Below are 57,671 nucleotides of genomic sequence, written 5' to 3' on the forward strand. Positions count from 1 at the left end.
CTTTCTTTTTCACTGGGGTGAAGCGTTTTTTTAGGGTAATTTGAAGCCTCTGGAGCATCCGAGCGGTGGTTGAGCGTCCTATCCTGACCCCAGTTGCTTGCTCCAGTTGATCGCGAAGCTCCTCTAGGGTGGCATCATTATTGGCTTCTACAAGCTGTTTTAAAACTTGGAGTTGAGGTTCATTAAGTTTAGTGGGGGTTTGGAGCGTGCGAACTTTAGGGGCAATGTCCCCACTCTGTCGATATTGCTTGAGCAGTTTGTAGATGAAGCTTAAGGCGACTCGAAAGCGCTTCGCTAGCTTTCGTTGAGAGATGCTCTCGCTGTTGTAGGTGTCGATAATTTTCTGGCGTAGATCGACCGAATAGGCTTTCATGGCAAGGAGGTGTATCGGTTCTAAATATTTTACCTCCTACCTTCTCTCTATGATTGTATCCCACTGGAGTGGGAATGGCTATATGATAAACCGACGACTATAAAACTGATAACCATAGTAGGCATAAAGTAACTGTTTGAAGGGAATAAATTTTCCCTCGCCATAACAAGAAGGCGATCAAGTTTTATGCTGTTATCAACACTATTTCCAAGAAAGCCATCTAAATTTAAAAGCTCCCTTCCTTGAACTGCTTTCACCTTGTCAACTATGTTAAACCACACAAGCATCCATATAAAGTAGAAGAGTGTTATTGAGACTTGAATAAGTGAACTTCGGAAATTTAATAAGAAACTGCCACGGACTATATTTGCCTTTAAGGCTGCTTTTATAATCTCAGTTAAATCTGATCCCCATGTCTTTTCAGTACACCTAATAGAATAGTTGACTTTAGGTACTTCCAAGTCAGTGTTAGAGAGTAAACTCAAGATCAGCGACCTATGCTTTTTTCTTTTCTTTCCGTAATCGGTATTTGCAAAAACAGATATTTCTTGTCTTTCTGGAGGTTTTCCTTTACTAAAGGTGACTAAATAACTCCAAGTAAAATTGAATCCAGTGCAGACAACAGATCTCGTCTCTTGATGGCTTATTAGGTTGCCAATTGTGTTGAACATGATTGACGAATCATCATCAAAAAACAGTTCAGCTTTGAATTCAAGTAAAAGAGCATCATGTTGACGAATGACTCTATTATCAATTTTGGAGTAAAGATCCTGTAAGTTTGTAACATTGACTTCAAATGCGCCTTCAACATATCCTTCAATCTGCTCTGGCTTACCTAACAACCCAACCATGAAATCTTTAAAGGAGTTCTCATTCAGACCAAACGTGATTGAGTCCTCTGCAAAAATCATTGGTACTGGTTGTATCTCTTGATTATCTTCCATATGCCTCATTGAAATTTGACTGAATACTCTACTCGCCAGTTTAGTTGATTTGCTTTACGGCTCTCCATTGAGAACTTACTATGGATACAAGGGTGACCTAACGACCAAGATAAGCGGCGGCAGATAAATTTTGCGTCTTCACCAAGATCTATCGACCGTCCGCTTCATCGACTTGTTAGCTGGCTGACATCTGACATTGTTTCAATTTCTAAGATTCGTCTTCCGATCCATTCGCTAATTGCAGGGACGACGGCGTTGCCAAGGAGTCTCCCTCGACGACCGTCCATCCGGGAGGAAACCCCATAAGCCTCTCCCACTCTGTCCACGTCAAGTTTCTCGCCACAGAGTATTGGTCGGTCTGAATGGCCTCCTTGATGTCCTCCAGTTTGGGCACGTAACGTGGGGCAGATGCTCTTTGCCATGGTATACCCGAAGCCGCCGCGACGTTGTACCACAAGCGGATTGTCTCCGAGAGTGCCTTGACGAAAATTGGGTCTAGTTTGCGTTTTGCTCGATTCTCTCGACGAAGTATCCCCAGACAATTCGCGACTGTCAGCAAAGAAGTGATAGGCACGTTCCGATCTAAAACTTGCGACAAAGAAGACTCTGTCTCGATTGTGGGGTAAGCCCGAATGGACAGCGTTACACGATACCCATCCCCCCAAATACCCATTCTCTTCGAGCGTGTCGATAACTGTCTCAAGAGCGGTGCCTTGTTCTGCGGAGAGCAAGCCGGGCACGTTTTCCATGACCAGCCACGCTGGATGAATTTCTCTAACCAAATCCATAAACGTGAAGAAAAGACCACTTCGCTTTCCTGCAAGTCCTGTGCGATCTGTGTTGGCAGTGCTGAGGTCTTGGCAAGGCCATCCGGCACACCACAAGTCAGAGGTAGGGATAGTTGCTGGGTTGAGGGTTGTGATGTCTTCATGTAAGGGGATATGTGGCCAGTGGCGCTTAAGGATCTTTTGGCAAAAAGGATCTATTTCACATTGAAATACGACATTCATCCCTGCTCTTTCAAAGCCAAGATCAAAGCCGCCAATGCCAGCGAAGAAGGAGGAGACACGCATATCAAAACTAGATACAGGGTCTGATAATGGGGCTAATCATAAATGATTTAGTTACCAAAAGCTACTGTAGACGATTTTCGTCTACAAATCAATCCTCTCTTAAATAACATCTCACTATGAGGTTCAGGTGTTAGCGATGGGAGACAAGCAAAATATCAGTGGAGCAAGAATTCGTCAGGTCAGGCTGCAAAATAATTTAGACCAGGTTGAATTAGCCGCCGCTCTCAATGTTGATTATGGAATCAAGCTAGAACAGTCCGACATCTCAGAGATTGAGCGTCAAGTCAGATCTCTGAAAGACTATGAACTTGATGCTATTTCCAAGGTGCTGGATATAGACCCTATCTGGTTACTACGGGGGGATAACTAATGGCAACTGAGCGGAAAAGCCGTGGGCGACAAAAGTTTTTACCTCTTGCACCTGTAAGTGAGCAAGAAGTGCCCGGAAACATCAACCGAGAAGTCTGGCTTGAGGAAGTTTGTCAAAAATTTGTATGTCCCAGTGAGGCGAATAAGTCTTACTATCGAGTGCTTTTGGAAGAACTGTGGCCTGCGGGTCATGGTATTCCAGGCCCGCGTGTAAAAGAAGAAGAACTGAGAGAAGCGATTAACCGCTTCAGAAGAAATCAGCATTTAGGCACCCAACCCTATAAACCTTACATAGATGTTTTTCGGCGCTTGCGAGAATTACAAGGCGAGGAAGGCATTACCGGGATTGGTAGAGAAGGTAAAACATACCAACTTGTGAGCCTATCCTTGAGTGAAAAGAGAGTGCCACGAATTAAGCTTTCTGATCTAGACTGGCTAAGAATCCTAGAGACTTATCAACACAGATGTCCGGTATGTAACCGATCTGAGCCAGAAGTTCGTTTTCAGCAAGACCACAAGATCCCGCGCACTAGAGGCGGAGGTAACGAACTAAGCAATTGGCAACCCCTTTGTGATGAGTGCAATAATTTCAAAAGTACATCGTGTCGTGGATGTCAATTAGAGTGCGAGATATGTAGTTGGGCTTTTCCTGAACGGTTTGCTCCACTCCGTCTATCTTCAGATAACATTTCCAGACTTAGGCAAATTGCAGCCAGCACTAACTCAGATCCTCATGATCTGCTGAACCAGATAGTGACTTGCTTTTTCCTCAATCAAGCTAGTGAAACGGGAGAATAGCATTGAACCTACGCAGTGGAGGATATGACAGAACTGCCACAACCCAGAAACGAAGCCAGCTCCTAAGAAACTAAAGCTAATCCAGCGTTAAAAGGCTTGATTGTCGCCACTTGCTTGACAGTTTCTTTTACCATGAAGGTGCGAAGCGCGTGGAGTGCTAATGGGGCGCGAGATAAGCGGAACTCCGACTTGAACGATGCGGAAGCATCGGACGACCAAGGAGTGAAGTGCAACGGAATCCGAAGGATTCTGCTTCATCGAGTAGTTGGGCAGATTGCGAGCTGAAGATTGGAGGTATAACAAACTCGATGAAGTCTCGCGCCCCATTGGGCGAGCAGGCGAGCCCCGCGAGCGATCGCCCAACGGCTCAAATCAGCGGCAGTAGAGGACTTAAAACGAAGCAGAAAGCATCTCGATCTGTCCGCTGCATTTGAATTGTTAGGCTGGTTCGCTAGTTATAGCTGGTTCCCAGTAGTTTCTAATATTTATAACATCTGGATTATTTTGCAAGCTCTTTTATTTTCTTATCGTTATAAGATACTTTGTTATCTGAAACTGTTACTGCGCCTTGTGTTGTCAATAACCTAAAAACTTCTACTGCTGCTTCAGGAGAATCTTTGAACTTATTTTTAATGCTATTAAGTAGAGTGTCTTTCCTTGCTGGTCTATTTTTACTGTAGGTGACTAGATGCATACAATATATTTTGATTGGTGAGCTTGAAACTGTAGTTTCAACTGTAGTTTTTGTAGCTTTAGTAGTAGCTTCCTTTTCTTCTTTTTTGTTGCCTATACGTTCTGCCGAACGTCCCTGACCTTTAAGTAAATTTACAACATGATCTAGGTCAGTATCATTTGAAATGATTACAAAATGTGTTTCTTTGTGTAACTGTTGCATTAAGACTCCAGCAAAAAAGCAAATACAAAAATCTGCTGCATTTTTACCACCACTTGTCATCTTAAAAATTCTTAACTTATTTGAACTCATCGTTACACTTAATGGGATGAGCCAGTCAAGAGGTATTTTTGCTCCGGTCTGTGCATAACAAATCACAACTTGTGAGAATTGTTCTAAGTTTTCTTGTAGCTGATCAATTTGGCCAGGACAATTTTCTAAGTCAATCAACAGTACTCTACCCACGTCATCATTTTTATTGGTACTTTGATTGTCCTCAATCATCGTTCTTCATGAATATAAGCTTGCAAAACAAGCTAACAAAAATGAACACCTAAACGCAACTACTCTAGCGCAACCACTCTACCGATACGCTTGCAGCAAAGTTAATCAGCCTAACTAATACTTAGATCCCATTTTGAGATCTAAGTAATCCCATGATTTATGCCCATTATTTGCGGTGCATCTTGATACATCAAGTATTTCAGGGATTTTATCATGCCTCCTCTGAGTAGCATATATATGGAAAAATTTAAATATAGAAACTCAATGGTTAACCACTGAAATCTTTACTTGCAAAGCATTTCGAGAATTATTAGAGGCAATTTTATGAGTACATATCGTCAGAATGCCATCATAACTAACAAAAATGGGGTTTTATTCACCACGCTAGCTCTCTGATCTAAGGCTACTTCATGTCCTCCTGCCAGCGCTACCCAACAGCGCTGATCAACCAGCCAGAAGATTTATTCATTGTCATTCCCCAGCGTTTACTTCATACAGCAGTTTGCGAAACAGTTAAGCACAATCCAGCAATATCACGGTATCCCTGGACTGACCCTGGCTCCGGAAAAATCTACCCTTGGATCTCCCCTCAAACCCCACCAATGTGAAATACCTGGCAACCACCTACCCGCAACGCATCCCCCAGGGACAGATCTTTATGGTGGATGGCACTGTACCGGGATGGCAACCCCAACCAGCAGATTATCACTGGGATCACCACCGCCTAGACGGAGCCCTGATCCAGATCGATGAAATGCCCCTGCCCCAATCTTTAGAACAGAGCCTGATCACAGAACTCACCATCGGTCAAGAACCCATCCTAGTTACCACCGCCGTTGATGCCGATGCCTGTATTGCCGCCGCCTGGCTGCAACTGCCCAGGCAACTTCTCCAACAGCCTGAAATCCTGGCGCGATTAAGGGCGATCGCCTTCGACTGTGATCACCTCGGTGTCCCTCCGGCACTGTCCCACCTGTCAGACTTTGCCGCCAATGCCGTTGCCACCCTTAAACTCCATAGCCAGGAGCTGGCTCAACGCCTGGGTTTATCCGGTAGTCCCAAAAACTGGACTGAGGCAGAGCAATCAGCCTTTCACGACAAATCCTTTGAACAAATTACCCAGTGGTTAATTGCCGCCGTTCACGGCGATCGCCCCTGGCCCGGAACCCAGGGAGAAGCGGCAGCTTACGGCCAGCAGATCCTGGAAGATAGCCACCTGCTTCTGGTTCAACAGCGCGTGCAATTAATTCAGGGACTGCCCGTATTTGAGATTCGCGGCATCGGCAAAGCGATCGACCCCCGCGCCTGCCTACAAGCTGGACGAACCCTATGCCCCCCTCGCCCCGAAACTTTAACCGTTCGACGGCATCGTCTGGGCGGCATTGTCTATACCCTGGGCTGCGACCCAGAACATCCCCTGGTTGGGCAACTTAACTATTGCCAGGGAACCTATCAGCAATTAACCGCCGCTGAAGTCAGGAAACAATCTACCGCGAGTACCGACCCCTGGGGAGGGCGCAGAACAGTCGGCGGTTCAGGTTGGAATACACCCTCTCTCCTCTCTCCAGAGGAAGTTGCAGAAATTCTCGTTACTCCCCTCGGGCGATAATTTCAGAGACCGGCCTCAGACCATTGCAGCCAGCTAGCTCATCCTGCACCCTATCGGGAATCACAATTCGACCATAGACCTGGGGTAAAACATGAATCTGGTCGATCAACAGCAAGTAACAGATCCCAGATGTATCTGAAACAACCAGCATATCCTGACAAAGCAGGCACTCCCCAGAGGAAAAGTGCCAGGAGAAACAAGAAAAAACAGAACGAGTGCAACTAAGACCGCAATCGCTGCCAGGGACTAGCCCGGATGGGTGCCACTCCCCAAAATGAAGAGGGTCAACAAGGTGCCACTGTTCCACAACCCATGGACCAAAATCGGGGATAGCAGATTGCGCGATCGCGTGTAGACAAAACCCAGCACCATGCCTAAGACCGTCAGGGGCAGGATTTCTGACAGACTCAGGTGGGCGATCGCAAACAAGAGGCTGCTGATGAAGATCGAGCCATTCACCGAGAGGTAGCGGGTTAACGAGGGCAGCAAAAATCCTCGAAACATCACTTCTTCAAACAGGGGAGCGGCGACGGCAGCGGTGATCAGAAAGCAGGCCATGGCAAAGCTATTTCGGCCTTCTAGGGCGATGGGCAGCAGGGGATTACTGCCCCCCCGTCCCTGCCAGATCTGATCATTCACCAGGGACACGACAATCACCAGGGGAATGGCAACCAGATAGCCGCCCAAACCCCAGGCCAGCCAGTGACCCCGGAGATTAAACCGAAACCAACCAGCCGGTAATGGCAAAAATTGCCGAATCGATAGGTACAGGATCAGGAACCCTGCCAAGCCAAAGAGGAGATAGTTCACCAGGATTAGTAGGGCCTGCGATCGCGCCCCGAAATGGGCGGTATCGAGACCCAACAAGCCAAAGCAGAGTGGCAGGACTATCTGACCCACAACAAAGAAGGTCAAAATCAATACCTGCCACACCACCTCTCCATCCCAGGGGGTAGACCAACCGAGGGCGCTATTCTGCGCCAACCAGGACTGCTGGCCTTTGATCAGACGTTGACTCACAATAACAATCAGCAGTCCAATGCCGATGATCACCCCGAGTCCGGGCATCACCGACACCAAAGCCAACTTGACCAACACTTGCTCCGCCAAGACCTGTTCCGCCTCTTGTAACGCTGCTAGTTCATCGGGGCGTTGCTGGAGTTGATAGAGTTTAGCTAGGGCTTGGTAGCGAAACCACCCCTGCAAATGGGCTTGAATTTGTGGCTCTGCATCCGGCAGTAGCATTCGGGGGGGTGCTCCAGAGTCCAATCAACACCTCAGCAATTTGGGCGGAGCTGACGGGGTCGGCAGTCTCCCTCACCTGTTGCCAGTTTTTCAGGGCAATGCCCACTTGCTGCTGCTGGGTTTGCAGCAGTCCCAACCGCACATCTAAATCATCCAGGAAGGCGACCAGTTGATTGACCACGGCCTGGAGCCGTTGCTGTTCCGGCTCCCCAGCATTGCGGGCAATTTTCAAGGGTGTTGAGTTGGGCTGAGCCTCTGCGGTCACCAGGGATTGAATCTCTGTCTGGGTTTGTTCCAGATGGGTTTGGGTCTGCTGACGAATGTCTTGGTACTGTTCCAGTGCGGATTGGAGGGGATTGGCTCCCAGAAACGTCTTTAATGCTGACTGGAGAGAGACAGCCTCGGCATCCGTCGGGGGGGCTTGCCATTCAGCAGCAGTTAACAACAGATCGGTCTGGTACAGTTCCAGGCGACTCTGAATCTGGGGTTGTTGCCAACTGCTAAGGAGCGACCAACCAAAAAGGGCGATCGCGAGTGCCGTCAATCCTGCCAGAATTACCTGCTTGACTGTCATCCCTCTCTCCGTAATGCTTCAATTCTGGGTGACGCAGCCACTGTGATCTGCTGGGCTGCGCGCCTGTAAACCATCAACAGACTCGCCTGATTGTAAGCTGTTCTGGTAGATCACGGAACGGTGCCCCACTCCCTGGGGCGCTGCCTGCTCACTGGAGGATATTCCTAACCCCCAAATGTGGGAGGTTAGGACTCGCCAACCATAGTTTCCAAGTCTTGAACCCGCTCCAGAGCCTCGCTGACCCCATCGACGGCAAAGCCCGGTATAGTATCCATGGAGGCCTCGCTCTCATTCCCTAGGGGCGACCGGAACTAAGAACCAGATTGCACCTCGTTGATCTCAGACCGAGGGAGTACTTTGTTAACGTTATAGTTGATGGCACAAGATTTTAAGAGGACGTTTTAAAAGGGTAGGCTTTAGCCTCAAATACAACTCAGAGGCGCGATCGCAAACCCTGTAACCCTGATTCTCTCGTATTAGCTTCTAAGTAGCTAGGGTGGTGAAACACACCCTGAATGACTTTTAAAACATCCTCTAAGGGGGGGGTTGATCGGTTGAAGACCCACAAAAAATCTTCACAGACCACAAATCATGAGTAGCCCAGGATCAATCTATGGTTCCCTCCGATCTTCCCCCCGTTTGCTCAGCCTGTCTTGACGGAGAGGGGCTTGATTTCGACTTTACCATGGCCTTCCAGCCGATTGTCGATCTCCATACCCTCAGTATCTTTGCTTACGAGGCGCTGGTGCGGGGAATCCAAGGGGAACCAGCGATGGCAATTTTATCACGGGTGAATGACGACAACCGCTACCGTTTTGATCAAGCCTGTCGGGTGAAAGCCATTGAACTGGCAGCCCGTCTGGGTATGGCCACGAAGCTCAGCATTAACTTCTTGCCCAATGCCGTCTATAACCCAGATACGTGTATTCGGACGACGCTGGAAGCAGCGACGCTGCATCAATTTCCCAAGGAAAACTTGATTTTTGAAGTGACTGAGGGCGAAAAAGTCGTTGACCAAGCCCATTTAGCGAAGATCATTAGCCATTACAAAAACTATGGCTTTCTCACCGCCATTGATGATTTTGGTGCGGGCTATTCGGGTCTGAATTTACTTGCCAAGTTCCAGCCAGATTTGCTCAAGCTGGATTTGGCCTTGGTACGCGATATTGACCAAGACCGAGTGACCCAGGCAATTGTCCAGGGAATTATGGGGGTGGCTGCGGCCCTCAATATTCGGGTGATTGCCGAGGGGGTGGAGACTGAGGCGGAATTGGCTACCCTACAAACCTATGGCATTTATTTGTTTCAGGGATTCCTCTTTGCCAAACCGGCTCTGGAGTCCCTGCCTGCGATCTCCGATCTAGCCCGGTATGCTAGCAAAACCCCATCGCCCAAGGGACAAGAGGGGCGGGTGTCATCACCTGATTAGTTTTCTGGACGCATTTCTGTAAAAATCTCATCCAAAATTTCTTGAGCACCCTGCTGACGTAACTGCTGAGCTAAGGTGACACCGAGTTGTTCAGCCTCGGTCACCGCTCCAACAACCCGATCCTGGATTAAACGCTGGCCATCGAGGCTAGCTACCATCCCGATCAAGGTGAGTTGATCCCCGGCGATCGCCGTATCGACCCCAATGGGCACCTGGCAGCCCCCTTCCAATGTTCGTAAGAAGGCGCGTTCAGCATGGCAACGGTAGGTACTGGGTTGGTGAGAGAGGGCTTGCAGTAACTCCAGCACTTCGGGATCTCCATCCCGACATTCAATGCCCAACGCCCCCTGACCCACGGCATGCAGCGAGACTTCAGCCGAGATTACCTGATGGATGCGATCGCCCATGCCTAAGCGCTCTAACCCAGCCACCGCTAGGATCAACGCATCATATTCGCCGCTGTCGAGTTTTTGCAGGCGGGTGTTGAGATTCCCCCGGATATCCTTAAAAGTCAGATGGGGGTAATGGTGACGGAGTTGTGCCAGTCGTCGCAGCGAGGAAGTGCCAACCACAGCCCCCGCTGGTAAGGTATCTAGCTGGCGATCGCAATGTTGAGCGTGGACAACCAAGGCATCGGCAGGATTAACCCGTTCGGTGACGCAGCCCAAGATTAGCCCTGGGGGAAGATTTGTCGGTAGATCCTTCAAGGAGTGAACGGCAAAGTCAATCTCGTTCTGGAGCATCCCCACTTCCAGCTCCTTCGTGAACAGCCCCTTGTCCCCAATTTTGGCCAGGGCAACGTCAAGAATCTTGTCCCCCTGGGTGCTCATGGTATGCACTTCAAAGCTGCGGTCTGGGAAATACTGCTGTAACTGCCCCTGTACCCAATGGGTTTGTACCAGCGCCAGCTGGCTTTTACGGGAACCGATGCGAATGGTGCGGGCAGGACTGGAGACAGAAGAGGGCATAACAACAGCGGCTAGAACCGAAAGAGTCACTTTTTCCAGTCTAGAGCATTAGAAAGGCATCAAATCGCGATCGCTGCCCTTCCCCCCTAATTCTTAGGTTTCTGAAGTAGGGAGTGCCCCATGCTCCGGGGAGATCGCGATAACGGGTTGTAAACCCCAAGCCTTGGTGCGGGGACTGGAGCTGTCGCCAGGAAGACCAAAACTCTAGTGCAAATATTTTATAGTAGAAGACTATGAGAATGATCCTGAGTAGATCTTTCCTATAGTTCCTGATTGATCCAACGCTGCATGGATGCAAGCAGATCCAAAAACCCAATGTCTAATTAGGACTTGCCGGGTTCCAGCTTGATCCCGCAAAATATAAGATAAGAGACAAAAGTTAAAGCTTCATCTAATTTTCTTCTATATACGTAATACGTAAATGACTGCCAGCCACACCTCCGATGTGCTGCTGCCAGGGCAGCCATCTTTGCCTGTATCTGCATCCCTTCCCTCCCCCTTTCTCCCCCGTCCCGCCCTGTCCCCCGACGCCATCGTCCTGATGCTGGCCGTTGCAATTGGCACTGCTACGGGGCTAACTGTGGTGATCTTTCGCCTGCTGATTACGGCCATCCATTCCTGGATGTTGGAAGACTTAATGGGAGTGGTCGCTGTTTATGGCCCCCAAACCTTAGCCTGTGTTCCCATCCTGGGGGGAATCTTGGTGGGGTTGATGCGCTGGCGGTTACGAGACTTTAATGCCAGTCTGGCCACCCTGGTAGCGGCGGCCAAGGGGATTCAAGATTTATCTCCCCTGCAACCCTTGACCAAACTGCTGGCAGCGGCCATTTCCCTGGGAACCGGGGCATCCCTAGGGCCAGAGGGGCCGAGTGTGGAAATTGGTGCTTACTTTGGCACCTGTCTGGGGCAAATTCTGCAGGTTTCTCAAGAGCGCCAGCGGTTATTGCTAGGTGCCGGTGCCGCCGCAGGGCTGGCAGCCGGATTTAATGCGCCCATTGCTGGGGTGTTCCTGGCGTTGGAGATTGTCCTAGGCACTTCCTTTGCGACGTCAGCAGCGAGCATCTTGCTACTGGCGGCAGTGGTGGCGGCTCTGATCGCTCAGATTGGGCTGGGCGGCCAACCCGCGTTTACCTTGCCTGTCTACGAAGTCCGCAGCCTCTGGGAGTTGCCCCTTTATCTCGGGTTGGGGTTGCTGGCATGCTTGGTGTCCATTGCCTACACCGAGTCAATTCAAGTGGCTCAACGTCTTTTTCGGGGGGATATCCCCTTTCTGCGGAGCATGGGACGGATTCCCCTCCCCTTGCGCCCCATTCTTGGAGGAGCCTGTGTGGGATTGGTGGCCTTACAGTGGCCGCAGATTTTGGGCATTGGCTATGAGACGGTGGAGACCATGCTTCAGGGGGTGCCCTTTTCCCTGGGCTTATTGTTGGTGCTGCTGGTGGTCAAGCTCCTGATGACGGCAATGAGTCTGGGGAGTGGTCTGGTCGGTGGGATTTTTGCCCCAGCGCTGTTTTTGGGAGCATCCCTGGGAGCAGCTTATGGTCAGTTCCTAGCGACCATCTTGCCCCATAGCTTGGTGGCAATTGCGGCTCCCCCGTGCCTATGCCATGGTGGGGATGGCGGCAGTTCTTGCGGGTAGTGTCCGGGCTCCGCTCACAGCGATCCTACTGTTATTTGAATTGACACGGGACTATCGGATTGTGCTACCACTGATGGCGGCGGTGGGTTTGAGTGCCTGGTTGGTGGAACGCTGGCGACCGGCTGCTACCCAGGAGGCCAATCGCCAACCTTTGGGCTTAAATGTTGAGAAAAATACCGATCCGGAAACCCTCAAACGAGTGACGGTGTCGGAGGTCATGTGCCATCAGCCCTTACTGTTGTCCAGCACCGTCTCGGTATTAGAGGCTGGGAAGCGGCTGATGGATTACCCTGCCTATACGGCACTGGTTATGGATCAGACGGAACAACTACTGGGAATTGTCACCCTGAATGACATTGGTCGGGCGATCACCTTGGGGGGAGAACAGCCCCCGATGGGTCTGCATCCGGATGCCTTGTCTGAACAGACGGTGGGGCAGATCTGCACGACGGAACTGCTGGTTGCCTATGAAAATGAACCGATTGTGGATGCGATGACTCGCATGGCCACCCGAAACTTACACCAACTCCCTGTGGTCAGTCGGGGTAACCCTCAGCGGGTTCTGGGTCTCTTGACCCGCGAGGCCATTGATCTGGCAAAACGAATGGCTGCGACCCGAGAAGCAATGCAGCACTACACATCCAGACTCACTGCTTTGTCTGAAACAGCAGCGGCAGAGCTACCATTGGCTCTGCCACTCCGCCTGAAAACAGAAAATCCAGGTTTATCCACCAGGGAGCCTGAACTCGATCACCGACTGGAAAACAAAGAATTTATCTCCCGCAATTGATCGAAGGTGTGGGTTAAATTCTCTTCCCGATCCTCTAGGGTCTCAAAAACTGGACGATGTTGGCTGGCTTCAAAAAAAGGCGCGACTACAGCGTTCTTTAATTTCAGGAGGGCGTGAGGCAATCGAAGCCATGAAAGCCACGGTTGCAGAGCGATCGACCCCTTCCCCGGAACTGCTAAATTCATCAGCAGTCAACCCGTCGGGACTATCCTCAATCTGGCCAGAGAGATCGGTGCCTGAGTCAGTAGCTGCGGATAACAGTAAGGCACCTTCCTCAACTTGGGCAATGAACTCTCGGTAGATATTGACGGCTAGGGTATCCAGGTTGGCTTCGATCAGGGTACTGCCTAGCCGGAGAAACCCTTTCACAGACTTGGGGTCCGCTTCCAGCATTTGTACATACACCCCCACGGCATCCCGGATCCTGCCCACTCGCTTTAGGGCTGCAGCCAGATTATTGTAGTAAGAAATCTTGGTGGCATTGATCTGAATTGCTTGATTGTAGTACTGAATCGCCGCTTCAAAATCTCCCGCTTTCGCAAGGTCATTGCCACTGTTGAATAAGGCTACATCTGTCATCTGACCGGATACCGCCACAGGGTAAGTGGGATGCAGGGGTGGCTGGGTCGCCAATAGCGCCTGATTAGTGTAGTAAGCCTCATCCCGATAGGGCAAGACATCCGGCCAAACCGATGCCCCATGTTCATAGACATCAATGCCAACGATGTCGGCGGTGGGATGCACCCGCAGATGTCCCCATGCCTTGAGGCCACTAAACATCACATAGGAAAATATCGCCGTAAAAAGGACGATCGCAACCACTCCCAATAGCTGGACTCCCAGAAGGTCGAAGCCTCCCCCAAGGAACAGACCGGACTTCTTCGTCATCGTCAGTTCTGCTTGCCCAAATAAACCCACCGAGAGGGCACCAAACATCCCACAAGCGCCATGAACCCCAAAGGCTCCCACGGGGTCATCAATTTCAATGCTCTCAATAAAATCAACCACTACCAGCACTAGAACACCTGCCACCCCACCGATGACGACGGATGCCCACGGCATCACATAGGCGCAGGGAGCTGTGATCGCCACCAGCCCCCCCAAGGAGCCGTTGATCGCACAGAACAAATGCCACTTGCCAGTGCGGTAATAGATGTAGATTGCAGAAGACATTGCCCCTGCTGCCGCCGCCATGGTGGTGTTGACGACAACTAAGCTGGTCAGACCGGGGTTGGCCATACTTAGGGTCGATCCGGGGTTGAAGCCGTACCATCCGAACCAGAGAATAATTGCCCCTGCAGCCGCGTAGGCCAGGTTATGGGGAACTGGAGGCTGTCCCCAGGGGCCACGGTTGGCTCGGGGGCCAAGTAAAAAAGCTCCCACGATCGCGGTCCAGCCGCCAACGGCATGCACCACCGAGCTACCGGCAAAATCGTGGTAGCCCATCTTGAACAGCCAGCCGCCGCTATTCCAGGCCCAATGAACCACAATGGGGTAGCTAATCGCCATCATGATGTTGCTGTAGATTAGATCACCCATAAAGTCGGTGCGCTCTGCCATCGCCCCCGTGGTGATGGTGCTAGAGGTAGCAGCAAAGGCAAACTGGAAGAAAAACAGTGCCAAGGTGTTGACATTGGCAGTTGATCCTCCAGACCCCATGGCATAACTCAGAGCGCCATCCTTAAAGGTAATGGCATTGCTGAGAAAGAAGTTATCGCCACCGATTAGACCCAAATCACCGACGCTGGTGCCAAAGGCAAGGCCAAAGCCTATGGCCCACCAGGCAATCACCGTAACCCCTGCATCAATAAAATTCTCAAACAGCGTATTCACCGCCGAAGTCTGACGTACCAGCCCCGCTTCCAATAACGCAAAACCGAGCTGCATAAAAAAACACTAAGAACCCTGCAATCAACGTCCAGGTGGTGTCAATTGAAATCTCGAGATTGGTTGCCTGGGCAGCTACTGCATCTAGGGTCACGGGATCGGCTGCTTGAACCACTGTGGGTGCAAAGATAGCAAACACCAATGAGCCGATCGCCAGTGCCAGCAGACGATGCCATAATCGACTGCGTCTAAACATTTTAGAGTCTCCTCCCACGAAAGAATCACGTCCCCTGTGCTGAAGCATGCCCCTGAGTGACAGCCAATATCAGTTGGCTATATTTTTAGACAAAATGCTTAAGGGGTTATTATGACGGCTGGGAATGGTGGAGATAAGTATTCAAAAATACCACTCAAAATCAGACTTCTGGGTAACTCCGCAGCTGTGATGCTCGCTGTTCAACAGCCCCAGAATTGCTGCCAACGACACCGCTATAGGCTCCCTGTCGCCATGGACGGGCTGCGACCCCATCGGCTATGATCGCTGACGGCAGAACCATGCCACCATCTCCGAACCCAGTCTCGATGCCCCCTTCCCCATGCAACCGCTCCGAATACTGAGGCTGAAACTGGCAGGATGGCGGTGGTTAGGCGTCGTTGTTTGGGGTTTTTACCTGATTCCGATCCTGATGCTGCTGTGGTTTGTGGCTCACTTCAGTGTCAATGTTCCCTTTGGGGACGACTGGGAACTGATCCCCCTCTTTGAAAAGGTTGCCACGGGCACCGTGAGGGTTCAGGATTTGTTCGCACCTCACAGCGAACATCGTATGGTGTTTCCCCGCCTGCTGTTTCTAGCGATCGCCTTTGGATCTCACTGGAATCTTCAGGTGGAATTGTGCCTGAACATATTTCTGGCCATGCTGACGTTTTTGGCGATCGCCTGTCTAGCTCGACAACAAACTGCGGGGGGGTATCACCGCGCTTTGCACCTCGCCAATCTGCTGTCCTGTGGTTTCCTCTTTTCCTGGGTACAGTGGGAAAACTGGCTCTGGGGCTTTCAGATTGCCTGGGTTTTTAATCAATGCCTGTGTTGTCGGTGCCATTTTTGTCCTGGCCTCTCCCTCCCTGGGGCAGCCAACATTGAGAATTACTGTCGCTGCGACCTTATGCGGGATTGCCAGCTTTTCTTCCGCCCATGGACTGCTGTCTTGGTTAGTAGTGATACCCTCGCTGTGGAACTTGGATCTATTAACCCAGAAGCGAAATCAGAAGCAACTTGGGGAGCAAGGGTCACCGGTTCACAGTGGTTCACCGACCCAGACTGCGCTCCAAGCATCCCCCCGATTGTTGGTCTGGTTAGGGCTCTTCCTCACCTGTGTATGGCTCTACTCCCTGGAGTACCATTCACCCTCGGGACATCCCAGTTTGTTCTATGTGCTGCAAACCCCCTTGGCGGCGGCTGAGTATTTCCTGGCACTGTTGGGTTCTCCCTTTGCCAAGGCAGCTCCCCAGGCAGCCTTGCTAGGGGTAGTCCCCTTGGTGATGTGGGGGAGCTTTGCCCTCCTGAGTTGGCAGCAGAGGGCTTCTCGCTTCCGCATTCAGGCTGCCCCCTGGCTGTCTCTGGGGTTATTCCCCCTGCTGTTTGCCCTCCTAGTAACGGTGGGACGCGCTGGGTTTGGCCTTGATCAGGCGACTTCATCCCGCTATACCACCCCGGCAATGCTGTTAGTCGTGGCGGTGATTCAACTCTGGCGGCTATGGCTGATGGAGTTTCCCCACACCCAACGCCAATATCGGCTGTGGACTCGGGTGGCGACGCTTTTGGCGGCACTGCTGATTTATAGCTGGGTGCTGGGATCTGGGGAAGCCCTGACAGACGGTCGGCGGGTGGCTTTGGAACGAGCCACGGGTAAAGCGTGTCTAGAGGTGTTACCGCTGTTGGTGTCCAATTCCAATACCGATCGCTGCTTACAGACTCTTTATCCCGCCCCAGGTGTGGTGCGGCAACGGATGGAAACACTACAGCAGCTCGGATGGCGGAGCTTTCTGACCGCCATGGCCTGGAGTCCCCACCCCACCCAGACCTACGGCTATATCGATCAACCCGCCACAACCTCCCAGCCGATGCTGATCCGCCCCCCCCACCCACTCACCCTGGCAGGGTGGGCGATTCTCCCCAATTCAGATCAGCAACCTGTTGTCTTCTTTACCCAAAATGCTCAGAAAGTTTTCTTTGCAGTGGCCAGGGGAGGGATGGACAGTCCAGATGTGGCCAAAGCCCTTGGGTCTGCCCGTTATGGGCGATCACGATGGGAGGCAGAAATACTTACAGGAACTTTACCCTTGGCGCCAACAGTCATTAACGCTTGGGTGTATGATTCTAACCAGCAAAAGTTTGTCAAGCTCAAGGGTGAACCCCAAATTAAGGTTGTGGAGGAGTCGTGAAACTTTCCGTTGTGATACCCGCACATAATGAAGAGGGTTGCCTGTATTCAACCGTTAGTCATCTTGTTTCCACCCTAGAAGCAGAGGGGATTCGTCACGAAGTTGTCATTATTAACGACAACAGTACGGATCAAACCCCAGGGATTTGTCAAACCCTTGCCGACGAGTTTAAAACCGTGCGACATGTTGATAACCAACCCCCCAATGGGTTTGGCTTTGCGGTGCGGCGGGGACTGGTAGAATTTCGCGGCGATGCCGTCGCCATCATGATGGCGGATGCCTCTGATGACCCCAAAGACTTGGTGAAAGCCTACTGGAAACTACAAGAAGGCTTTGACTGTGTGTTTGGCAGTCGCTTCAATAAAAATGCGGTGGTCGTTGATTATCCCTGGCACAAACTGGTGATTAACCGTTGGGCGAACTGGTTTGTGGATAAACTATTTAGGCTGCATTACAACGACGTTACCAATGCCTTTAAGGTCTACCGCCGGGAAGTGATTGAGGGTATCCAACCGATCCTGAGTCACCACTTTAACCTCACGGTTGAGTTACCGCTGAAAGCGATTGTGCGAGGATTCAGCTACGCGGTGATCCCCATGAACTGGTACAATCGAAAGACTGGCATCTCCAAGCTAAAAATCAAAGAAATGGGGAGTCGCTATCTATTTATAGTGCTCTACGTCTGGCTAGAGAAGCACTTATCCCGTGGAGATTATCACCGCAGTAAATATCTCGTCCCCACGAAGAAGAAGTTGAATGCCTGAGCAAGTATTGATTTTGGGCGGGGCAGGCTTTATCGGTAGCTCACTGGCTATTGGATTGAAAGCTCGCCACCCAGACTGGAAAATCCTCTGTCTCGATAATCTCCGACGTCGAGGCTCAGAGCTAAATCTCTCGCGGTTCAAAGTCGCTGGGATCGAGTTTATTCACGGGGATATTCGCTCCCTCTCCGATTTAGACCCAACGGTATTACAGGTTGATACCATCCTCGATTGTTCGGCGGAACCTTCAGTGTTAGCGGGGTTTTCCTCGCCCCAATACGTGTTGCAAACCAACCTCGTGGGGACAATGAATATCCTGGAGCTAGCCCGCCAGGTTCGAGCCCGGTTGCTGTTTCTCTCCACCAGTCGGGTGTATCCGATTGCACCCCTAACGACCCTGAAGTTGGTGGAGGAATCCACCCGGTTTGCCCTAGCGGCGGAACAGTCCGTCTCCGGCATCTCCAGTGCGGGAGTCAGTGAAGCCTTTCCCCTCGCGGGGCATCGTTCTCTCTACGGTGCTACCAAGTTGGCTTCCGAACTCTTGATTGAGGAGTACCGAGCTGCCTACGACATGCCCGCGATTGTGAATCGCTGCGGGGTAATTACCGGCCCCTGGCAGATGGGCAAGGTAGATCAGGGGGTGTTTGTGTTGTGGATGGCAGCTCATTTCTTTAAGAAATCCTTGAGCTACATCGGCTTTGGAGGCACGGGTAAACAAGTCCGTGACTTGCTCCATGTCAATGACCTGCTGCGGTTAATTGACTATCAATTGCTCAACTTTGCCGACCTTGATGGCAGTGTCTTGAATGTGGGCGGAGGTATCCAGGGCAGTTTATCCCTGCTTGAGACCACCCAACTGTGCCAGAAAATTACCGGCAACACCATTCCCATCCGCCCGGAACTGACGGAGCGAGTTGGGGATGTGCCACTGTTCATTACCGATGCCGCCCAGGTGATCGCAAAAACGGGATGGCAGCCAGAAATGACGCCAGAACGCACCCTTCAGGATATCTACGATTGGATATCCGAGCATGAGAACGCCCTACGTCCTGTCTTGTCTTGAAGGAAGGAATTCAGAAATCATGGCTATTGTTCTGATCACAGGTTCAGCCGGATTGATTGGTTCAGAATCAGTCCACTTCTTTGCCCGGTTGGGGCATCAGATTGTTGGCATCGATAATGATCTGCGCTCCTTCTTCTTTGGTGCCAGTGCCTCAACGGTTTGGAACCGCGATCGCCTCCAGGAGACCTACGGGGAGCAGTACCGCCACCACAACATTGACATTCGCAACCAGGAGCAGATTGAGGGGCTGTTCCAGGAGTACGGCTCGGACATTGCCCTGATTATCCATACCGCCGCCCAGCCCTCCCATGATTGGGCAGCCAGCGATCCCCACACCGACTTTACCGTCAATGCCAATGGCACCCTGGTGTTGCTGGAAGCAACCCGCAAGTTCTGCCCAGATGCGGTGTTCATTTTTACCTCTACCAATAAGGTCTACGGGGATACCCCCAACTTCTTGCCCCTTCAAGAACTGGAAACACGCTGGGAAATTGCAGCGGATCATCCCTTCTTCATTGGCATTGATGAGTCGATGTCTATTGACAATTCTAAACACTCGTTGTTTGGAGCCTCTAAGGTGGCAGCAGATATTTTGGTGCAGGAGTATGGCAAGTATTTCGACATGAAGTGTGCCAGCTTCCGGGGCGGCTGTTTAACGGGGCCTGCCCATTCTGGGGCCAAGTTGCATGGCTTTCTGGCCTACTTGATGAAATGCACCCTCACAGGGGAGTCTTATACTATCTTTGGCTATCGGGGCAAACAGGTGCGGGATAACATCCACAGTTATGACTTGGTGAATGCCTTCTACCATTTCTATCAGCATCCTCGAAGGGGTGAGGTCTATAACATTGGGGGTTCCCGACACAGCAACTGTTCGATGCTAGAGGCGATCGCCATTTGTGAGGAGCTGTCGGGGAAGAAACTGCAATATAGCTACACCGAGGATAATCGCTCTGGAGATCACATCTGGTACATCTCCGATGTAGGGAAATTCCAGTCCCACTACCCAGAATGGCAGTATAAATACAACTTGCGAGACATTCTAGTAGACATCTACCAAGCACAGGTCTCTCGGGTTGTGGAGAGCTGACCTCAGCTGATGCGGCCTTTGCCACCTTTGCGGCGATGCGTTCCCTGGATCTCGGCTATTCTGGTCGCGATCGCCGGTCTAGTAATGCTTCTGGGAATTTCTACCCTGAGGAGTGATCAGCTGTTGGTGCCGTCGAACCAACCTTGGTCAGTGGTGGGACAGTTTAAAGCCAACAGTGCCTTTCCCTTTGAAGAACGGGGATATCGGGTGCTACGAGAACAGCGACAAGACCCAGGCTTGCTCCTCTGGGGTTCCTGGCTAGGGGACGATCGCCTCACGGGTAGACTGATCTCTCCGATGTTTAAAGCACCGCTGATCCTCAAGCTCTACATTGCGGGTTATCCCAACGGCGAGGGGAACCAATTACTGTTAGAACGCCAGGATACCCATGCCCAACTGGCGCTAAAGTTGTTGCGTCCTGCAACCGAGAAGTGGCTGGATACCCGCTGGTTGCTGCCCCTCGATTGGCAGGGAAAACCAACACGGTTGGTAGCGGTGGATGGTTCCCAGACCCACGGGGGGTGGCTGGGGATTAGTTCCCCTCTCCAGTCCAATGGCTTCAGTTGGCTGCAATTTCAATTGCCGATGCTGGTGATCCCCCCCTTGTACCTGCTGCACTTTCTCTTATTTCTGGTGCCTGGTTTAGGGCTGGCAATCTGGCTCCGGCAACACCACCCCTATCCCAACTCCTGGCTGGTGATGGTGGGGGTGCTGTGGAGTTCACTCCTGGGCTATCTAGGCTTCTGGATCTATTTCCTCAACTATATCCTGGGCTTTCTCTTTAGTCTGGGGATAATCCTGACTAGTGGGATCGTGCTGGGGCAGTCGGTGCGGCATCGATTTCCAGGCTCCGAGCGCAGTCAATCCTGGAGACTCCCCACGGATATCCTTGTGCCCTTGCTGCTGATGTTCTGTACGGGGTTAGTTTTATCTAGGGGTGCTCTATGCCCACACCGAACCGTCGGTGAAACTGGATGAACTGATTCAGGTCAGGTTTTTTGATGATTTTCCGGGGGATAACATTATCCCTCGCATGTTTGCGGAGCGGCTCTACAAGGGCATAGATCCCCGCCATCTCCATGGAGACTGGCAGAGTAGCGATCGCCCGCCCTTGCAGGCGGGAATGATTCTGTTACAACGCCCCCTGATGAATTTGACCCATTGGAGTGGGGGGTTACAGTACCAAATCCTGGCCACGATTATCCAATGCAGTTGGGTACCTGCAACCTGGTCGTTGTGTCGAGCATTGTGTCTGCCTCGGCGTATCCTGGCAATGGTGCTGGCATTTAGTATCTTTTCGGGTTTCTATCTCTTTAACAGTCTGTTTGTCTGGCCGAAATTTCTTGCTGGAGCCTTAACCATTCTGGCGGTGACGATACTGGTGACGCAAATTCGCCGGGGTCAACGTCCCACTTGGCTTCAGGTCATTCTGGGGGCGATCGCCCTGGCCTTGGGGTTGTTGGCCCACGGGGGCGTGGTGTTTACGATGCCGATCTTGTTTGTCGCCTTGCTGGTGCCTGCCTACTTCCCTGGCTGGCCACGGGCGATCGCGGGGTTAGCCCTGTTATCACTGCTGGTTGCCCCGTGGAGTGCCTATCAGAAATTCTATGAACCGCCGGGAAATCGCTTAGTGAAATGGCATCTTGGCGGGGTGATTCCCATTGATCACCGTTCTACTTGGCAGACGATTCGGGACTCCTATCAAAAGCTGACCTTCCCCCAGGTGCTGAGTCATAAATGGGACAATGCCAAAACCTTGCTGGGGAGTTGGCGGATTTCAAGACCTAATTGGCGGCAACTGGGCGATCGCTCGACGTTTAATACGTGGCGAGAAGAAGAGTTTTTCTATGTCTTCAAAGCCCTGGGGATTTTGAACCTAGGTTGGCTGCTGGCATTGCGTCCCATTCCAGCAAGAATGCGTCGCCAACGATATGAACGTCAATTCGTCTGGCTGCTGTTAGGGGCGGGGTTATCTAGTTCTCTGGTGTGGATTCTAGCGATGTTTGGGCCGGGAACCACCGTTATTCACCAGGGTTCCTATGCCACCATGACCTTGCTGTTTGTAGGCTTGTCAATCCTGATGAGTCGCTTGCCTCAATGGCTGGCAGCGTTACTCTTAGGAATCCACATTGCTTCCTTTTTTGTGATTTGGATTCTGACCACTCCCAATCTTCCCGCCCATACGCTCCTGGGAGCTCCTAATTTCTTGGCAATCCTGATAGCAGTTTTAGCAACGGTTGGTATGGTTAAAATTTTGAGTGATCTAGCCCATACTGGCGCGATTACAGGATCGCTCAACCTCTCTAGGGGCGGATAAAAACCCTTGATTGTGAATCTCCTAGAAGTCAGATTCCTCGTCTGCTTGCGGCGTTGAAAATAAGCGGAGTTTTAGCGCTCCGCCTCTTTTACTCAGTTACGCCACCAGTAGCTTGAGCGCACAAACCAAAGGGAGAAAAATACAAAAAAGATCGATGAATTACTGCTACTTATTTCCTGTAGGAAACAAGCTTACAAGGAAGGGTAAGTATAGTAAAATCCCCTTCTTTGTAAGCTTGGTAGCGATCGCGGTACATTGAAGTGTCAGGGAACTTGTATCTATTGCAGATAAAGTGGGGGAATTATTTCCCAACCAAGCGCTAAAGCCTAATGCACTAATGAGGTGGCAGCTCGATCCCATGCATCCTTGACCGCATGTTTAGCTTTTTCCCATGTTAGATTTCCGCTCTGCTTCGCTTCATAATCACGCTGTAAATCTGACTCAATATCGCTGTAACCTCGACCACTATGTCCATACTGGGCATATCCTTCATAGCCCGTTCGATAGGCAAGTTGATAATCTTCGTAGCTTGTCCCTGCCTCAACGTAAGGACGAGAACTATAGTTCTCCCGCCAATGATTATCTTCTAAAGTAGGATTAATATGCTCAGCTGTGCTCTTACCAGCTAAACCCCCAACCACAGATCCGACCACCGCCCCAACTACAGCTCCAACTGGACCAGCAACTACACCACCAACCACTGTGGCTACAGTACCAGCACCTGCGGCTCCCACACCTGTTCCCAAGGGATGTGCTCCTGGTTCTCCAGAAATTGGATCACGGTTAGCATTGATTTGATCGGGGGAATTTGTATTCTCGTGATTCATAGTTCCTTTTCCTCCACTTTGGCAGTTGAATAGTTGCGACTTTTAACGCTGATACTATTCTCTTTTCTGATTTCTGGTATTACTGTGACAGGCGGTTAATTGATTTCTTGTATGACATGGGTGAATTGGTTTAATACGATATAAAATGTGACTGGAGATGCACTCTAGAAGCTGATCAATATTCAAAATACAGCGACGTGCAAAGTTAACCTGGATTGATCACCAGCGTCATTCAGGGGCGTTTGCAAGAGAGAATTGGAAGAGGATGATGCTCTACCCTACCAACTCCCTGCCATCCGTGAGGATCTCCAAAAATAATCTAACCGTGCTAGAGCTAATGCTCAAACACACCCTGGTAGAGCAACAAATCTAAAGACACCAGGGTGGGCAAACACTGGAAACAATCCTGAGCCAGTTGCCAGCGATCCTCCCGTTGCAGCATCCCGATCAGCTTTTCTCGAAGGCTCAATAGATAGCGCACATCATTGGCGGCATAGCGTAATTGGGCTGGAGATAAAGCTGCCGCATTACCCCAATCGGAACTTTGCGAGCTTTTGTCTAGTTCTACCTGTTCCAGCTCCATCACCAACTCCTTGAGTCCATGTCTGGGGGAGTAGGTACGGGCGAGTTTACTGGCAATTTTGGTGCAAAAAAGAGGCTTGACTTCAATGTTGAGATGGTGGCGAAACGCTGCCACATCAAACCGAGCATAATGGAAGACTTTGACGACTGTGGGTGCGGTCATCAAGGCTTTTAAATCGGGGGGCACTGGTTTGTCCTTGTTGAATTCTTACCACTGTTACCTTGCCCTGGGGATCACACAACTGCACCAGACAGAGGCGATCGCGATGCATCAGTAAGCCCATAGTTTCCGTATCTACTGCGATCGCCGCCGCCGAGAGGTACTGGGTAAGCATCTGATCGCTCAGATCGCGATCGCAAATCTCAAAGTCTTCAAATTCCATAAAGGGTAAGTCCGTTAAGTTGAAATCATTCCTGGGGAAGCTTGCTTTCTAAGCAACTAGATTTTTACTAAGCATATATTCTCGCTAACTAGAACCGTTGCTTTCACCCTAAAGGTGCGAAGCGCGTGGATTGCTAACGACCCCGTTCACCCGCCGCCGACAACCTCTCAGACCCAACCAACCAACTTTATACGGTCGGTGTACATCGAGCTTGTTATACCCGATCACTCTTGCACTTTCGCCAACTTGCGATCCTCCGTAGTTATCTAAATTACCGGTCCCGAAGGCTCAGTGCGATAGCTTAAGTGTTCGAGATTGTACTCAACTGTGTCACGCATATCGCGAAGCGTGAATTCTGTTTCAGAGACCGCTTCACACTTACGCAAATCCACCGTACCGCTATCCTTTGTCTTTTCTAAAAGGTTTGGAAATTCAGTCTTCAAGTTTTGTGCTATGTCCGCAGCTATAGCAGCATATTCAGCCTTGTCGGTGACGTAGACAATGCTCAACCATAGCTCATAAGGTTCTTCAGGAAGCAATTCGTCTTGGGGTTCATAAGATAGCCGAAAAGACAAGATTCCAGAAGAATTTCTCTTTCCTTCCCTCTCGATGTAATTAGAAACGTAACAAAGTCTTTCCACAAGACTGTTTGGTAGAGCAATGCGACGATATCTCACAGCGAGCCAACTCTGAAGGGTTTGGCGGGTGATGAGACTGTAGGTTTGATCAGGCTGGATTGCCTCAAGTGAATTTTTCTGAACTATAACCCTTCTTGAGGCGATTAGTTCAATCCAAACAGTTTGTCCATTGTGTATGTAATCTAGGTGCAGGATGCGTGGATTTTTCCCATGAGTGTAGTTCCCATTGTGTTCCCCTAGAATGCGAGAAAAAATGAATTCTACAACAGGTTCAGTATCCAAATTGTCATTGGCGATATCGCAATCGTGGGATATTGCTATAGCCAGCTCAGTATCAAGTGCATTGGTCAAGCCCACTGACTGAAAATCTTTCTGAGCCAGTACGCTACCTTGTCGCCATATGGTGTTTCGAGACCAAGGCATTTCTTGTACTAACTCCTCTCATAGATAGCCACAGAAGACTCGCCTAATACATCGTCGAGTGATCTTAAGTGTTTGCCAGTACCCTTAGGCTCGCGACGGGTCTGCGCTTCTTTATCGGCTATTACTTTGAGGGTGGCTAAAGCCGCTACAGGGTCTTCATCTGTCTTGAGTATATCGAGCAAGGACCGCCCGTTTAAAATTGGACGATGCACCAATTTATCTAGACGGATGATGTTTGCTTGATTAAATTTGTCTGCGGCGCGAGACAACTGCTGAATACGTATTACTGCTTCTCCCTTTGGCTCTTGTCCTGCCAGCCAAGCATAGACCGTAGGACGAGTGACCCCAAGAATAGAAGCCAGATCAGACATATTTACAGCAAATACATCACGGATGTTTGCAATATGCTCCGCAGGGGATCGCATATCAATCTGCTTCGCTCCAGAAGGTTCGACATGTATACGTGGATAATGAAATCGGTTTAGTACCTCAGCTGTACTATGTGCAGTCATGATGCCACCAGTACCTGCTGTCCAAATCAATAGATTAACCCCTAATGCGATGTGTGCATGAGGACTAAAGGTGTCTATACGATGAAGAGAAGCCTGGGAATAGGGTTTAGGTATTGTATTCATATTCTTAAGCCCATTTTTCTCTAGCGTAGTCAGTCACCGAAACCTTGAAAGCATTTGTGATGATGTCATGCGCCTTCAAAAGTTGATCTTCAATTTCTTTGAGATCGAAACTGTTTCGTTTAACAACAAAATAGTCAGTATCTAGCACAGCATTCCGACCATTAATCTCTTTAAACCGGGCTTGTAGTTCAAGTTGTAACGTAATCAAGTCAGGTGACAAAGCTAATGCTCCATCCGTAATAACCGCTCTAGCAACTAAATTGCCCTCCTCGATAACTGTGACAGTCTCAGTAAAGCTATGGTTTAGACGACCCTGTAGATGCGCAGAAAAGCCCAGCAAAGATGGGTTTAAGTATTGTTGTAGCGTGTCATTACTCAGCGGCACAATAGCATCAAGATAACGAAGTCCAATCCGTTCAACATAAGCCAACTCAACAATTTCGTGAACCAGGCTTAAGCCAAAGATGGTCTTCTGTAAGAAGTCTGCGAAGGTGTCGTATATAGTAGTGTTAAAAACCAAGGCATTTGAGAGCAATAGGTATCCTTCAGTGCGCTTAGCATTCATGAAGCTCCAGCGCATGTGCTGCTGAGGCTGAACATCTGGTTGTGATTCGTCCAGTCGGCGAATTGTGAGTTCAAATTGATTTTCGGCTTGAAAGTCAGGGAACCCACCTCGGCGCAGGCGCTCCTGCAAACGAGCAACATAATCCGACATTTGAGCAATTGGGTTAAATTGCACTTGAGCCAGTGTGTAGAACACGGGCGCAAAACTCATTTTCGGCGCTACTGTTTTCATATATCAAAAGGATGCCCAGAGATCCCATTTTACACCTCACTTTACACTTTCGCAAAGATCTTCCTTTCTAAGTAACTAGATTTTTACTAAGCATATATACTCACTAATGAGAACCGTTGCTTTCACCCTGAAGGTGCGAAGCGCGTGGATTGCTAACTATCAATTGCTTCCACCAGCAACCAATTGCCCGACTGATTGTAGCGCCCCCAGAGACTTAAAGACTGCTGATCGGCAAGAGTCTGTAATTGCTGATCGACTTCAGGTCGCAGGGTAACCAAGCTCCAGGGGGGAGATGTCAGTGCCCCCCCGCCTGGAATCGTCAGTGTGTAATTTTGGAGTGACTGACGCTGAAAAGTGCCCGAAAAGCGTTGAGCTGTGGCTGAGGGGGGAGCGAAAACAAGAGGGGCGGGGCAGTAGCCATCCAGGGGATACTGATCGGGATGGGCTAAGTAATAGGACTGCCAAGCGTGCCAGTCTGGGTGATCCGGTGGCAGATTCAACAACGGAACCACCGCTGCCGGAGCGATGGCATCTTCTAAGAGAGCTGCCTGGATATCTTGAACGGCTAAATCTCTCGGTTGACACCCCTGCTCAATACACAGTGCCGCTGCCATACCTGCCGCTTGACCAATTCCCAAGACCACCGGTTGCAGGCGCGTTGCCCCGTTGGCGATGTGGGATACGGAAATATTTTTCTCGCAGACCAGCAAGCCATTTACCGTTCTCGGCACCAGCGATCGCCAGGGAATTGTAAATGGGGTTCCTGTCCAGCGCCCGCCCCAGCGAATTGACTTCGGTTGCAAGGGAATATCCCCACTGGGATAGTGGTGATCGTTGGCATAATTCCCAATGGCGATCGCTTCGATCCGACCTTGATCATTGATGGGGAGGGCAGCAACTTGTCCGCCGGGTAGGGGCAGTAGATCCTGCTCTCGAATCGTGGTCAGTCCTTGAAGGCGGCGGCTTTCGCGATAGTAAGGATGGAGGGCATAGGCTCCACCTCCGGGGGCGTCAGGTACCTGTGGGAACGGGGACTCTGCCAGTCCATAGCGTCGTCCCAGTTGAGTTTGAATGAAATGGGCAAAGTGTTGGGTGTGGAGCCAACTCTCTTGGAGAAAGGCGGCTCGCTCTGACGCGGCCCCGATTAATCGCCCTACGCCTTCCCCATAGTCATTGCCCTGAATCGGCCAGTTAATCATGAAGCGATCGCCGGGGAGGCGACCATAGTTGAGAAATGACTCGGCCCCATAACCTTCCCAGGCTCTGGTGAACGGTTCTGGGCGATCTCCTAGGGGTGGGGGAATTTCGGGAGCCATGGCTCCCTCACCATAGTCCTGCATCACCACAACCCAGGTCGGAGCTTGCACTGGATAGCGTGCAGTCAAGTCGTTGGGGGTGACGGGCGCACTTGGTTCCTCAAAGGTTGATTGCAGTTCCCAGCCCCAACGGTGAGGGACTTCCCCCAGGGCCAGCAAATCCCCCAATTCGGTGCCATCGATCACTACTTGGGCATGGATGGTGTAGTTATGGCATCTCACCCCCGTAATCTGAGTATCCTGACGCAGCACTTCCAGGGGGATCTGCCCAGCAATCCACTGTAATTGGGGCAACTCTGCTACCCAGTCAGCAAAGATTGCGGCTCCCACCTGAGGATCATAGGTGAAGAAACTCACCCAGCCATGATCAAGCCCACCGGGTTGCCGCCGCTGCAATTCCTGCACCCAGGCTCCCCAAATTCCTGTTTGCCAAGCAGCCAGTTCGTTACCATCGGGGGCACTCACCCCAGCAGTTGTCAACATTCCCCCCCAGCCAGGGATACTCACTGACCAAAACCGTTGGGATGCCGCGCCGAGCTGACTGAATCGCGGCGGCGGTGCCGCCAGTGCCGCCCCCAATCACGAGGACATCGGTTTCAAGAACGGTATGGAGACTCATCTCTAAGGGAGCTAGGGGATTGATGATTTTACTGGTCAGACAGCTGAGAACATTCCTCAGACTGTCAAATGCTGTTTCTGGGATGCTTGCCCGACACACCATCGCCAAAAGCCTTGGGCGATAACTGTATCTGGATCACAACACCGTTCTGATTAACAGCTGTTGCCAACCGGGCAAGGCGGTTAAGGTTGCCAAATCTAAGGTTTGTCCATAGGCGGCTGAATAGTTAGAAAAGCACGTCACCCAGTCCAGCACCGTTTCTGTTCGCAGATAGGGGGTGTAGGTGAGAGATTTTTCCAGGCATTGAACCATCTCTAACAGATAGCCTGTGAGATAGAGACGCCAGGCAGACCAAACCAAGGTGTTATAACGGCACCGAGGCTCAAGCTGCCGAATGGCCTCCGGCAGGTCAGACCGCTTAAAAAAGTGATCGCGCACGCTCCAGGCTTCCTCAGTTTGGAGTCGGGTGTTGAGGGAGTCATTCTGCCCATGCTGTCTGTACCAAACGGTGACCTGCGGTAACCAGGCTGTCTGGCAGCCTAACAAGGCGAGCCGCTGGAGCAGATCAACATCACCAGCTTGCCGAAAGCTGGTATCAAAACCCTGCGCCTGACGCAGCCAAAATCGTCGAAACAACATCGCACTCAAAAACGCGGGCATCTGCAAAATCCAGGTCGGTAGATCGAGCGTCGGGGCTTGATGCCAAGGTTCCACATCCCCGAGGTGCTGACCGTCTTGATCAACAATCCGCCAGCCACTATGCACCATGCCAATCTCAGGCTGGCGCTCCATACAGTCAACTTGCAATGCCAATTTTTCGTTGAGGCAAACATCATCCTGATCGAGAAAAGCAATGAACTCTCCCCGCGCCATCTCTAGGCCGCGATTGCGAGCACTGCCAACCCCCTGATTCTTTTGGTACACATACTGAATGCAATGCTGGTAGGGCTTTAAAACCTGGGGGGTGCAATCTTGGGAACCGTCATCGATGACAATAATTTCGGCGTGAGAGTAGGTTTGATTTAAGACACTCTCAATGGCTTGGGTAATGTAGCGATCGCCATTATAAGCTGGGATGATGACGCTAACTAAGGGAACTTCAGTGACCGACACGATAGGGCTACTGCCTCACCTCAGATGCTCCAGACCTTCAGTATTACGGGTGAATTGATCGATAAAGATACTCATCACCGTGCGATCGCGGATTTTCAAATTAACGTGCACAGACATGCCAGATTGCAAACTAATCTGGTGACCGGTTTGCGTTTTGAGGAATTGCTGATCTAAGATCACTTTCCCTGGGAAGGTATAGGTATTGAGCTGTTTAGCAGGATCCGGCGGCAGGGCATCCGACCCCAGTGAATATAACTGGCCATGAATTTGGCCAAACTCGGTGAAGGGGAAAGAGTCAATTCTCACATCGGCCTCCATGCCTTCACGAATAAAACCCACGTCACGGTTGGTGATGTAGACCTTAGCGATCAAACTGTTGCTCGGGACAATTTTGACCACAGGTTCACTGGCGTTGACCACCGTACCTGGCCCCCCCTGGAGATCAAACACAACTCCATCCACAGGCGAGCGAATATCCTGGTATTGGAGCGTTAGCTGGGCTTGACTCAATTGCGCATCAATACTTGAGATTTGTTTTTTATTGTCAACAATAGCTTTCGAGAGCTGGCTGTCAATTTGGGCAATGGTTTTTTTCATTATTAGCAATTTGGGTGAGGGAGTCTTTTCTGGAGACATCTTGGGTGTTTTGTAGCTGATCTCGCGCCTGACCGATGGCCGCCTGGATGCGACCTTGCTCTTGGGTGAGCTGCTCCACCTCCCCTCGATTCGTGCGGACGGTCTGCAACTGATTCAGATATTGCAATCGGGAAATTACCCCCCTCCGTCACCAAGCTTTCCAAGTCCTTGAGAATTCCCTGGTTAACCTTGAGCACATCCCGTGATCGAGACAACTGTGCCTGATTGGCACTCAATTGCTTCTCTAGCTGGGCAACCTGCGCCTGAGCTGCTGAGCGCCGGGAGTTGAGTTCTTCTTGACTCGATTGCAGACGTTCTCGTTGGTCGGAATTGAGGCTCCCAGACCCATTGTCCCTTAACAGGGTTCGATAATAGAGATTTTCAGCCACCAGAGTGTTACGGCTTCTGGCGAGATCCGCCAGTTCTGGCTTTAGTTTCAGCTGAGCAATTGTCTGCTCACTGAGATTCATGGGGGTGGAGCTTTGAATCAGCGCTTGGTAAAAATTATTTTCCTGGATCACTGCCGTTCGCACTTGTTGCAGGGACTTCACCTGCGCCGCTGCGGAAGTCGCCTCTAAACTGAACAGCAGATCACCCTGTTTGACGGTTTGCCCATCTTCGACATTAACAGTCTTGATCACCCCAGGAACTGGCACCTGAACTTCCTTCACAGATCCATGGGGTTCCAGGGCACCGGTGGCTTGTACGGATTGATCAATTTTGGCATTAAATGCCCAGACGAGACCGGTGGTGACGCAACCCAATATTGCCCAGAGAATGGCACGAGACCAATAACCGGGTTGTTCCAAGACCACTGACTTGTCAAAACGGGGTTGATAGGATTTAAGCAGCGGTAACGTGAGCTTCGGGGGTAAAGTCATCACGGGCGGTTTATCTGCCAATGACTTGCCATTCTGAGGCTTGCGACCGTTCTGGGGCTTTTTGGATCCATTTTGATGATTCACGGTGTCAGACTCCTGGCAATAGGTTGACTTAGATCTCAGACTCTTGTTGCTGATACAGACAGTAGTAAAGACCTCTGAGGCTCATGAGTTCATGGTGGGTTCCCTGCTCGACTACGGAACCCTGATCCATCATTAAGATAATATCGGCACTCTTAATGGATGGCAGGCGGTGGGTGATAAAGAAAACGGTACGATCCTTAAAGGCCACCTTGAGGTTTTCACAGACTTGGTGCTCGGCATTATAATCTAAGGCGCTGGTGGCTTCATCCAGAATTAAGAGGCTAGGATTTTGGAGAACCGTACGGGCGATCGCTACCCTTTGTCGCTGTCCCCCAGAAAGCGCTGCTCCCCGCTCACCCACATTTGAGTTATAGCCAATGGGCAGGTTCATAATAAAATCATGGGCATAGGCAATCCTTGCAGCCTCAACGATTTGCTCCGGTGTTGCATCGGGATTGGTCAAGGCAATGTTTTGCTGTACCGTTCCATCAAACAGTAGGGTATCTTGCAGCACCACCCCAATCTGAGCTCGCAGGGAGTGGAGTTCGACCTTACCAATATCATATTTATCAATAACAATTCGACCTGCTTCTAAGTCATAAAGGCGGGTTAACAGCTTCACGAGGGTACTTTTGCCAGAACCACTCTGTCCTGCAACCCCGACAAAAGCACCGTGGGGGATATTAATACTGACGTTGTTGATTTGCCAAGACCCTTGGGGCTTGAAGCGGAAAAAGACATTTTCGTACCGCACCGAGCCCTTGATCTGGGGCATAGGAATATTGTCCCTGCCGGTGGTCTCGACTTCCTGAGGGGTATCAATAATATCGCTGAGGCGATCCAAGGAGATTGAGACTTCTTGAAAGTTCTGCCACAACTGCATCAGACGGATCAGTGGCCCTGTAGCATAACTATCAATAATCCGGAAGGCAATCAGCTGGCCCACGGTGAGTTGATTGTTCACCACAAGATACGCACCCACCCAGATCAGCAGGATGTTCGACAATTTATTGAAAAAAGTACCGAGGGAATTAGCGGTGGTGGAGGTCATCACGGTCTTAAAGCCAGCACTCACATAGCGGGCATAACGGTCCTGCCACTGCCAGCGAGCATTCAACTCAATGTTTTGGGCTTTCACAGTCTGAATGCCGGAGACAACCTCAACCAGATAGGCCTGGGTCTCCCCGGCGCGGGCTGCTTTAGCCCGCAGTTGCTGACGCCTCAGCGGGGAGGCAATCGCCGTGAGAATGCCAAACAAGGGCACCACCGAAAGAGCAATCAGGGTCATGGGGACGTTGTAGATAAACATCACAACGATATAAATGACCGAGAAGACTGAATCTAGAACCGCCGTGAGGGCAGTGCCCGTGAGGAACTGGCGAATGGTTTCGAGTTCATTCAGGCGGCTGGCGATATCCCCCACAGGGCGCTTTTCAAAGTAGCTCAAGGGCAGACGCAGTAGATGGTCGATCACCTCCGTGCCCAAGTTCATGTCAATCCGGTTCGCCGTGTCCACAAACAGGTAAGTCCGAAGGCTACTGAGAATCCCTTCAAAAATAGCCATTACAAGCATTAGAACACCGAGGACATTAAGGGAATCTAGTCCACCAGTATTAATGACCTTATCAATGATGATCTGGAATAGCAGCGGCTGCCCCAAGGCAAAGATTTGCACAAAAAATGAGGCAATGAACACCTCAATTAACACCCGCGAGTGGCGCTTAACGGAGGGCAGAAACCATTTCAAACTGAACCGCTGCTGTGGGGTTTGTTTGGTGAGTTTCAGCAGCAGTACCTCTCCTGAATCTCCCCACATTTCAGCAAACAAATTGGGTCTCTGCCGCAGCAGCCCACTTTCTGGACTGGCAAGGACAAATTCCCGGTCACTGATTTCATAGAGAATGGCAAAGCTATCTTGCCAGCGAATCAGCGCTGGGGTTTCGATGCGACTCATCTGCACCACGGGGATGGTCACCAATTGGGAGTGAAGACCCTGGAGTTCGGCGATCGCCCCACAGAGTTGGAGGGAAATATTGCCAGTGCGTTGGGCTTGGTCGGTAATGATGCGCCTCACCGTATCACGCTGCAGGCGAAAACCCAGAAATTGGCTGAGCATCTGAAAACAAGCGATCGTCGCATCGACAGGCCCCCTGGCTGAGATCCAGGGGTAATGGGTCTTCTCTGACTGGGGGATACTATCAGGATCCGCCGCCAGATCTTCATCTGTGGCGTAGGGTACGACTTCACCATGAACCGGGACAGGAGCAGACTCTAAGGCCGTGGCGGTCAGTTGGCGATCAAATTCCACCTTGGGAAAGCCGACGATCCGAATGCTCTCTGTGCCCTCGGAACTGGGGGGTAGCTGGATGCTAGCATCGACGAGACGGTGGCCCACATCCTCAACCGAGGCGACCCCACCACTGATGAACCAGAGATACTCCGGATCTAATGGCTGTAGTAGTTTGCGATCGCTGGGGAGATTGCGGACGATCGCTTCTGCTTGGAGGTTGAAGGTGAGGTCTTTGAGATCCGTGGCCCCATCGGCACGGCGTTCCAGTTCTCTGCCCAGGAGATCAAAAACTTCCACCCAACCACAGCGACTGCGAAAAGCTTCGACCAGAGCTGGCTCTTGAGCCAGCAGACCACGAAATTCCGCTGCTTTCAGCACCAAGCAGGTGACCTCTGTGGAGGCAATCACGGTTTCGCAGGGGAATCCCCGGAGTAAGCTCTCCCAGCCTACAATTTCCCCTGGCTTGAGGATATTGAGGGTTCTGAGCAGTTGGGTGCGGGGGTCTTGAGCCAGCAGTCGTCCCTGTCCTTCATAGATCAGGGCGATGTGGGGAGGCATGGTTTCCTGGACACAAATCTTCTGTCCAATTCGATACCGCAAGAGTTGGAGTTTCTGGGCCAGTTTTTCTAATGCGTTTGGAGAGAGCTGGCTAAACGGAGGAACCTGTGCCAGAAACTCTTGGATTGCACTCTTGGTGTATTTCATTCAATTGCCAACGATGAATGCGGGCAAGCAAAAACCAGGGTTTGAGTAGCCCTCATTATAACTTCCCCGGATTGATGTCAATTTCCCCAAAGAGCGGGGCTAGCCCCCACTGCATCAGGGATCGTTTGCACAAAATCGCACAATGCATGGGCGAGGTGCAGCTTGCTCACCAAGGGAATGGTCGTCTGCCGTCCCTGGCGATCGAGGAAAACAGCTTGGTTTTGTTCACTCCCAAAGCCACTATCTGGTTGGTCGATGGGGTTGGCCGCGATCGCGTCTAGGTGTTTTTGCTGCAATTTTGCCAGAGCCGGGGGAATGATCTCGCCGGTTTGAGCTGCAAAGCCCACTAATCGCTGATGGGGTTGTTTATTAATACTCAACTCCCCCAGAATATCCGGTACCAATTCTAGTTCTAAGGTGGAGGGCAGCGATCGCTTCGGTAATTTCTCAGGGCTGTAATGGCGTGGTTTAACATCGGCAACAGCAGCGGCCATAATCACCCAGTCCACTGTTGGAAACTGACTCACCATCACCTGGCGCATCTGTGCCGCACTGGTAATCGCGATCGCGGTTATCCCTTGGGGAGGTTCCCAGGAAATGGGGCCATGAACCAGCGTCACGTTGGCACCTCGGTGTAGCGCTGCCTGTGCTAAGGCTAAACCCATTTTGCCCGTGGCTGGGTTGCCAATAAACCGCACCGGATCAAAATGTTCGCGGGTGCTGGCAGCACTGATCAACAGATGCTTATTGGCCAGATCTCGCTGTCCCTGGGAGTACAGCAGGGATTGGATCTGGGCTAGGATCTTTGTGGGTGTAGCCATCCGTCCGGTGCCGACGCGATCACAGGCCAAAATTCCAGCCTCCGGGTCGGCCCAGTGATAGCGAAGCTGGGTCTGAAGCCGTTGGTGGTTTTGCTGCACCACTGGTTGTTCCCACATGTCGGTATTCATAGCTGGTGCCAACAGGATCGGACAGGTGGAGGCCAAAACCGTATTGGTTAAAAGATTATCTGCCAAGCCGTGGGCTAGCTTGGCGAGGGTATTGGCTGTTAAGGGGGCAATGACCAAAAGTTCAGCCCATTCCCCGAGTTCAATGTGGAGGGGGCGGGGCAGAGGTTGCCAAAAATCGGCATCGGTGAAGGCGGTCTGGCGGGACAGGGTTGCTAAGGTGAGGGGGGTAATAAATGCCTCAGCGCCTCGCGTCAGCAGGACACGAACATTGGCACCTAATTTTGCCAGGGTCGAAACTAGGTCGCAGACTTTATAGGCTGCAATTCCTCCCGTGATGCCGATGAGCACTCGCCGTCCCTGAATATTCACGCTTCGTCGTAGGCTTCTAAATCCAGCAGATGTAGGTAGGGAGCTGCCAATTCCGGACGCTGGAAGGCGATCGCCCGCAGGCGGTGCCAATCCTCTAAACCTTCAAAGACGTTGGTGTATTGATCTTGCTCCAAGCGCTTCGCCAACTGTTCAACTTCAGCCACATTCAGGGCGGCGATATCCTGACTGGAAATGGGAGTTGCAATCATAACAGCAGCCTCGCTAAAACGTGTCTTTTCAGCCATCTTGGCAAACCAGCAAACCAGGGAGTCTCTTCCCCTTTGCCTATTGTAGGGGATAGCTTGGGCTGCGTCCGGGATTCATGGGACAATGGGCAAACTGAAGCTGTCTGTCAAGTAGCTATCCATCGGTAACGGTGCAGATTTAGTTATGAGCGACTCCTTCTTCAAAAACCTGCCTGTTCTCCGCCATTTATGTCCAAGACTTATACCGTTGAAATCCAACACCGAGGCACCTGCCACACCCTCACGGTGCCTGAGGATCAAACCGTTTTAGAAGCTGCGAACCAAGCTGGCTTAGAGCTACCTAGCTCGTGTTGTGCTGGGGTCTGTACTACCTGTGCGGCTTCGTTGGTAGCAGGAACGGTGGATCAGAGCGATGGAATGGGTATCAGCCCTGAAATCCGAGATCAAGGTTATGCCCTGCTGTGTGTTTCCTATCCCCGTTCCGATTTAAAAATTGAGACCGAAAAAGAAGAAATTGTCTATCAACTGCAATTTGGCCGCCCTTCCTAGCGATCACCGCTGGGACTAAACCCGAAATTCGGCCACGCTATCGGTGTAATCAATCGGCAGTACCCCGACGACATTCTCGTGGGGACGAGCAATGATATGGGAGGAACAAAAGACGGTTTTTTCCACGTAGCAGGTGCATTTTTTAGCAGCTTCTACCCCCGCAGCGACGGCAATTTTGACTTCAGAAACACTCCCCCGCACAACGGCAGTATAGTACCCGCCACTGAGTTTTTCCATGCTCACCAAGGTAACGCGGGCAGCCTTACACATTGCATCTGCTGCAGCCAGGGTCGGGGGGAGCCCCCGTGATTCAACCATGCCAACTGCAACTCCCATACATCATCTCCTAGCGGATCGCTAACCCTGAAATCATACAACTAAATTAATGGCACTCCCATCCAGTAAGACGATTAATCCCATGGGTGGGGTGGGTTCATGGCGAACTACTGGGAGGGGTTTGGGGGACAGGGGTGGTACTGGGGCCGATAATCGGATCTGGTGTCACAGAAGCAGGGGTTGACAACAGACTAATTTGAGCCCGAATTTGGTCTTTGTAATTTGCCGGGGCTAAGTTAAAGGCTGTGTTGAACAGTTGGGTTGCTTCCGTCACCTTGCCTTGATCTTTCAGGGTACGGGCTTTCCCAAAGACGGGGCGAAAATCCTGGGGATCGGCTTTCATGGCCTGATCGAAGGTGGCGATCGCCTCACCATAGCGTTCCAGTTTGGTATAGACCTCTCCTAGAAGCACTTGTACCGAGACGACATTGATCCCGTTAGGCTGTACCTGATTCGCCTGGGAGGCTGCTTTCAGCGTGTCTTGCAAGAGACCAATGGCAGCCTCTGGGCGGTTTTGACGCATCAAGAGATCTACTAACCCGTTTAAGGCATAGAGATCCCCTGGTTTGGCCTGCAAAACGTCCCGGTAGGTCTGGGCTGCTCCTTCGCGATCGCCCAAATAAGCTTTGGTTTGGGCCAGGAGCACCGCATAGCTGGTCTGTTCAGGTCTGAGTTTGGCCAGCTTTTCCAAGGGATCGATCAGATCCTTGGGGTCACCCTGCTTAAACTCATTCAGCAGTCTCAGCCGTGTTTCTAACAACCCTTGGAGCGCCGTCAAATTGTCCGGTTCTCGCTGTAAGACCAGGGTGTAGCCGCGTTCCTGTGCTTCTAGATCCGCCTTACGAGAAGTAGGAGCTGTGGCTGCTGCTGAGGGGCTGCTAGCGGATTGGCTGGCTTGAAACGTGCTACTAAGGAGAGGGATCATCGAAAAACCGACAAACCCTAAAACTGACAGAACCAGGGCGATGTTGATTAACCAACGACGCTTCTCAAACACATCTTGGCCTTGAACTCTATCTGCCATTATCAGCGGAAATGGCTTGTTTCCGGTGTCGACCTAGAGGGCTGATTCCGGGAAGGGCTGAAGCCCATCCAGATCCTGCGGTTGTCGAGAGGTTCTCAGTATGATGGTATGAGGCAGCAATACGGATGCGGCAGCGTTATCGCAAGGTCACATTGGTAAAATAAGCTGACTGCTATGATCTAAGCTTCCAATCTGGAACTATCGAAGCGTATGAGTCCCTCGCGTAAGCGGCTCTCTCAGCCCTCCTCCCTCCCCCCATCCTCTGAACAGCAACCCCAGCTTGAGGCTGAGGTAACAACTTCTCCCGCAGCCACGGTACCCCCAGAATCTGTAGCGGCAGCATCTAACCGGCAACCCATGACGACTGCTGCGTCGGAGTCCGCCGTCCCCTCCCCCCTTGACGCTGGATGACCCCCCCCCGGATGATCTATCCGCTTCTGTCTTTCGCCATCAACCAATTCCACCCCCGAGTGAGCCGATGCAATATCGAGCCATTGGGTTGGTTCGAGGGAAGTATGTATCGTCAGACGAACAATTTACCCGCGGTACCTTGATAACGATGGAGGGAACTCAGCTGAATGCGGTTTTGTTGGGGCGGGTCATGAGTCTGGTGAAAAATCATCTCCAGCTCGATCGCGAGTATCTGTGGGTGGTCTATCCCCGAGTTACCCAGGGCCGTTTGGATCAGAGCCTCCACGTGCAAATTGTTGGCGTTTGGGAGCCAGAAATTTTAAATCGCATGGAGATCGGAGCCGACCCAGCAACCTCACCCTCCGTTGTTGACAGTATCCCAGAACCATCTGATGGTTACTTTTCCATCCGCGGTGAAGTTGTCTTTGTAGTACCAGAAACGGAGAATGTGATTGTCAAAATTCAGCAGAGCCCTCGCAAGAAGGGGGAACCGGAGAAAGCATTTAAGTTGAAATTGCAAGGGAATCTCCCACCCAGAGCCCTGGGGTATTTCTGGGATTTAGAGGTGCAGCGACAGGGACATACCCTCCTGATTCAACACGCTACTTCGATCGCGATTGTACCGCCGCGCAAACGGGTCAATCGTCCCAAGGGGGACTCAGGGGTTCCTAGTAAGCCGAGAGTCAACTTTCGCCCTGTGCGGCGCACCGTCAGTACCGCAGTAGCTCCCCCCCGTCGGGAAGCCATTCCCAAACCCATTAAGCGCAATCAGTCAGGAGAGGATAGCCCCTCACAAAATCCTCTTTAGAAGCTCGAAGCCCACTGGTGCCTTGGCCGCTTAAACTTGTCCTGAAGAAGACACTGTTAGGGTGCCCGTCATGCCTGCTGCCGCATGGCCGGGAACTGAGCAGTACAGCTCATAGGTTCCTGATTTGATCGGCACAAAAAACCAGGCAGCGGTGGCAGCAGGCTTCAGTTCGACTTCGTGGATAGCTCCTTTAATTTCAACATTCCCTGCCTCAACTTTCTGATTCCAGATGCTGTCAGCAAAGTCTTTAGCTGTGAAGTAATGCTTTTGGGAACTAGGATTAGTGAGCAGAAGCTTGTAGCGTTTGCCAGCGGTAAATGTGAGCTGACTGGGAAAAAACCGGAATTCATTGGCGGAATTTCCCAAGCGAATTGCCACCTCCGTAAACGGTTGTTGCGCCAGATCGGTGGTTTCTTGGGGGGAGGCAGCAAAGGCCACGGGGGTTGAGATCAGGCAAAACCAGAGGATGATGCCGATGACCAGCCAGGACAGACGGCGAATCCAGCGGCGGGAGAACAATAAAACGGTGAAGGATAACATACACAAGTCCTCCAAGGGATGAATGACCACCCTACTAACGTGAAGGTGAAGGCTAGGGATTGCGAGGACCAGCCGTGACAACCACCAATTGATCGGGGTGTAGTAAGTCTCTGGCGGCTTGATAGATGTCGGCCAAGGTTACGGCCTGGACTTGTTGAGGAAACTGCTGAATTTCTGTCAGCGGCAATCCGTAAACCTGATTCATGAGCAGGGTGTGGGTGAGGGAATCCGGATTTGCCAATTCTACTGGATAGCTGCGGCAGATCGAGCGCTGAGCGGTTTGCAGTTCGGTGGGGGTGACACCGCGATGGCGGAGGTCTTGCAGCAGGGTAATGGTTGCGGCGATCGCCGCTGAGGTATGTTCGGGGGCTGTCTGCATCTCTACCACAAAAGGCCCCGCTTGGATACCGGGTTGGAAATAGCTATAAATCCCATAGGTTAAGCCCTGGCGATCGCGCACCTCTGTCCCCAGACGACTGGCGAGGGTATCCCCCCCCGAGGATCTGATTCAGCACCAGCGCGGCATAAAAGTGGGGATCTTGGCGGTCGATGCCTGGATGTCCCAGGTAGGTGAAGGCTTGGGCTTTGCCGGCAAGGGCTTGATCCAAGGTGGTGGTGTGCGGCGGCAAGGTCACCCTTGGATAGGTCAGCGATGGTTGACGAGGACTGGTTGGCCAGGGGTCAAATTCCTCAGCTAGGTGCGATCCCAGGCTGGTAATCTCAAAATCTCCCACGAGGCAAAGAACGACCGTATCGGGACGATAGTGGCGCTGGTGAAAATTGACTAAATCGGATCGAGTGATGGCTCGGAGACTGTTTGATGTAGGGAACTGATGCCACGGGTGACCCATGGGATAAACCCCTTGCTGAAATAACCGCCGTGCGAGTTGAGCCGGATCATCCAGAGCCATCTTCAGACTGGTCAAGGCTTGTTGGCGGCTCAGTTCTAGTTCGGTGACGGGGAAACTGGGCTGTCGTAGCACTGCTGCTAAGACGGCCACAAGGATCGGCAGATCCGTATTCAGGGCATTCCCCGTGATGACCACCCCTTCCCGATAGGTGTTGAACTCCAGACTGGTGCCTCGATCTGCCAGTATTTGATCGAGGGTCAGCGCATCTTTGTCGGGGGTGCCATTGAGGAGATTCTCGGCGGTTAGCTGGGCGAGTCCAGCCTTCGCCATTGGGTCAAACTCGCTGCCGGCCCGAATGAAGCCACTCAAGGTGACGGTGGGAGTGCTGGCATCACGCAGCATTAGGATCTGTAACCCATTGGTTAGGGTCAAGATCGTGGGTAATGGCTGGGGTAGCTCTGGGGTGATGTCTATCAAGGTGGGTAAATATTGAGATACCGCCGCCGCATCCACAGGGGCACCGACACTAAAGTTCTCTTGGGTTTGGGTTCGGTTGCTGAGGTTGATCTCGGGGTCACCATTGGGGTGAGTGGGTTCAAAGTAGCCCAGGGTTCGGCGCTGGGGATGGAGGTAGATTTTGGCCACCCGCTGGACATCGTCTGCACTGACTTGAGCAATGGCTTGCAGGTAGCGATCGCTAAAGCGGTAATCTCCTGCGGTGGTTTGGTCATTGCCCAACTGCATGGCCTGACTGGTGATATCCCGGTTCCAAAGCACCATCGCCGCTTTTAATTGCCGTTGCGCCCGTTGCACTTCTGTGGGTGTCACCCCATGGTTTTGTACCTTGGCCAGGGATTGCTGGAGCACCTGATCGAGGCGAGCGAGGGAATGCCCCGGTGCCGCGATCGCCGTGAACTGGTACCAGCCCACCCCCGCTAAATTGGCCGGATAGCTGCTAATCTGACTAGCCAGACCCGATTCCACCAATGACTGTTCCAGGCGAGAGTTCCGACCTTCCGTCAAAATTAAATCTAAAATATGGAGGGCAGGGATATCTGGATGGTGGATATTGGGCAAGGGATAAACAACTTCTAGGAGAGCGGCACTGCCCGGTTCTTGTAGATGAATCGCTGACGGCGGCTGGGTTGGAACGGTGGCGGGGCTGGGAGTTGTAACCTGTGGCTGAGGCAGATTGGGGATGGAGCCAAAAATCTCCGTCACCGCTTTCAGGGTGGGGGCGTTGGCGAAATCCCCCACAATCACCAGGACAGCATTCTCCGGTCGGTAGTGAGTACGGTAATATGCCTCCACCTGCGCCACGGTAAAACCCTCCACGTCTGACTGGGTTCCCCCCACAGGCAACCCGTAGGTCAGTTCCGGAAACACAGCCGCCATGACCTTGCGATCCAAGCGATAGGCCGGATCATTTTCGTAGCCTTGTAACTCTGAAATCACCACTCGCTGCTCACTGGCCAGTCGTTCCGAGTCAATCAAGGTATGTTGCATCCGATCTGCCTCCAACACTAGTAGGGTTCGGAGCTGGGTGCGTTCAACGGTGCCAAAATAGGCGGTTTGATCGTAACTAGTAAAGGCATTGGAATCACTGCCCAGGGCACTAAACAGTCGCCCAAACTGAATCGGCCGATTGCGGGTACCTTTAAATAACAAATGCTCCAATTGGTGGGAGATGCCATTCCAGCCGCGGGGTTCATGCTGGGACCCTACTTGATACCAAACCTGTACCGTGACAACCGGAGCAGTGTGGACTTCTTTCGTCAGCACCGTAAGACCATTCGGCAAGCGGCTGTGCTGCACGCCCTGGGTCAGGGAGGGGAAGGGGGGAGATTGCATCAAAAAACTCCAGACAGGAATCGAGAGCCATCCGTACAGGATCAAGGCTCCCAGACAGAGCCAGCAGCCAAGACTCAACCAAACCATCCAGTGTCGTCGGTTCATTGCTTGTCTGAGTTCTGACTCCTGGGGGATGGGGATCAATACCCGGGGGGGCACCGGGGCATGATCGAGTTGACAGTATGGACGACTATAGCTCAACGGTGTCTCCAGGGAATGTTGGGCGAGAAAAGTAGCCTCACCCATGACCGCTGTGGTGAGTCCGTCATAAACTACCTGACCTTCGCTGAGAACAATGGTGCGATCGCACAGTTCCAGTGCCAAGTCTAGATCATGGGTGGCCACCAAGAGGGTGAGGGGCAAATTCTGTAGCAGTTGGATCAACTGTCGCCGAGAACGGGGATCAAGCTGGGCAGAGGGTTCATCGAGTACTAAAATCTGGGGTTGCATGGCTAACACCCCCGCGATCGCCACCCGCTTCTTCTCGCCGCCGGAGAGATGGTTCGCTAATCGTGGGCCATAGGTGTCGGGGTTGAGACCAACCGCCACCATGGCTTGGAGGGCTCGCTCCTTCAGGGTCTTGCCTTGGAGGCCCTGATTTAGCAACCCAAAGGTAATATCTTCCCAGACCGTCGGCATAAAAATCTGATCATCCGGATTCTGGAACACCAAGCCGACGAAGTTGCGAATCACCCGCAAATGCTGGGGCACAATTTCCCAGTCTCCGACAACAATTTCACCCTGCTGCGGCAAGATGATGCCATTGAGATGCAGCAACAAGGTCGATTTGCCGGAGCCATTCGCCCCCACTAGTGCCACCCGCTCTCCGGCTTTAATCGCCAGGTTAATTTCCTGAAGCGCTGGAGTGCCATCGCCATAGCTGTAACTCAGTTGGCGAATTGAAATCGGGGAATGATGCATGGGCCGGGGATCAACTTGGGAGAAGGGGGTGAAGCACTTGACCTAGCACCACGAGGCTGATCGTCACGACCAATGCCCAGCGATCCGTGTGTCCTGGGATCGCTGGGATTTCCATGGGCAGTTGCCCTGTATACCCCCGCGCTTGCATGGCTAGATGCACTCTCTACCCCCCGTTCGTAGGTGCGAATAAACAAAGCACCGATCATGTTCCCTAGAACACGGCGCTGCAAGCGGCGAGTTGCTAGTAAATTCCGGGCGATCGCTGCCTGTTTCATGGCTTTGACTTCAGCCGTCAAAACACTGATGTAGCGATACATCGCCGCTAAAATCGCCTGCAAGAGCAACGGCATTTTCAACACCACCAGGGCTTGCAACAGCGCCGGAACTGAGGTGGTCAACATCAGAATATTTAATATCAGCAAGGATAACAGTGCCTTGAGGGTGACGCTGCCTAAGACCACGAGTCCTGTGGTGGTCACTTGCAACCATCCCCACTGCCAAACCACGTCTCCCCCGACCTCGGAAGAGGGTTCCCAGGAGTACAGTGCCTACAAAGGTCAACTCGATCGCGACGCGCTGCAACAACACCGAGAGGGTTACCTGAGTCAGTTGAATGACCCCCATAACGGCTAAACCGTAGATCCCCCATGTCCACCAATGACCATTGGGTGTCAGTGCAGTTGCAAAGACCAGCAACAGGGCGCAGAAGAGTCGAGTTTGGGGGGCGAGGCGATGCCAGTGTGTATTCTGCTGACCATCTATGTCCAGACGCAGGGTCGCAATGTGCAGCAGCATAGTTCAGGGTTATTGGGGGGGAGGTTCAGAGGACGAGGGAGATGCAATATCTGGATTCTGGGTTCCCCGAACCGCCAGTTTGCCAATGCCCCATGCAAGACCAAAGGTCAAGAGGGTGCCGATCAAACCTGCCAGGGGCGTAGCAACCCCCGCTGGCACACCTCGCAGTGTGTACTGATCAAAAATGCGATGAAAAGGGAGTTGTTGGGCAGGGGTCGTCGCCAATGCTTTCCGGTCAAAACCGTGATCCTGGGACACCCGATCCAGACCGTCTGGATTAGAACTGGCAAAGGGCGAGAGCAGCACTGCAATCCCCAGCGCGGTTCCAAGCCCGACCATGACCAAGTTCCGATTGCTGAGTCCTAAGCGATGGCGACGCATAAATCCTCCCAGGTTGAAACTTCTATAATTCTAACGAGGGGAAAGCCGACGGGTGGCAGTAGCAGGTGGGTCGTAAAGTAACTCAGGACGGGTCTGCCAAATAAAGCTGATGGCGGCCAGGGTGATCAGTGCCTCCCCCCAGACCAATCAGCGTGTGCCAGAAAGCCATGGCTGCGATCGCGACAGTCATCGGCACGGTACCAGACAGCCCAAGTTCTACGGCGCAGATCAGAGAGGCTACAACCACACTCGTCCAAGCGGCGATCAATGTTGCCGTTGCCATGGCCCACCACTGGTCACGACCCAAGGCCCAGCGAATGGCTTTATAGAGGTAGTAACCCCCAAAGGTACCTATTAAACCCATATTGACAATGTTGGCTCCCAATACAGTCAGTCCCCCATCCTGAAATAAGACAGCCTGAACCATAAACACCACCGCCATCACCAAGGAGCCTGCCCACGGCCCGAGGAGAATCCCTGCCAGGGTTCCCCCCAATAGATGGCCGGAAGTTCCTCCAGGGATGGGGAAATTGATCATCTGAGTAGCAAAGATGAAGGCGGCACAAACACCCATGAGGGGAACCGCTCGCTGCTGGTACTGCTTCTGAACTCGTTTCAATGCCAGTGCCATGAAGCTGATGGTCAGTAACCAGGTGATCAGGGTCACTGGTAAGTTCAAAAAACCATCGGGAATGTGCATCGCCAGGAAAGACCGAAGCATTCCCTGCCAGAGCGCTATCCCCCAACTGTGCCCTTGCAAACCTAGATTGATGATGAACATTTGCTGCGATCGCCCTTGCGAAGTCCTGTCTGGCACGTCTCACGATCAGTAAACTGGGCTTCAGGGTAAAACTCAATCCTCTCCGGGGGGATTTTGGGCAGATTTATCCAGAATTTTAACGCTAAATCCCACCTCCGACCCCAAAGATGACTGGGATCGGTAGAAAGTTGAACTGGGCGGCGTCCTCACCTGGCAGTATCGTTAGGGGTAGAAAAAGTTATCTGAAGTGTTTGGGGGACAATGCGTCAAGAGCCAGAACACTGCCCGATGTCCTATCCCCAGCTGTTGTTCTACGCAGCAGGAATTGGGATCACCGTCGGTTTTCTATCAGCTGCCTATTACTGGACTCTGGAGCTAGGCTTTCAGTGGGTCTGGAAAACCCTCCCCAATCGCATTGACTATCCCTCTTGGTCTACCTTCAATGAATTTGTCTGGCCCCTCACCACACTAGGGGGATTGCTTGTGGGTTTAGCCGTTCACTATTTAGGGGCACCCAGTGGCGGACTGCGGGGGTGTATTGCTGAAATCCATGCCGAGGGGCGCGTTGACTATCGGCAAACCCCCGGTATGATTGTGGCCTCCCTCCTCTCCCTGACCTTTGGCAGTAGTGCTGGCCCCGAAGCCCCCCTCGTGGATATCAATGGTGGTTTCGGGACGTGGCTGGCCGATCGCCTGAAACTATCAGTTGCCGCGACCCGAGTCTTCACCCTTTGTGGCATGAGTGCTGCCTTTGGTGCCTTTTTTGGCACGCCCCTGGGGAGCACTCTGCTGGCCTTGGAAATTCCCCATCGCTGGGGGCTGGAGTACTACGAAGCGCTAATTCCGACCTTGATTGCTGCCATCGGTGGCTTCGCCATCTTTCGCCTGTGTACGGGACTGACCATTGGGGGGTTGTACGAATTTCCCCATTATCCTGAACTTCAGATAGAGCATCTGTTGTACGCTATCTTGTTAGGCGCTATTGGGGCGGGAACGGCGATTTTATTCAGTTGGATCTTTCAAACCCTGGGGAAGTGGGTACAACCACTCACGCAGCACCCTGTCATCCTTACAACGTTGGGAGGTCTGGCAATTGGGCTGATTGCCACCGTGCTGCCTTTGACCTTGTTCTATGGCGAACGCCAAATTCAGACCATTATCGATCTCGGGGAGCGATTGGGGAGCGGTCTACTGTTGCTGATTGCCCTCGCAAAGATGGTGACCCTGAGCATTAGTGTGCATTCTGGCTTTCGCGGTGGGATTCTTTTCCCGTTGTTTTTTATGGGGGCAACCGTTGGCATGGCCGTTAGCTTGATGTTGCCGCAAATCCCTCCCACGGTTGGCATGATCTGCACCATGGCCGCTCTGAGCGTCGCCATCCTCAAGACACCCATGGGCTTGATTATTGTCTTGAATGTAATTTCTCACACCACCATGATGCCGTTGATTACGGTGGCAACGACGATAAGCTTGCTGCTCACCGCACAGGTCAATCTACTCTATACAAAGCAGCATCGGACGGAAAGCCATCAATTGGAAATTTTACCTCGGTGATATCGGTAAGATTAAAGGAGTTGGTTATGATACACCTTGTTTGGGTAAAGCTGCTCCGAGCCGCCATCATTACAACCTGCGTGCGCTCTGGTATCGACCGTTCCCACACGAAAGACTTGTGCTAGAGTAAAATTGAGCATTAAATTCGGTTGACAGTTTGTTTCTCTTACATCAAGCAGGCACTTCTCCGAATCTAAATCTCTACACTTAAATTTCGGAGAGAAAGATCAATGTCGATTTACGTGGGCAATCTGTCCTTCAGCGTTACGCAGCAGGATATCAGCGATATCTTCTCGGAGTATGGCACCGTCAAGCGTGTTCAGCTTCCCACAGATCGGGAAACAGGCCGTCCTCGTGGGTTTGGCTTTGTAGAAATGGAAACGGAAGCTCAAGAAACCGCTGCTATTGAGGCGCTGGATGGCGCAGAGTGGATGGGACGGGATCTGAAGGTGAACAAAGCTCGGCCTCGTGAAGAGAGGAGTCCTGGTGGCATGGGGGGCGGTGGACGGAGAACCGGTAGCAGCAATAGCTTTTCTCGCCGCTACTAAAACTTTAGTTCTTAACTTCCTCTGTCAGCACAGTGTGGTATCAGGCCACCCACTGTAGCTTTGTTGAGTGACTTAAGTCACTCAACACCTTACCCGCATTCAGGAGTGACTTATTTATGGCTCAGGTGACTGTCGGCGAGAACGAAGGTATTGAGTCAGTTCTGCGGCGCTTTAAGCGACAAGTTTCTAAGGCGGGGATTCTCTCAGATGTGAAGCGGGTTCGTCACTTTGAGACTCCGATTGAGAAACGCAAACGCAAGGCGATCGCCCGTCGCCGTAAGCGCCGCTTTCATCAGCGCTAGGTTGGCAGTCGCCGTGAAACCCCTAGGTGATTCACTTGACTAGCTTGTAGATGCTTCCAAGGAGATGTCCCGTTAAGTCTGGACTTTATAACTACTATCGCGCTACGATAGTAGGCCGTGAGTTTTTAAAAGCCATGAATGCCCAGGAACTAATCCGCTCCATAGAAGCGGAGCAGATGAAATCAAATCTGCCCGACATTCAGATTGGTGACACTGTTAAAGTGGGTGTCATCATTCAGGAAGGGGGTAAAGAGCGTACCCAGCCCTACGAAGGGGTGGTGATCGCTAAGCGAAATACGAGTATCAATGCGACGATCACGGTACGCCGGGTTTTTCAGGGAGTGGGGGTAGAGCGGGTTTTTCTTGTTCACTCACCGCAAATTGAAAGCATTAAGATCCTTCGCCGTAGTAAGGTTCGTCGCGCTAAGCTCTATTACCTGCGAGATCGCGTTGGTAAGGCAACGCGTCTGAAGCAGCGTTTTGACCGTCCACTCTAATCACTGAAGTATTTGGTGAAACAGAATTACGATTCCAGAATGTCTGCTCAGTGCTAGACTAGGAAAAGTGATCTTGTAGATCTTGTGCGCTCTTAGTTCAGTTGGTAGAACGCAGGTCTCCAAAACCTGATGTCGGGGGTTCAAGTCCTCCAGGGCGCGCTGCAATCCTTATCGCTGGACAGTCAAAGCCGTGGCCAAGAAAGATGATGCAGAGGTGCAGCAACCTAAGCAGGGATTCAGCCTAACAGGCTTTTTCCAAGACACCAAAGAGGAATTGGATAAGGTCGTTTGGCCGAGTCGGCAGCAGCTCATTAGTGAGTCTGTTGCAGTGGTGCTGATGGTTGTTCTCTCGGCAACCTTGATTTATCTGGTTGACAACTTGTTTTCCTGGATAGCGGGACGGGTGTTTGGATGACATTTACCTCCGAAGAGCCACACAATTTAGCTGCAGTAGGAGACGACGTAGCTACAACAGTTGAGTCTGCTCAGTGGTATGCTGTGCAGGTTGCTTCTGGGTGTGAGAAACGGGTGAAAACCAACCTAGAGCAACGAGCTCAAACCTTGGATGTTGCGAACCGCATCTTCCAAGTGGAAATTCCTCAGACCCCTGCGGTCAAAGTTCGTAAAGATGGCAGTCGTCAGAGTCTGGAGGAGAAAGTCTTTCCTGGCTATGTTCTGATCCGCATGGTAATGGACGACGAAACCTGGCAGGTGATTAAAAACACACCAAATGTGATCAACTTTGTCGGAGCCGAACAAAAGCGACGTTACGGTCGTGGTCGTGGTCACGTTAAGCCAATGCCTTTGAATAATGCCGAGGTGGAGCGGATCTTTAAGCAAGCTCAAGAACAAAAAACCGTTGTCAAAATTGATATGGCTGCGGGGGATAAAATTCTTGTGCTTTCTGGACCCTTTAAAGACTTTGAAGGTGAAGTTATTGAAGTCAGTCCGGAGCGGAGCAAATTGAAGGCTCTTCTTTCTATCTTTGGACGAGATACGCCCGTAGAGCTGGAGTTCAACCAGGTTCAAAAACAGAGCTAGCAGTCAGTACCTGAGTAACGTAATCGATGGCTAAGAAAGTTGTTGCGATGATTAAACTTGCCCTCCCAGCAGGGAAGGCAAACCCTGCTCCCCCTGTGGGGCCTGCCCTTGGGCAGCATGGTGTCAACATCATGATGTTCTGCAAGGAATATAATGCCCGCACTGCCGATCAGGTGGGGATGGTAATTCCAGTCGAAATCTCGGTCTTTGAGGATCGGAGTTTCACCTTTGTACTCAAGACACCCCCTGCCTCAGTCTTAATTCGTAAGGCGGCTGGCGTGGAACGGGGTTCAGGGGAGCCTAACAAAAAGAAGGTGGGTAAAATCACCCGTAATCAATTGCGAGAAATTGCTCAAACTAAAATGCCAGATCTCAATGCCAATGACATTGATGCTGCGGAAAAAATAGTGGAAGGTACAGCGCGCAACATGGGTGTCACCGTTGTGGACTAAGACACTTTGTCCCCTGGCACCAAGATAAACTTGTAACAGTTGTATATTTTGTCAACCTTATTGGGGGAGAAGCATCGCTTCGTTATTACCCCTGGAGATAACGATGAAAAAACAGTCCCGCCGACTTCGAGAACTTAGCCAAAAGGTTGAAGATCGAGTTTATATTCCCATAGAAGCGCTCAGTTTACTCAAGGAAACAGCCACGGCTAAATTTCCTGAATCCGCAGAGGCTCATATTCGTCTAGGCATTGATCCTAAATATGCTGACCAACAGCTCCGAACCACTGTTGCCCTCCCGAAAGGGACTGGACAAACGATTCGAGTTGCCGTCATTGCCCGTGGTGAGAAAGTGAATGAAGCAACCATTTCAGGTGCGGATATTGCGGGGTCGGAAGAACTAATTGACGAGATCCAGAAAGGGCGCATGGACTTTGACCTGCTGATTGCTACCCCAGATATGATGCCGCAGGTAGCAAAGCTGGGGCGACTTCTAGGGCCAAGGGGGTTAATGCCGTCCCCTAAGGGGGGAACCGTGACCTTTGACTTGCCGCAAGCGATCGCTGATTTTAAAGCTGGGAAGTTAGAATTCAGAGCAGATCGGACTGGTATTGTTCATGTCTTGTTTGGTAAAGCATCGTTCCCAATAGAGGATTTATTGGTGAACTTGAAGGCGTTGCAGGAAACCATCGATCGCAACCGCCCTTCCGGTGCTAAGGGTCGCTACTGGCGTAGTGTTTATGTCAGTTCCACGATGGGGCCATCGATTGAAGTCGATATCAACGCCCTCCGAGATCTCAAACTTGGGGACGTGGCTTGATCCAGGCTGGAGATAATTTAGGAGGAATGACTTCATTTTCTAATTAAGACCGTAATTGCAACTGTAAAGCCAGAGACAGCAGGCGTCCAGCGCTTAATTTCCTGCCGAGGTTTACCGACAATTTACCCACTGATTTGCGATGGGATCGCAACAGGGTTTGTTGTAAGGCTTTCAAAACCTCGGTGATCCACCGGGGTTTTTTCGTCTGGCTAGATTCGGTCTGTACCAAGTGTTCATGTTTAATGCATTAACCCAATTTAAGGAGGTGAAGATAAGTGGGAAGAACATTAGTAGATAAGCAAGAGATCGTGGCGGAGCTGAAGGATGTCCTCAGTCAGTCTCAGCTGGCGATGGTGATCGAATATCAAGGTCTGTCCGTTGCAGAAATTACCGATTTACGACGACGTCTTCGTCCGAGCGGCACTATCTGTAAAGTGACGAAAAATACCTTGATGGGTATTGCTGTAGATGGGGATACCAAGTGGCAATCAATGACCGCGCTGCTGTCTGGCTCATCTGCGTTTCTGCTCGTTAAAGACGATATTAGTGGAGCCATAAAAGCTTACCAAGACTTCCAAAAAGTCACTAAGAAGACGGAACTTCGCGGTGGGGTCATGGATGGTCGCGTCTTGAAAGAAACCGATATCAAAGCGATCGCAGATTTACCATCTCGTGAGCAACTGATTGCACAGGTTGCAGGAGCACTCAATGCATTGGCAACCAAGATCGCAGTTGGGATCAAGGAAGTTCCGGCATCCGTGGCAAGGGGCATCCAAGCAGTTTCCGAGAAAGACGCTGCTTAGTTTTGTTGAGTGATTTTACATTTATTTAGGAGTTAATCCATGTCTGCTGCAACTGATCAAATTCTGGAACAGTTAAAAACACTAACGCTGCTCGAAGCGGCTGAATTAGTGAAGCAAATTGAAGAAGCTTTCGGTGTCAGTGCCGCTGCACCAGCAGGGGGAATGATGATGATGGCAGCTCCAGGAGCTGCCGCTGCACCGGCTGAGGAAGTCGAAGAACAAACTGAGTTCAGTGTGATCCTGGATGAAGTTCCTGCTGACAAGAAAATTCCAATCCTCAAAGTTGTTCGTGCCCTAACAGGTCTCGGGTTGAAAGAAGCCAAAGATTTGGTGGAAGCAGCTCCTAAGGCAGTCAAGGAAGCGGTTGCAAAGCCAGAAGCTGAAGATATCAAGAAACAGCTGGAAGAAGCCGGGGCAAAGGCCTCAGTTAAATAGACTAAGTCTCTACCTATTAGTTGGGTAGAGATAGTCGAGGCTTAGGTAAATCAAACACTATATTTAGAACCAAAAATCTCTAAATATAGTGTTTGATACCAGTTTTTAATACTTTTAATACTATTAGGCTAGGCTTTAGGTAAGTTCTAAGTTTTTTGGCACTTCTGTATGAGCTAACCGTAATTTTTCTTCTCATGTCTTCGGGTTTGATACCGGTTCAGGACTTATGCTAAAGCCATTTTAAGGGACGGTGTTTTGAGCTGTTGACAGAGGTCATTATCCAACAGCCTGTGCTTTAGGGCATTGTCCGGTTAAGAGTCTGTTTCCAAAGAAAGAAGAAGTTGCAAGCTTAGAGGATGTTTTAAAAGGGTAGGCTTTAGCCTCAAATACAACTCAGAGGCGCGATCGCAAACCCTGTAACCCTGATTCTCTCGTATTAGCTTCTAGGTAGCTAGGGTGGTGAAACACACCCTGAAAGACTTTTAAAACATCCTCTTAGAAGCAAACCTTGTGAGTGAAGCTGAAATCAGCACTCAACTCTAACAAGATGCTTCGCAAAGAGTATCCCAGCGACTTAACTGATGCCGAGTGGAAGGTGATAGAACCCTTTTCCCCTGCTGAATCCGCAATTGGCCATCCGAGAGAAGTTGACTTTCGTGAAATTGTTAATGCCATATTTTACGTGCAACGAGAGGGCTGTACTTGGCGAGGGTTGCCAGGCGACTTTCCACCCTGGCAATCGGTCTATAACTATCTACGACATTGGCAGAGATTAGGCATCTGGCAACAGATCCATGACCAGTTGAGAATCCAACTTCGGCAAGCGACTGGCAAGACAACTCAGCCAAGCGCTGCTATCCTCGATTCTCAATCCGTCAAAACGACGGACAAATTTTTTCAGGATCAGCGACACCTACAAGACAAAAAAAGCAACCTCCCCTGGCAACCCTTCTCAAACCCCGTATAATAAGCGAAAATGTGTCGTAATTCTTAAGGGTCGTCATCCATCGTGTTTGTCCTCAGTGGTTACGAGTACTTCTTAGGTTTTTTCCTGGTTTGCAGCCTGGTTCCAGCCCTGGCTCTGACTGCATCCCGACTCCTGCGACCCCAACGCCGTGGCCCTGAGCGGCGCACCACCTATGAATCTGGTATGGAACCCATCGGGGGAGCCTGGATTCAGTTCAATATTCGCTACTATATGTTTGCACTGGTTTTCGTCGTCTTTGACGTTGAAACAGTCTTTCTCTATCCCTGGGCGGTTGCATTCCATCGACTGGGATTGCTGGCATTCATTGAAGCTCTGATCTTTATCGCAATTTTAGTTGTTGCCCTGGTTTATGCTTGGCGAAAAGGAGCCTTGGAATGGTCATGAATCCTCAACCTAGCCCTGCCAATTCCCTGACTGGAGAGTCAATTCTAAACCCAGTTGGGCGACCTCAGATTACCCAAGACTTGTCTGAGAATGTAATTTTGACAACAGTTGATGATCTGTACAACTGGGCTCGGCTTTCCAGTCTGTGGCCATTGTTGTACGGTACTGCTTGCTGCTTTATTGAGTTTGCAGCCTTGATCGGTTCTCGGTTTGACTTTGACCGCTTTGGCTTGATTCCCCGTTCCAGTCCTCGTCAGGCTGATTTAATTATCACCGCAGGTACGATCACGATGAAGATGGCTCCGGCTCTGGTTCGCCTCTATGAGCAGATGCCCGATCCCAAGTACGTCATTGCCATGGGGGCTTGTACCATTACCGGTGGGATGTTCAGTATGGATTCCCCAACCGCAGTGCGGGGAGTGGATAAGCTGATTCCTGTCGATGTGTATTTGCCAGGTTGTCCCCCTCGACCGGAAGCCATTATTGATGCCATTATCAAACTGCGCAAGAAAATTGCCAACGACTCCCTGCAAGAGCAAGGGGGGATGGGACAAGCCCATCGCTTCTACAGTATTCCCCATCAAATGAAGGTCGTGCCCCCAATTTTAACGGGAGAATATTTGCAAGCTTTATCCCGACAAGCACCGTCTCAGGAATTAGCAGCCGCCGTAGGTCTACCGTTATCATCTGCCGACTTGCAGGTGGCTGAAACTTTGGAGGTTACCCGTGACTGATGTAGTAGCGTCTGAAAATGCTCCCCTTGTAGAAGCTGGTAAAGTGTCCCGCTGGTTGACCGAGAATGGTTTTGATAACCAAGCATTGGGAGTTGATCATCTGGGAATCGAGATGATCTATGTCGATCGGGATTTTTTGATCCCCATTGCCACTGCGCTCTATGCCTATGGTTTCAACTACCTCCAATGTCAAGGAGCCTATGACTGCGGCCCCGGTGAAGCACTCGTCAGCTTCTATCACCTCGTAAAAGTTACCGATAGTGCTGACCGTCCCGATGAAGTGCGCCTCAAGGTGTTTATCCCCCGAGAGGAACCACGGGTTGCTTCGGTGTACTGGATTTGGAAGGCGGCGGACTGGCAGGAGCGGGAGTCCTATGATATGTACGGTATTGTCTATGAGGGACATCCCAACCTGAAGCGGATTCTGATGCCGGAAGATTGGGTGGGCTGGCCGCTGCGTAAAGACTATGTATCTCCTGATTTCTATGAGTTACAGGATGCCTACTAACGGTGGGGTTGCTACTCAAGCCCATCTGGGTTAACGCCTGCCCATCGCCTATCAAAGGTCACCATCCCTGGCGACCTTTGATAGGCCCAAGGATGAATGAATTGCCTGGGGTTTCAGCCTTCTCCGATCTAAAAATGGGATAACTAACCCTGAGGGATGGCTGAAACAACCAGTTTGCGTAAACTTTCTGGAACGGCTACTATAAAATTAATGATTTCCCTTAACGGATAATACTTAAACTGATTTGTATACAATACAACCGAAGGTGAAGCGTCTCCTCGGTTGAAAGGTAGGATCAAATCAGAAAAGAGGGTGTATTGGCGTGATAGAGTCTGAGCAGCAAGAGTTACTCCGTCACTTTCTCTGGATAGAGGACAGGAAAGGGGAGCGAGTCGTTTCTCTGGAAGCTGCCACCTATAGTTTGGGACGAGATGCTAGTAGCTCGATTGTCATATATGCCAGGGAGGTATCCCGTCAGCATGCGATTCTGTTGCGGATGCCAGTTCCCGACTCGGCACTGTTTCAATTTCGCCTCATTGATGGCAACCTACAAGGCAAGAGAAGTACAAATGGGGTGGTCGTCAATGGTAAGCGCTGTTTTTCCCATGATCTGAAACGTGGTGATCTGATTCAGTTTGGGGGGGTCGCAAAGGCCACCTACTTCACTGTTTCCAACCTCACCGATGAGGAGTTCCAGACTTACTCGGAAATTGGAGATTTGTCGGCTCTAACCGCTACCCAATCATTAGATCCATTCCAAACGGTAGTTCTGTCAGAAGAAGCGAATAGCTTGAACAATGAGGCGGCAATTATTCGTTTGGCCTCTTTTCCAGAGTTAATTCCTAGTCCGATTGTTGAGATTGATTTAACGGGAGCCATTACCTATCTCAATCCAGCGGCAATCAAGAAATTCCCGGATATTCGGGTGGCTGAGTCAGAACATCAGGTCTTGCAAAATTTATTAGAAATTACCCTCGAACAACAGAAAAGCTTCTTTGTTCGAGAGATCACCGTTGGCAATGAATGCTTTGAGCAATTTGTCCACTACATTTCTGAAAGTGACCTAATTCGGAGCTATATCAGTGATATTACTGAACGTAAGCGCTCGGAGGCGGAGATTCGCCACCGGGATCGGCTTTTGCAGGCGGTTGCCCAAGCAACGAATCACTTGTTGACTAATCCGGTGTTTGAGACCGCGATCGCAGAAGCATTGACCACATTGGGGATAGCTGCTGACGTTGACCGACTTTATATCTATGAGCACATATTATCGGTCGAGACTGGAGAAATTGCCAGAAGTATTCGGTTTGAATGGAATCGGGCATCCGTAGAACCCACAATTCATAAGCTGCACTCCCACTATCAGAGTTATAGCGCAGTTGGCCTGATGCATTGGTATGAAGCGTTAGTCGCAGGTCAATCGATTCGAGGTGTGACCCAAGAGCTTTCTACGGTAGAGCAACTGGTGTTGGCTCAGGATGGGATTCTTGCTATTTTACTTGAGCCAATTCTGATTCATGATCACTGTTGGGGATTTATTGGTTTTAATGATTGTCACCTGGAACGTCGCTGGTCAGAAAGTGAACAATCGATTCTATCGACGATGGCCGCCAGTATTAGCGGCGCAATTCAGCGGCGACAGGCGGAAGATCAGATTCGGTACCAGGCGGTGCATGATGCCCTCACTGGGTTGCCCAATCGACTACTATTTACGGATCGTCTCTCCCAGCTATTGGCCAATTTACTGCGCAGTGATGAGATCTTGGCTATTCTGTTCCTGGATCTAGACCGTTTCAAAATGATTAATGATACCCTGGGACATACCATTGGGGATCAACTCCTACAATCCGTTGCGGAACGTCTCAAAACATCTGTGAGAGACGGGGATACCATCGCCCGTTGGGGGGGAGATGAATTTGTTTTCTGTTTAGCTCAGGCAGAGGGAATTAAAGAAATTGCCAAGGCAGCTCAGAAAATTCTAGATACGTTGAAACCGCTGTTTGCCATTGAAAATCATGAGCTTTACATCACGGGTAGTCTGGGAATTTCGATCTATCCCAATGATGCTGCCGATGCTGAGTCGCTGATTAAACACTCCGATACCGCCCTCTATCGGGCGAAAGAGCTGGGACGTAATAATTTCCAGTTTTATACGGCGACCATGAGCCAGGAAGCCTCTGATCTCTTTGTCTTAGAAAAGAGTCTGTACCATGCTTTGGAACGAGAGGAGTTTTTAATCTACTATCAGCCACAGATTAATTTAAGTACCTGGGAAGTCACTGGACTAGAAGCCTTGCTGCGCTGGCAGAGTCCCGAACGAGGGTTGCAATCACCCAATGTATTTATTCCTCTGATGGAAGAAAACGGGCTGATTGTCCCTGTGGGTGAATGGGTCTTACGAAACACCTGTGCTCAAAACATGATGTGGCAGGAAGCTGGGTTGCCGCCACTCTGTACGGCGGTCAATCTATCGGTCAACCAATTTCGTCAACCCAATCTAGTGGGAACCATTGAGCAAATTTTACAGACTACAGGGTTGCCCGCCGCTTGCTTAGATCTAGAGATTACGGAGTCCGTTGCCATTCAAGACTCGGGCATGACGCGGGATGTGATGCAGCAACTGCGACAGATGGGTGTCCGCCTGTCGATGGATGACTTTGGCACGGGTTACTCGTCCTTGAGCTACTTGAAGAGCTTTCCCCTGGATACCCTGAAGGTGGATCAATCTTTCCTGTGGGACTTCCGCACCAGTTCTAAGGAGTCAGAAATTATTACTGCGATTCTGGCACTGGGACAGGCTCTAGAGATGAATGTGGTTGTGGAAGGGGTAGAGACCCTGGAGCAGCTTTTTTTCCTGCGATCGCGCTGTTGTGAGGAGGCGCAGGGATATCTGTTTAGTAAACCCATGCCTTCGGAAGCGGTCATGGATTTTATCCAAACTCGGTGGCCCCAACAACGGCAACAATTCCTTGCGGCCCATGTACTCTAACCCCTAAGGGCTGACCGTGTTTCAAACCACTCGGCGGCAGCTGGCACTTTGGTACACCATGGTGACTGCGGTGTTGCTACTGGCTTTTGCCAGCGGCATGTACTGGTATGTGCATAGTACCCTGGTGGAGCGGGTGGATGACACCTTAAACCATGTCGTAGAGGTGGTGCGGCGATCGCTGGTGATTGAGCCAGTGAACTTCCACTCAGAGGGGGGGGGCTTTGTATCTAAATGTGGAGGCTAGCTTCCACAACAATCATGTTGAAGCGACGGAAGATGACCATATTGACTTGGAATGGTTTAGTCCCAGCGGTGAATTACTCTGGTCAACCCTGGCAGAGCCGTTAGGGATTCCCTTTGTCGCAGAGGATCAAGCCAAAACCGTGAATCTATCCAGTAGTCATTTATTACGCCAGATTACGTCACAGGTTCAGGTCGGATCTCAGGTACT

At 51.1% G+C, this 57,671-nt stretch carries 54 protein-coding genes, 1 tRNA gene, 8 pseudogenes and 1 other annotated feature (1 of these 64 running past the window's edge); of the genes and pseudogenes, 32 read left to right on the forward strand and 31 right to left on the reverse strand.

Features of this window, described 5'->3' with window-relative positions:
- The 3 genes from DO97_RS15165 to DO97_RS15175 all read right to left on the reverse strand — a co-directional run.
- Positions 1-373 (reverse strand): helix-turn-helix domain-containing protein (locus DO97_RS15165; RefSeq protein WP_036534999.1); only part of this gene is annotated, 373 nt, incomplete at its 3' end.
- Positions 374-420: 47 nt separating this feature from the next.
- Complete coding sequence (locus tag DO97_RS15170) at positions 421-1,317, reverse strand: hypothetical protein (protein WP_036535001.1); 897 nt, start codon at positions 1,315-1,317, stop codon at positions 421-423.
- 164 nt (positions 1,318-1,481) lie between these two features.
- A complete protein-coding gene (locus tag DO97_RS15175; protein ID WP_036535004.1) occupies positions 1,482-2,390 on the reverse strand; it encodes a DNA cytosine methyltransferase in 909 nt (302 codons plus the stop codon).
- Between the two features lie 136 nt (positions 2,391-2,526).
- Between DO97_RS15175 and DO97_RS15180 the strand changes: the two genes are divergently transcribed.
- Together DO97_RS15180 and DO97_RS22375 are read left to right on the forward strand one after the other, a co-directional pair.
- Positions 2,527-2,760, forward strand: a complete 234-nt coding sequence (locus tag DO97_RS15180) for a helix-turn-helix domain-containing protein (RefSeq protein WP_036535007.1) — start codon at positions 2,527-2,529, stop codon at positions 2,758-2,760.
- Entirely contained in the window at positions 2,760-3,557 is a 798-nt protein-coding gene (locus tag DO97_RS22375) for an HNH endonuclease (protein ID WP_072016465.1), read from the forward strand. Before DO97_RS15180 ends, DO97_RS22375 begins: the two co-directional genes overlap by 1 nt.
- 499 nt (positions 3,558-4,056) lie before the next feature.
- On the opposite strand, the gene DO97_RS15185 is transcribed toward DO97_RS22375, so the two are convergent.
- Positions 4,057-4,734, reverse strand: a complete 678-nt coding sequence (locus DO97_RS15185) for a PIN domain-containing protein (protein WP_239651776.1) — start codon at positions 4,732-4,734, stop codon at positions 4,057-4,059.
- Between the two features lie 577 nt (positions 4,735-5,311).
- Between DO97_RS15185 and DO97_RS15190 the strand changes: the two genes are divergently transcribed.
- Positions 5,312-6,343, forward strand: a complete 1,032-nt coding sequence (locus tag DO97_RS15190; RefSeq protein ID WP_239651777.1) for a hypothetical protein — start codon at positions 5,312-5,314, stop codon at positions 6,341-6,343.
- On the opposite strand, the gene DO97_RS27820 is transcribed toward DO97_RS15190, so the two are convergent.
- The 3 genes from DO97_RS27820 to DO97_RS25330 all read right to left on the reverse strand — a co-directional run bounded on the left by DO97_RS27820 (position 6,324) and on the right by DO97_RS25330 (position 8,162).
- A complete protein-coding gene (locus DO97_RS27820) occupies positions 6,324-6,494 on the reverse strand; it encodes a PIN domain-containing protein (RefSeq protein ID WP_476703526.1) in 171 nt (56 codons plus the stop codon). The genes DO97_RS15190 and DO97_RS27820 overlap by 20 nt on opposite strands.
- 95 nt (positions 6,495-6,589) lie before the next feature.
- Positions 6,590-7,588 (reverse strand): CPBP family intramembrane glutamic endopeptidase, encoded by a 999-nt coding sequence (locus DO97_RS25325; protein ID WP_204368661.1) that lies wholly within the window; start codon positions 7,586-7,588, stop codon positions 6,590-6,592.
- Positions 7,515-8,162 (reverse strand): hypothetical protein, encoded by a 648-nt coding sequence (locus DO97_RS25330; protein WP_204368662.1) that lies wholly within the window; start codon positions 8,160-8,162, stop codon positions 7,515-7,517. Before DO97_RS25330 ends, DO97_RS25325 begins: the two co-directional genes overlap by 74 nt.
- A 613-nt stretch (positions 8,163-8,775) precedes the next feature.
- Between DO97_RS25330 and DO97_RS15205 the strand changes: the two genes are divergently transcribed.
- Entirely contained in the window at positions 8,776-9,591 is an 816-nt protein-coding gene (locus DO97_RS15205) for an EAL domain-containing protein (protein ID WP_052128802.1), read from the forward strand.
- On the opposite strand, the gene hemC is transcribed toward DO97_RS15205, so the two are convergent.
- Positions 9,588-10,559 (reverse strand): hydroxymethylbilane synthase, encoded by a 972-nt coding sequence (gene hemC / locus DO97_RS15210; protein ID WP_036535009.1) that lies wholly within the window; start codon positions 10,557-10,559, stop codon positions 9,588-9,590. The two genes, DO97_RS15205 and hemC, sit on opposite strands and share 4 nt — an antisense overlap.
- A 421-nt stretch (positions 10,560-10,980) precedes the next feature.
- Between hemC and DO97_RS26820 the strand changes: the two are divergent.
- A pseudogene (locus DO97_RS26820) lies at positions 10,981-12,835 on the forward strand (chloride channel protein); the annotation flags it as partial.
- A 222-nt stretch (positions 12,836-13,057) separates the two neighbouring features.
- Here DO97_RS26820 and DO97_RS31355 read toward each other — a convergent pair.
- The 3 genes and pseudogenes from DO97_RS31355 to DO97_RS24020 form a co-directional block, all read right to left on the reverse strand.
- Positions 13,058-13,567 carry a tetratricopeptide repeat protein gene (locus tag DO97_RS31355; RefSeq protein WP_081980785.1) on the reverse strand — a complete coding sequence of 170 codons (510 nt, stop codon included), beginning with the start codon at positions 13,565-13,567 and terminating at the stop codon, positions 13,058-13,060.
- A 90-nt stretch (positions 13,568-13,657) separates the two neighbouring features.
- A pseudogene (locus DO97_RS31360) lies at positions 13,658-15,071 on the reverse strand (ammonium transporter); the annotation flags it as partial.
- Positions 15,072-15,231: 160 nt separating this feature from the next.
- On the reverse strand, positions 15,232-15,372 hold the full coding sequence (locus DO97_RS24020) for a hypothetical protein (RefSeq protein WP_156120605.1): 141 nt from the start codon (positions 15,370-15,372) through the stop codon (positions 15,232-15,234).
- Positions 15,373-15,411: 39 nt separating this feature from the next.
- On the opposite strand from DO97_RS24020, the gene DO97_RS23285 reads away from it, so the two are divergent.
- The 7 genes and pseudogenes from DO97_RS23285 (at position 15,412) to DO97_RS15250 (ending at position 22,488) form a co-directional block, all read left to right on the forward strand.
- The gene (locus DO97_RS23285; RefSeq protein ID WP_052128803.1) at positions 15,412-16,275 is read left to right on the forward strand and encodes a hypothetical protein; all 864 of its coding nucleotides are present in this window, start codon (positions 15,412-15,414) and stop codon (positions 16,273-16,275) included.
- On the forward strand, positions 16,160-17,257 hold the full coding sequence (locus DO97_RS23290) for a hypothetical protein (RefSeq protein ID WP_156120606.1): 1,098 nt from the start codon (positions 16,160-16,162) through the stop codon (positions 17,255-17,257). The genes DO97_RS23285 and DO97_RS23290 overlap by 116 nt, the downstream gene beginning before the upstream one ends.
- Positions 17,251-18,021 (forward strand): annotated as a pseudogene (locus DO97_RS15230) (glycosyltransferase family 2 protein); the annotation flags it as partial. The gene DO97_RS23290 and the pseudogene DO97_RS15230, both read left to right, overlap by 7 nt.
- Positions 18,014-19,081, forward strand: a complete 1,068-nt coding sequence (locus DO97_RS15235; protein ID WP_036535014.1) for an NAD-dependent epimerase/dehydratase family protein — start codon at positions 18,014-18,016, stop codon at positions 19,079-19,081. The pseudogene DO97_RS15230 and the gene DO97_RS15235, both read left to right, overlap by 8 nt.
- A gap of 19 nt (positions 19,082-19,100) precedes the next feature.
- Positions 19,101-20,171 (forward strand): NAD-dependent epimerase/dehydratase family protein, encoded by a 1,071-nt coding sequence (locus DO97_RS15240; protein WP_036535016.1) that lies wholly within the window; start codon positions 19,101-19,103, stop codon positions 20,169-20,171.
- A gap of 9 nt (positions 20,172-20,180) precedes the next feature.
- Positions 20,181-21,149: a hypothetical protein gene (locus tag DO97_RS15245; protein WP_156120607.1), complete on the forward strand. Its 969-nt coding sequence runs from the start codon at positions 20,181-20,183 to the stop codon at positions 21,147-21,149.
- Positions 21,109-22,488, forward strand: coding sequence for a hypothetical protein (locus DO97_RS15250; RefSeq protein ID WP_156120608.1), 1,380 nt, complete (start codon positions 21,109-21,111; stop codon positions 22,486-22,488). Before DO97_RS15245 ends, DO97_RS15250 begins: the two co-directional genes overlap by 41 nt.
- Before the next feature lie 326 nt (positions 22,489-22,814).
- Here the strand turns inward: DO97_RS15250 and DO97_RS15255 are convergent, their stop codons facing one another.
- From DO97_RS15255 to isiD, 12 genes and pseudogenes are all read right to left on the reverse strand, one after another.
- Positions 22,815-23,315: a hypothetical protein gene (locus DO97_RS15255; RefSeq protein WP_036535022.1), complete on the reverse strand. Its 501-nt coding sequence runs from the start codon at positions 23,313-23,315 to the stop codon at positions 22,815-22,817.
- A gap of 334 nt (positions 23,316-23,649) precedes the next feature.
- Positions 23,650-24,280 (reverse strand): annotated as a pseudogene (locus DO97_RS15260) (ribonuclease D).
- A gap of 266 nt (positions 24,281-24,546) precedes the next feature.
- Positions 24,547-25,341, reverse strand: coding sequence for a hypothetical protein (locus tag DO97_RS21305; RefSeq protein WP_052128805.1), 795 nt, complete (start codon positions 25,339-25,341; stop codon positions 24,547-24,549).
- Positions 25,342-25,349: 8 nt separating this feature from the next.
- The gene (locus tag DO97_RS21310) at positions 25,350-25,976 is read right to left on the reverse strand and encodes a hypothetical protein (RefSeq protein WP_239651778.1); all 627 of its coding nucleotides are present in this window, start codon (positions 25,974-25,976) and stop codon (positions 25,350-25,352) included.
- A gap of 4 nt (positions 25,977-25,980) precedes the next feature.
- Entirely contained in the window at positions 25,981-26,772 is a 792-nt protein-coding gene (locus DO97_RS15275; protein ID WP_036535024.1) for a TIGR04255 family protein, read from the reverse strand.
- A gap of 152 nt (positions 26,773-26,924) precedes the next feature.
- Positions 26,925-28,707 (reverse strand): annotated as a pseudogene (locus DO97_RS15280) (FAD-dependent oxidoreductase).
- Positions 28,708-28,842: 135 nt separating this feature from the next.
- Positions 28,843-29,820: a glycosyltransferase family 2 protein gene (locus tag DO97_RS15285; RefSeq protein WP_036535026.1), complete on the reverse strand. Its 978-nt coding sequence runs from the start codon at positions 29,818-29,820 to the stop codon at positions 28,843-28,845.
- A gap of 15 nt (positions 29,821-29,835) precedes the next feature.
- On the reverse strand, positions 29,836-30,417 hold the full coding sequence (locus tag DO97_RS24025) for an HlyD family secretion protein (RefSeq protein WP_052128807.1): 582 nt from the start codon (positions 30,415-30,417) through the stop codon (positions 29,836-29,838).
- A gap of 2 nt (positions 30,418-30,419) precedes the next feature.
- Positions 30,420-31,421 (reverse strand): HlyD family secretion protein, encoded by a 1,002-nt coding sequence (locus DO97_RS24030; protein ID WP_052128808.1) that lies wholly within the window; start codon positions 31,419-31,421, stop codon positions 30,420-30,422.
- 28 nt (positions 31,422-31,449) lie between these two features.
- Positions 31,450-34,416, reverse strand: coding sequence for a peptidase domain-containing ABC transporter (locus tag DO97_RS15295; protein ID WP_036535028.1), 2,967 nt, complete (start codon positions 34,414-34,416; stop codon positions 31,450-31,452).
- A 77-nt stretch (positions 34,417-34,493) separates the two neighbouring features.
- The gene (gene coaBC, locus DO97_RS15300; RefSeq protein ID WP_052128809.1) at positions 34,494-35,735 is read right to left on the reverse strand and encodes a bifunctional phosphopantothenoylcysteine decarboxylase/phosphopantothenate--cysteine ligase CoaBC; all 1,242 of its coding nucleotides are present in this window, start codon (positions 35,733-35,735) and stop codon (positions 34,494-34,496) included.
- Positions 35,732-35,944, reverse strand: coding sequence for a protein IsiD (gene isiD, locus DO97_RS15305; RefSeq protein WP_036535121.1), 213 nt, complete (start codon positions 35,942-35,944; stop codon positions 35,732-35,734). Before isiD ends, coaBC begins: the two co-directional genes overlap by 4 nt.
- A 225-nt stretch (positions 35,945-36,169) precedes the next feature.
- Here isiD and DO97_RS15310 point away from each other — a divergent pair, with 225 nt between their 5' ends.
- Complete coding sequence (locus DO97_RS15310; protein ID WP_036535029.1) at positions 36,170-36,490, forward strand: 2Fe-2S iron-sulfur cluster-binding protein; 321 nt, start codon at positions 36,170-36,172, stop codon at positions 36,488-36,490.
- A gap of 15 nt (positions 36,491-36,505) precedes the next feature.
- Here DO97_RS15310 and DO97_RS15315 read toward each other — a convergent pair whose 3' ends face one another.
- Positions 36,506-36,826 carry a BMC domain-containing protein gene (locus DO97_RS15315; RefSeq protein WP_036535033.1) on the reverse strand — a complete coding sequence of 107 codons (321 nt, stop codon included), beginning with the start codon at positions 36,824-36,826 and terminating at the stop codon, positions 36,506-36,508.
- A gap of 97 nt (positions 36,827-36,923) precedes the next feature.
- Positions 36,924-37,850, reverse strand: a complete 927-nt coding sequence (locus DO97_RS15320) for a tetratricopeptide repeat protein (protein ID WP_052128810.1) — start codon at positions 37,848-37,850, stop codon at positions 36,924-36,926.
- A gap of 210 nt (positions 37,851-38,060) precedes the next feature.
- Between DO97_RS15320 and DO97_RS24035 the strand changes: the two genes are divergently transcribed.
- The gene (locus DO97_RS24035) at positions 38,061-38,261 is read left to right on the forward strand and encodes a hypothetical protein (RefSeq protein WP_156120610.1); all 201 of its coding nucleotides are present in this window, start codon (positions 38,061-38,063) and stop codon (positions 38,259-38,261) included.
- Complete coding sequence (locus DO97_RS15325; protein ID WP_052128811.1) at positions 38,248-39,069, forward strand: hypothetical protein; 822 nt, start codon at positions 38,248-38,250, stop codon at positions 39,067-39,069. The genes DO97_RS24035 and DO97_RS15325 overlap by 14 nt, the downstream gene beginning before the upstream one ends.
- A gap of 30 nt (positions 39,070-39,099) precedes the next feature.
- Here the strand turns inward: DO97_RS15325 and DO97_RS15330 are convergent, their stop codons facing one another.
- From DO97_RS15330 to DO97_RS15350, 6 genes and pseudogenes are all read right to left on the reverse strand, one after another.
- Positions 39,100-39,609, reverse strand: a complete 510-nt coding sequence (locus tag DO97_RS15330) for a plastocyanin/azurin family copper-binding protein (protein ID WP_193365088.1) — start codon at positions 39,607-39,609, stop codon at positions 39,100-39,102.
- Positions 39,610-39,661: 52 nt separating this feature from the next.
- Positions 39,662-40,069: a M16 family metallopeptidase gene (locus DO97_RS26835; RefSeq protein WP_239651779.1), complete on the reverse strand. Its 408-nt coding sequence runs from the start codon at positions 40,067-40,069 to the stop codon at positions 39,662-39,664.
- Positions 40,032-43,232 (reverse strand): insulinase family protein, encoded by a 3,201-nt coding sequence (locus tag DO97_RS15335; RefSeq protein ID WP_239651780.1) that lies wholly within the window; start codon positions 43,230-43,232, stop codon positions 40,032-40,034. Before DO97_RS15335 ends, DO97_RS26835 begins: the two co-directional genes overlap by 38 nt.
- Positions 43,233-43,242: 10 nt before the next feature.
- Positions 43,243-44,024 (reverse strand): annotated as a pseudogene (cbiQ, locus tag DO97_RS31365) (cobalt ECF transporter T component CbiQ).
- Positions 44,025-44,036: 12 nt separating this feature from the next.
- Positions 44,037-44,408 carry a PDGLE domain-containing protein gene (locus tag DO97_RS15345; RefSeq protein WP_036535035.1) on the reverse strand — a complete coding sequence of 124 codons (372 nt, stop codon included), beginning with the start codon at positions 44,406-44,408 and terminating at the stop codon, positions 44,037-44,039.
- A 30-nt stretch (positions 44,409-44,438) separates the two neighbouring features.
- Positions 44,439-45,129: pseudogene (locus tag DO97_RS15350) on the reverse strand (energy-coupling factor ABC transporter permease).
- 300 nt (positions 45,130-45,429) lie between these two features.
- Here DO97_RS15350 and DO97_RS15355 point away from each other — a divergent pair.
- The 17 genes and pseudogenes from DO97_RS15355 to DO97_RS26855 all read left to right on the forward strand — a co-directional run.
- On the forward strand, positions 45,430-46,722 hold the full coding sequence (locus tag DO97_RS15355) for a chloride channel protein (protein ID WP_036535037.1): 1,293 nt from the start codon (positions 45,430-45,432) through the stop codon (positions 46,720-46,722).
- Positions 46,723-46,952: 230 nt separating this feature from the next.
- A complete protein-coding gene (locus DO97_RS15360; protein WP_036535039.1) occupies positions 46,953-47,270 on the forward strand; it encodes an RNA recognition motif domain-containing protein in 318 nt (105 codons plus the stop codon).
- Positions 47,271-47,386: 116 nt separating this feature from the next.
- Positions 47,387-47,572 (forward strand): 30S ribosomal protein S21, encoded by a 186-nt coding sequence (gene rpsU / locus DO97_RS15365; RefSeq protein WP_036535042.1) that lies wholly within the window; start codon positions 47,387-47,389, stop codon positions 47,570-47,572.
- Between the two features lie 134 nt (positions 47,573-47,706).
- Entirely contained in the window at positions 47,707-48,069 is a 363-nt protein-coding gene (gene rplS, locus DO97_RS15370) for a 50S ribosomal protein L19 (protein WP_036535043.1), read from the forward strand.
- A gap of 86 nt (positions 48,070-48,155) precedes the next feature.
- Positions 48,156-48,228, forward strand: a tRNA-Trp gene (locus tag DO97_RS15375).
- Between the two features lie 31 nt (positions 48,229-48,259).
- Positions 48,260-48,484 (forward strand): preprotein translocase subunit SecE, encoded by a 225-nt coding sequence (gene secE / locus DO97_RS15380; protein ID WP_036535131.1) that lies wholly within the window; start codon positions 48,260-48,262, stop codon positions 48,482-48,484.
- Positions 48,481-49,110, forward strand: a complete 630-nt coding sequence (nusG, locus tag DO97_RS15385; protein ID WP_036535046.1) for a transcription termination/antitermination protein NusG — start codon at positions 48,481-48,483, stop codon at positions 49,108-49,110. Before secE ends, nusG begins: the two co-directional genes overlap by 4 nt.
- 26 nt (positions 49,111-49,136) lie before the next feature.
- Positions 49,137-49,562, forward strand: coding sequence for a 50S ribosomal protein L11 (rplK, locus tag DO97_RS15390; RefSeq protein WP_036535048.1), 426 nt, complete (start codon positions 49,137-49,139; stop codon positions 49,560-49,562).
- Positions 49,563-49,665: 103 nt separating this feature from the next.
- Positions 49,666-50,379: a 50S ribosomal protein L1 gene (gene rplA, locus DO97_RS15395; protein WP_036535051.1), complete on the forward strand. Its 714-nt coding sequence runs from the start codon at positions 49,666-49,668 to the stop codon at positions 50,377-50,379.
- A 51-nt stretch (positions 50,380-50,430) separates the two neighbouring features.
- Positions 50,431-50,591, forward strand: a sequence feature (ribosomal protein L10 leader region).
- 63 nt (positions 50,592-50,654) lie between these two features.
- Positions 50,655-51,182, forward strand: a complete 528-nt coding sequence (rplJ, locus tag DO97_RS15400; protein WP_036535053.1) for a 50S ribosomal protein L10 — start codon at positions 50,655-50,657, stop codon at positions 51,180-51,182.
- A gap of 39 nt (positions 51,183-51,221) precedes the next feature.
- On the forward strand, positions 51,222-51,617 hold the full coding sequence (gene rplL / locus DO97_RS15405) for a 50S ribosomal protein L7/L12 (RefSeq protein ID WP_036535056.1): 396 nt from the start codon (positions 51,222-51,224) through the stop codon (positions 51,615-51,617).
- A 547-nt stretch (positions 51,618-52,164) separates the two neighbouring features.
- Complete coding sequence (locus DO97_RS15410; protein WP_072016470.1) at positions 52,165-52,584, forward strand: IS5 family transposase; 420 nt, start codon at positions 52,165-52,167, stop codon at positions 52,582-52,584.
- A 42-nt stretch (positions 52,585-52,626) separates the two neighbouring features.
- The gene (gene ndhC, locus DO97_RS15415) at positions 52,627-52,989 is read left to right on the forward strand and encodes a photosynthetic/respiratory NAD(P)H-quinone oxidoreductase subunit C (RefSeq protein WP_036535059.1); all 363 of its coding nucleotides are present in this window, start codon (positions 52,627-52,629) and stop codon (positions 52,987-52,989) included.
- Positions 52,980-53,723, forward strand: a complete 744-nt coding sequence (locus DO97_RS15420) for an NADH dehydrogenase subunit K (RefSeq protein WP_036535061.1) — start codon at positions 52,980-52,982, stop codon at positions 53,721-53,723. The genes ndhC and DO97_RS15420 overlap by 10 nt, the downstream gene beginning before the upstream one ends.
- Positions 53,716-54,231 (forward strand): NAD(P)H-quinone oxidoreductase subunit J, encoded by a 516-nt coding sequence (locus DO97_RS15425; RefSeq protein WP_036535062.1) that lies wholly within the window; start codon positions 53,716-53,718, stop codon positions 54,229-54,231. Before DO97_RS15420 ends, DO97_RS15425 begins: the two co-directional genes overlap by 8 nt.
- Positions 54,232-54,553: 322 nt before the next feature.
- On the forward strand, positions 54,554-57,220 hold the full coding sequence (locus DO97_RS15430) for an EAL domain-containing protein (RefSeq protein WP_081980780.1): 2,667 nt from the start codon (positions 54,554-54,556) through the stop codon (positions 57,218-57,220).
- A gap of 16 nt (positions 57,221-57,236) precedes the next feature.
- Positions 57,237-57,671: pseudogene (locus DO97_RS26855) on the forward strand (sensor histidine kinase) (it continues 976 nt past the right edge of the window).

The sequence above is a fragment of the Neosynechococcus sphagnicola sy1 genome, assembly GCF_000775285.1.
In the GTDB taxonomy this organism is placed as follows: domain Bacteria; phylum Cyanobacteriota; class Cyanobacteriia; order Neosynechococcales; family Neosynechococcaceae; genus Neosynechococcus; species Neosynechococcus sphagnicola.

Excerpts from the sequence above, each read along its gene's own strand:
- DO97_RS15170 (WP_036535001.1), bottom strand. The coding sequence starts at position 1,317 with ATGGAAGATAATCAAGAGATACAACCAGTACCAATGATTTTTGCAGAG.
- DO97_RS15175 (WP_036535004.1), bottom strand. The coding sequence starts at position 2,390 with ATGCGTGTCTCCTCCTTCTTCGCTGGCATTGGCGGCTTTGATCTTGGC.
- DO97_RS15180 (WP_036535007.1), top strand. The coding sequence starts at position 2,527 with ATGGGAGACAAGCAAAATATCAGTGGAGCAAGAATTCGTCAGGTCAGG.
- DO97_RS22375 (WP_072016465.1), top strand. The coding sequence starts at position 2,760 with ATGGCAACTGAGCGGAAAAGCCGTGGGCGACAAAAGTTTTTACCTCTT.
- DO97_RS15185 (WP_239651776.1), bottom strand. The coding sequence starts at position 4,734 with ATGATTGAGGACAATCAAAGTACCAATAAAAATGATGACGTGGGTAGA.
- DO97_RS27820 (WP_476703526.1), bottom strand. The coding sequence starts at position 6,494 with ATGCTGGTTGTTTCAGATACATCTGGGATCTGTTACTTGCTGTTGATC.
- DO97_RS25325 (WP_204368661.1), bottom strand. The coding sequence starts at position 7,588 with ATGCTACTGCCGGATGCAGAGCCACAAATTCAAGCCCATTTGCAGGGG.
- DO97_RS25330 (WP_204368662.1), bottom strand. The coding sequence starts at position 8,162 with ATGACAGTCAAGCAGGTAATTCTGGCAGGATTGACGGCACTCGCGATC.
- DO97_RS15205 (WP_052128802.1), top strand. The coding sequence starts at position 8,776 with ATGGTTCCCTCCGATCTTCCCCCCGTTTGCTCAGCCTGTCTTGACGGA.
- hemC (WP_036535009.1), bottom strand. The coding sequence starts at position 10,559 with ATGCCCTCTTCTGTCTCCAGTCCTGCCCGCACCATTCGCATCGGTTCC.
- DO97_RS31355 (WP_081980785.1), bottom strand. The coding sequence starts at position 13,567 with ATGACAGATGTAGCCTTATTCAACAGTGGCAATGACCTTGCGAAAGCG.
- DO97_RS24020 (WP_156120605.1), bottom strand. The coding sequence starts at position 15,372 with ATGGTTCTGCCGTCAGCGATCATAGCCGATGGGGTCGCAGCCCGTCCA.
- DO97_RS23285 (WP_052128803.1), top strand. The coding sequence starts at position 15,412 with ATGCAACCGCTCCGAATACTGAGGCTGAAACTGGCAGGATGGCGGTGG.
- DO97_RS15235 (WP_036535014.1), top strand. The coding sequence starts at position 18,014 with ATGCCTGAGCAAGTATTGATTTTGGGCGGGGCAGGCTTTATCGGTAGC.
- DO97_RS15240 (WP_036535016.1), top strand. The coding sequence starts at position 19,101 with ATGGCTATTGTTCTGATCACAGGTTCAGCCGGATTGATTGGTTCAGAA.
- DO97_RS15245 (WP_156120607.1), top strand. The coding sequence starts at position 20,181 with ATGCGGCCTTTGCCACCTTTGCGGCGATGCGTTCCCTGGATCTCGGCT.
- DO97_RS15255 (WP_036535022.1), bottom strand. The coding sequence starts at position 23,315 with ATGAATCACGAGAATACAAATTCCCCCGATCAAATCAATGCTAACCGT.
- DO97_RS21305 (WP_052128805.1), bottom strand. The coding sequence starts at position 25,341 with ATGCCTTGGTCTCGAAACACCATATGGCGACAAGGTAGCGTACTGGCT.
- DO97_RS21310 (WP_239651778.1), bottom strand. The coding sequence starts at position 25,976 with ATGAATACAATACCTAAACCCTATTCCCAGGCTTCTCTTCATCGTATA.
- DO97_RS15275 (WP_036535024.1), bottom strand. The coding sequence starts at position 26,772 with ATGAAAACAGTAGCGCCGAAAATGAGTTTTGCGCCCGTGTTCTACACA.
- DO97_RS24025 (WP_052128807.1), bottom strand. The coding sequence starts at position 30,417 with ATGAAAAAAACCATTGCCCAAATTGACAGCCAGCTCTCGAAAGCTATT.
- DO97_RS15295 (WP_036535028.1), bottom strand. The coding sequence starts at position 34,416 with ATGAAATACACCAAGAGTGCAATCCAAGAGTTTCTGGCACAGGTTCCT.
- isiD (WP_036535121.1), bottom strand. The coding sequence starts at position 35,944 with ATGATTGCAACTCCCATTTCCAGTCAGGATATCGCCGCCCTGAATGTG.
- DO97_RS15310 (WP_036535029.1), top strand. The coding sequence starts at position 36,170 with ATGTCCAAGACTTATACCGTTGAAATCCAACACCGAGGCACCTGCCAC.
- DO97_RS15315 (WP_036535033.1), bottom strand. The coding sequence starts at position 36,826 with ATGGGAGTTGCAGTTGGCATGGTTGAATCACGGGGGCTCCCCCCGACC.
- DO97_RS15320 (WP_052128810.1), bottom strand. The coding sequence starts at position 37,850 with ATGGCAGATAGAGTTCAAGGCCAAGATGTGTTTGAGAAGCGTCGTTGG.
- DO97_RS24035 (WP_156120610.1), top strand. The coding sequence starts at position 38,061 with ATGAGTCCCTCGCGTAAGCGGCTCTCTCAGCCCTCCTCCCTCCCCCCA.
- DO97_RS15330 (WP_193365088.1), bottom strand. The coding sequence starts at position 39,609 with ATGTTATCCTTCACCGTTTTATTGTTCTCCCGCCGCTGGATTCGCCGT.
- DO97_RS15335 (WP_239651780.1), bottom strand. The coding sequence starts at position 43,232 with ATGCATCATTCCCCGATTTCAATTCGCCAACTGAGTTACAGCTATGGC.
- DO97_RS15345 (WP_036535035.1), bottom strand. The coding sequence starts at position 44,408 with ATGCGTCGCCATCGCTTAGGACTCAGCAATCGGAACTTGGTCATGGTC.
- DO97_RS15355 (WP_036535037.1), top strand. The coding sequence starts at position 45,430 with ATGCGTCAAGAGCCAGAACACTGCCCGATGTCCTATCCCCAGCTGTTG.
- DO97_RS15360 (WP_036535039.1), top strand. The coding sequence starts at position 46,953 with ATGTCGATTTACGTGGGCAATCTGTCCTTCAGCGTTACGCAGCAGGAT.
- rpsU (WP_036535042.1), top strand. The coding sequence starts at position 47,387 with ATGGCTCAGGTGACTGTCGGCGAGAACGAAGGTATTGAGTCAGTTCTG.
- rplS (WP_036535043.1), top strand. The coding sequence starts at position 47,707 with ATGAATGCCCAGGAACTAATCCGCTCCATAGAAGCGGAGCAGATGAAA.
- nusG (WP_036535046.1), top strand. The coding sequence starts at position 48,481 with ATGACATTTACCTCCGAAGAGCCACACAATTTAGCTGCAGTAGGAGAC.
- rplK (WP_036535048.1), top strand. The coding sequence starts at position 49,137 with ATGGCTAAGAAAGTTGTTGCGATGATTAAACTTGCCCTCCCAGCAGGG.
- rplA (WP_036535051.1), top strand. The coding sequence starts at position 49,666 with ATGAAAAAACAGTCCCGCCGACTTCGAGAACTTAGCCAAAAGGTTGAA.
- rplL (WP_036535056.1), top strand. The coding sequence starts at position 51,222 with ATGTCTGCTGCAACTGATCAAATTCTGGAACAGTTAAAAACACTAACG.
- DO97_RS15410 (WP_072016470.1), top strand. The coding sequence starts at position 52,165 with ATGCTTCGCAAAGAGTATCCCAGCGACTTAACTGATGCCGAGTGGAAG.
- DO97_RS15420 (WP_036535061.1), top strand. The coding sequence starts at position 52,980 with ATGGTCATGAATCCTCAACCTAGCCCTGCCAATTCCCTGACTGGAGAG.